At 64.5% G+C, this 41,053-nt stretch carries 40 protein-coding genes; 8 read left to right on the top strand and 32 right to left on the bottom strand.

The genetic code is table 11. The annotated features are described in order from the left end of the window. Positions 1 to 86: 86 nt before the first annotated feature. The 6 genes from OXU50_00705 to OXU50_00680 all read right to left on the bottom strand — a co-directional run bounded on the left by OXU50_00705 (position 87) and on the right by OXU50_00680 (position 5,214). Complete coding sequence (locus tag OXU50_00705; GenBank protein ID MDD9868411.1) at positions 87 to 1,451, bottom strand: ABC transporter substrate-binding protein; 1,365 nt, start codon at positions 1,449 to 1,451, stop codon at positions 87 to 89. A 73-nt stretch (positions 1,452 to 1,524) separates the two neighbouring features. Then, entirely contained in the window at positions 1,525 to 1,797 is a 273-nt protein-coding gene (locus OXU50_00700) for a DUF4242 domain-containing protein (protein ID MDD9868410.1), read from the bottom strand. A 21-nt stretch (positions 1,798 to 1,818) separates the two neighbouring features. Then, positions 1,819 to 3,186 carry an outer membrane protein transport protein gene (locus OXU50_00695; GenBank protein MDD9868409.1) on the bottom strand — a complete coding sequence of 456 codons (1,368 nt, stop codon included), beginning with the start codon at positions 3,184 to 3,186 and terminating at the stop codon, positions 1,819 to 1,821. Between the two features lie 25 nt (positions 3,187 to 3,211). Beyond that, complete coding sequence (locus OXU50_00690; GenBank protein MDD9868408.1) at positions 3,212 to 3,406, bottom strand: hypothetical protein; 195 nt, start codon at positions 3,404 to 3,406, stop codon at positions 3,212 to 3,214. Positions 3,407 to 3,436: 30 nt separating this feature from the next. Then, positions 3,437 to 4,093, bottom strand: coding sequence for a hypothetical protein (locus OXU50_00685; protein ID MDD9868407.1), 657 nt, complete (start codon positions 4,091 to 4,093; stop codon positions 3,437 to 3,439). 149 nt (positions 4,094 to 4,242) lie between these two features. Continuing rightward, positions 4,243 to 5,214 carry a fatty acid desaturase gene (locus tag OXU50_00680; GenBank protein ID MDD9868406.1) on the bottom strand — a complete coding sequence of 324 codons (972 nt, stop codon included), beginning with the start codon at positions 5,212 to 5,214 and terminating at the stop codon, positions 4,243 to 4,245. A 407-nt stretch (positions 5,215 to 5,621) separates the two neighbouring features. On the opposite strand from OXU50_00680, the gene OXU50_00675 reads away from it, so the two are divergent. The 3 genes from OXU50_00675 (at position 5,622) to mltF (ending at position 8,058) form a co-directional block, all read left to right on the top strand. Further along, positions 5,622 to 5,993, top strand: coding sequence for an IS1595 family transposase (locus OXU50_00675; protein ID MDD9868405.1), 372 nt, complete (start codon positions 5,622 to 5,624; stop codon positions 5,991 to 5,993). Beyond that, entirely contained in the window at positions 5,986 to 6,627 is a 642-nt protein-coding gene (locus tag OXU50_00670) for a DNA methyltransferase (protein ID MDD9868404.1), read from the top strand. Before OXU50_00675 ends, OXU50_00670 begins: the two co-directional genes overlap by 8 nt. 117 nt (positions 6,628 to 6,744) lie before the next feature. Further along, the gene (mltF, locus tag OXU50_00665; GenBank protein ID MDD9868403.1) at positions 6,745 to 8,058 is read left to right on the top strand and encodes a membrane-bound lytic murein transglycosylase MltF; all 1,314 of its coding nucleotides are present in this window, start codon (positions 6,745 to 6,747) and stop codon (positions 8,056 to 8,058) included. A 6-nt stretch (positions 8,059 to 8,064) separates the two neighbouring features. On the opposite strand, the gene tadA is transcribed toward mltF, so the two are convergent. From tadA to guaB, 3 genes are read right to left on the bottom strand one after another with little or no spacing between them, the layout of a single operon-like run. Continuing rightward, positions 8,065 to 8,550 carry a tRNA adenosine(34) deaminase TadA gene (tadA, locus tag OXU50_00660; protein ID MDD9868402.1) on the bottom strand — a complete coding sequence of 162 codons (486 nt, stop codon included), beginning with the start codon at positions 8,548 to 8,550 and terminating at the stop codon, positions 8,065 to 8,067. A gap of 6 nt (positions 8,551 to 8,556) precedes the next feature. Further along, positions 8,557 to 10,113, bottom strand: coding sequence for a glutamine-hydrolyzing GMP synthase (guaA, locus tag OXU50_00655; GenBank protein MDD9868401.1), 1,557 nt, complete (start codon positions 10,111 to 10,113; stop codon positions 8,557 to 8,559). 23 nt (positions 10,114 to 10,136) lie between these two features. Further along, positions 10,137 to 11,591, bottom strand: coding sequence for an IMP dehydrogenase (gene guaB, locus OXU50_00650; GenBank protein ID MDD9868400.1), 1,455 nt, complete (start codon positions 11,589 to 11,591; stop codon positions 10,137 to 10,139). A gap of 87 nt (positions 11,592 to 11,678) precedes the next feature. On the opposite strand from guaB, the gene xseA reads away from it, so the two are divergent. Together xseA and dksA are read left to right on the top strand one after the other, a co-directional pair. After that, complete coding sequence (gene xseA / locus OXU50_00645; GenBank protein MDD9868399.1) at positions 11,679 to 13,022, top strand: exodeoxyribonuclease VII large subunit; 1,344 nt, start codon at positions 11,679 to 11,681, stop codon at positions 13,020 to 13,022. A gap of 286 nt (positions 13,023 to 13,308) precedes the next feature. Continuing rightward, on the top strand, positions 13,309 to 13,740 hold the full coding sequence (gene dksA / locus OXU50_00640; protein ID MDD9868398.1) for an RNA polymerase-binding protein DksA: 432 nt from the start codon (positions 13,309 to 13,311) through the stop codon (positions 13,738 to 13,740). A gap of 24 nt (positions 13,741 to 13,764) precedes the next feature. Here dksA and OXU50_00635 read toward each other — a convergent pair whose 3' ends face one another. From OXU50_00635 to OXU50_00585, 11 genes are all read right to left on the bottom strand, one after another. Continuing rightward, complete coding sequence (locus OXU50_00635; protein ID MDD9868397.1) at positions 13,765 to 14,853, bottom strand: 2Fe-2S iron-sulfur cluster-binding protein; 1,089 nt, start codon at positions 14,851 to 14,853, stop codon at positions 13,765 to 13,767. Between the two features lie 113 nt (positions 14,854 to 14,966). Beyond that, positions 14,967 to 15,146, bottom strand: a complete 180-nt coding sequence (locus tag OXU50_00630; GenBank protein ID MDD9868396.1) for a (4Fe-4S)-binding protein — start codon at positions 15,144 to 15,146, stop codon at positions 14,967 to 14,969. A 98-nt stretch (positions 15,147 to 15,244) separates the two neighbouring features. Then, positions 15,245 to 15,643 carry a peptide-methionine (R)-S-oxide reductase MsrB gene (gene msrB / locus OXU50_00625; GenBank protein ID MDD9868395.1) on the bottom strand — a complete coding sequence of 133 codons (399 nt, stop codon included), beginning with the start codon at positions 15,641 to 15,643 and terminating at the stop codon, positions 15,245 to 15,247. Positions 15,644 to 15,651: 8 nt separating this feature from the next. Next, positions 15,652 to 17,736, bottom strand: a complete 2,085-nt coding sequence (pnp, locus tag OXU50_00620; protein ID MDD9868394.1) for a polyribonucleotide nucleotidyltransferase — start codon at positions 17,734 to 17,736, stop codon at positions 15,652 to 15,654. Positions 17,737 to 17,829: 93 nt separating this feature from the next. Then, the gene (rpsO, locus tag OXU50_00615; GenBank protein ID MDD9868393.1) at positions 17,830 to 18,099 is read right to left on the bottom strand and encodes a 30S ribosomal protein S15; all 270 of its coding nucleotides are present in this window, start codon (positions 18,097 to 18,099) and stop codon (positions 17,830 to 17,832) included. Between the two features lie 78 nt (positions 18,100 to 18,177). After that, complete coding sequence (gene truB / locus OXU50_00610; GenBank protein ID MDD9868392.1) at positions 18,178 to 19,068, bottom strand: tRNA pseudouridine(55) synthase TruB; 891 nt, start codon at positions 19,066 to 19,068, stop codon at positions 18,178 to 18,180. A gap of 7 nt (positions 19,069 to 19,075) precedes the next feature. Further along, positions 19,076 to 19,531 carry a 30S ribosome-binding factor RbfA gene (gene rbfA / locus OXU50_00605; GenBank protein MDD9868391.1) on the bottom strand — a complete coding sequence of 152 codons (456 nt, stop codon included), beginning with the start codon at positions 19,529 to 19,531 and terminating at the stop codon, positions 19,076 to 19,078. After that, positions 19,531 to 22,026 (bottom strand): translation initiation factor IF-2, encoded by a 2,496-nt coding sequence (infB, locus tag OXU50_00600; GenBank protein ID MDD9868390.1) that lies wholly within the window; start codon positions 22,024 to 22,026, stop codon positions 19,531 to 19,533. Before infB ends, rbfA begins: the two co-directional genes overlap by 1 nt. A gap of 10 nt (positions 22,027 to 22,036) precedes the next feature. After that, positions 22,037 to 23,545 (bottom strand): transcription termination factor NusA, encoded by a 1,509-nt coding sequence (gene nusA, locus OXU50_00595; protein MDD9868389.1) that lies wholly within the window; start codon positions 23,543 to 23,545, stop codon positions 22,037 to 22,039. Beyond that, a complete protein-coding gene (locus OXU50_00590) occupies positions 23,542 to 24,012 on the bottom strand; it encodes a ribosome maturation factor RimP (GenBank protein MDD9868388.1) in 471 nt (156 codons plus the stop codon). The genes nusA and OXU50_00590 overlap by 4 nt, the downstream gene beginning before the upstream one ends. Before the next feature lie 208 nt (positions 24,013 to 24,220). Continuing rightward, positions 24,221 to 25,573, bottom strand: a complete 1,353-nt coding sequence (locus OXU50_00585; protein ID MDD9868387.1) for an N-acetylmuramoyl-L-alanine amidase — start codon at positions 25,571 to 25,573, stop codon at positions 24,221 to 24,223. 128 nt (positions 25,574 to 25,701) lie between these two features. Here OXU50_00585 and OXU50_00580 point away from each other — a divergent pair, with 128 nt between their 5' ends. Continuing rightward, positions 25,702 to 26,997: a hypothetical protein gene (locus tag OXU50_00580; GenBank protein ID MDD9868386.1), complete on the top strand. Its 1,296-nt coding sequence runs from the start codon at positions 25,702 to 25,704 to the stop codon at positions 26,995 to 26,997. Positions 26,998 to 27,025: 28 nt separating this feature from the next. Here the strand turns inward: OXU50_00580 and tsaE are convergent, their stop codons facing one another. The 3 genes from tsaE to OXU50_00565 all read right to left on the bottom strand — a co-directional run bounded on the left by tsaE (position 27,026) and on the right by OXU50_00565 (position 30,945). Further along, positions 27,026 to 27,520 carry a tRNA (adenosine(37)-N6)-threonylcarbamoyltransferase complex ATPase subunit type 1 TsaE gene (tsaE, locus tag OXU50_00575; GenBank protein ID MDD9868385.1) on the bottom strand — a complete coding sequence of 165 codons (495 nt, stop codon included), beginning with the start codon at positions 27,518 to 27,520 and terminating at the stop codon, positions 27,026 to 27,028. 138 nt (positions 27,521 to 27,658) lie between these two features. Beyond that, on the bottom strand, positions 27,659 to 29,152 hold the full coding sequence (locus OXU50_00570; protein ID MDD9868384.1) for an NAD(P)H-hydrate dehydratase: 1,494 nt from the start codon (positions 29,150 to 29,152) through the stop codon (positions 27,659 to 27,661). Further along, positions 29,149 to 30,945 carry an N-acetylglutaminylglutamine amidotransferase gene (locus OXU50_00565; GenBank protein MDD9868383.1) on the bottom strand — a complete coding sequence of 599 codons (1,797 nt, stop codon included), beginning with the start codon at positions 30,943 to 30,945 and terminating at the stop codon, positions 29,149 to 29,151. The genes OXU50_00570 and OXU50_00565 overlap by 4 nt, the downstream gene beginning before the upstream one ends. Positions 30,946 to 31,191: 246 nt before the next feature. Here OXU50_00565 and OXU50_00560 point away from each other — a divergent pair, with 246 nt between their 5' ends. Continuing rightward, positions 31,192 to 31,707 carry a urate hydroxylase PuuD gene (locus OXU50_00560; GenBank protein ID MDD9868382.1) on the top strand — a complete coding sequence of 172 codons (516 nt, stop codon included), beginning with the start codon at positions 31,192 to 31,194 and terminating at the stop codon, positions 31,705 to 31,707. A gap of 178 nt (positions 31,708 to 31,885) precedes the next feature. Here the strand turns inward: OXU50_00560 and OXU50_00555 are convergent, their stop codons facing one another. Then, entirely contained in the window at positions 31,886 to 32,104 is a 219-nt protein-coding gene (locus OXU50_00555; protein MDD9868381.1) for a hypothetical protein, read from the bottom strand. A gap of 201 nt (positions 32,105 to 32,305) precedes the next feature. Between OXU50_00555 and OXU50_00550 the strand changes: the two genes are divergently transcribed. Next, positions 32,306 to 32,650 (top strand): histidine triad nucleotide-binding protein, encoded by a 345-nt coding sequence (locus OXU50_00550; protein ID MDD9868380.1) that lies wholly within the window; start codon positions 32,306 to 32,308, stop codon positions 32,648 to 32,650. A 27-nt stretch (positions 32,651 to 32,677) separates the two neighbouring features. Here the strand turns inward: OXU50_00550 and OXU50_00545 are convergent, their stop codons facing one another. From OXU50_00545 to ybeY, 8 genes are all read right to left on the bottom strand, one after another. Then, entirely contained in the window at positions 32,678 to 33,502 is an 825-nt protein-coding gene (locus tag OXU50_00545; protein MDD9868379.1) for a M23 family metallopeptidase, read from the bottom strand. A 2-nt stretch (positions 33,503 to 33,504) separates the two neighbouring features. Next, positions 33,505 to 33,777 carry a hypothetical protein gene (locus OXU50_00540; protein MDD9868378.1) on the bottom strand — a complete coding sequence of 91 codons (273 nt, stop codon included), beginning with the start codon at positions 33,775 to 33,777 and terminating at the stop codon, positions 33,505 to 33,507. 2 nt (positions 33,778 to 33,779) lie between these two features. Next, positions 33,780 to 34,328 (bottom strand): LPS assembly lipoprotein LptE, encoded by a 549-nt coding sequence (lptE, locus tag OXU50_00535; GenBank protein ID MDD9868377.1) that lies wholly within the window; start codon positions 34,326 to 34,328, stop codon positions 33,780 to 33,782. 121 nt (positions 34,329 to 34,449) lie between these two features. Next, the gene (gene leuS, locus OXU50_00530; GenBank protein MDD9868376.1) at positions 34,450 to 36,933 is read right to left on the bottom strand and encodes a leucine--tRNA ligase; all 2,484 of its coding nucleotides are present in this window, start codon (positions 36,931 to 36,933) and stop codon (positions 34,450 to 34,452) included. Next, positions 36,911 to 38,350, bottom strand: coding sequence for a mannose-1-phosphate guanylyltransferase/mannose-6-phosphate isomerase (locus OXU50_00525; GenBank protein ID MDD9868375.1), 1,440 nt, complete (start codon positions 38,348 to 38,350; stop codon positions 36,911 to 36,913). The genes leuS and OXU50_00525 overlap by 23 nt, the downstream gene beginning before the upstream one ends. Then, positions 38,343 to 39,830 (bottom strand): apolipoprotein N-acyltransferase, encoded by a 1,488-nt coding sequence (gene lnt / locus OXU50_00520; protein MDD9868374.1) that lies wholly within the window; start codon positions 39,828 to 39,830, stop codon positions 38,343 to 38,345. The genes OXU50_00525 and lnt overlap by 8 nt, the downstream gene beginning before the upstream one ends. 8 nt (positions 39,831 to 39,838) lie before the next feature. Then, positions 39,839 to 40,678 (bottom strand): CBS domain-containing protein, encoded by an 840-nt coding sequence (locus tag OXU50_00515; protein ID MDD9868373.1) that lies wholly within the window; start codon positions 40,676 to 40,678, stop codon positions 39,839 to 39,841. Next, on the bottom strand, positions 40,675 to 41,053 hold a 379-nt coding region (ybeY, locus tag OXU50_00510), incomplete at its 5' end, for an rRNA maturation RNase YbeY (GenBank protein MDD9868372.1). The genes ybeY and OXU50_00515, both read right to left, overlap by 4 nt.

The raw sequence follows: 41,053 nt of genomic DNA, 5'->3' as shown, positions 1-41,053 counted from the left end.
GGCGTGGCTTTATGCGGATGAAGACGGGGTTGTTGTGGCGGCGGAGGTGTTGGAGACGGCATAGGCTGCCATCCCCTTCTGCGGCACTACAAATCAAAGGCGTCCCGGTCCTTTTCAGCGTCGCAATCGCGCTGCGGGAATTCGGGGTGTTTCCGGGCATACATCTCGGCGTTGGTCCCGGCGATGCGCCGCGCAAAATCGCTGTCGCTGTCAACCCAGTCGCTGACAAGCGTCCATTTGCGTTCCTGTGCGTCCCATTCCTGAAAACGGACACGCTGAACAGCCGCATGGTTCATGCAGGTAATCCGGATGGCGGGCGCCACATCAGCAAAGCCCATTTCCTCAATCTCCTCATCGTCCAGATTGAGATTTTCAAACCCCCAGCGCACCATGGCACCGGTCAATTCCTTGCCAAAGCGTTCCTGCGCGATGCGAACGGCCTCGGCTGACATCGCCGCCGCCCAAACACCCAGATTCCAGTAAGTGCTGCCGATGCGGCTGCGGTCGTCCAGGTCGCCCTTGCCCCGGTTGTAGAGTTTCTCGATAATCTCCCGCGCCAGCGGAAAATCGGCGCCGGCGCGGTGCGTTATCGCCGCCTGGTAACCGTGGGCGGCCCTGCCTGCGGGAATCACATCCTCTTCCGAATTGCTCCATTCAGCGCCGATCAGGTTGGCCACCTGGTAGCCGGTGCGAACCGCGGTCTGAATCGCCGCCGGGTTCATCAGGCCCCAGCCGCGCAGATAAACAAAAGCGGGCTTTAGTTTGCGGATTCTGAGCCACTGGGAGCCTTGCTCATTGCCCGGGTGGGGCACCTCGATGGCTTCGTGCCGGAAGCCATGGTGCTCGCCGAGGCTGTTCAAGAACTCGTTGGCCGCGCGGCCATACGGGGAGCCGTGGTGGAGCGTTACGATGGTGCGGCCTTTCAGTTCCTCCATGCCGCCCAGGCGCGCGCCCATGTGCAGGATGGCGGCGTGGGCAAAATCAAGGGCGCCGGCGCCAAGCGGGAATTGATACGGAAAAACATCGCCGCGGCGGCTCTCGACCGGGCCGTGATTGACACTGACGACGGGCAAACGGTCGCGGCGGCTCTGCGCCGCCAGGGCCGGAAAAACGCCTTCACTCAGCGGATGAAAATACAGCGCCAGTGAATCAAAATAAAGCGCCGGGCGCCCGGCTTCATCTTTCTTGTGCCGATGGTAGCACTCCATCCCCTTGGTGGGCTCGTATTCCGTCTCGCACTCGTCCCAGGCGACGGGAACGCCGCCGATGCCGCCGTCGCGCTCGTTCAGCAATGTGAAATAATCGCTGACGCCGCCGAAATACCCGCTGGCGACCCCGGACAGGCCGGTGTAGGACAGGGCCAGCGGCACAAAGTAATAATCCCTCTGCGCCGTTGCGGGCGCCGCCGCCAACGCCATCACCAGACCGATGAGCGCAAACCGCCTGTTCACAAAAACAATACCCGCAAAAAAATAGGGCTGCCCTTCAACGAAGGACAGCCCACAAGTTCAGCATTGCAGATGCTTATTCCGATGTCGTCGGGTCAATCACTCTTCTGACCATCGAGATCCTGTTTGCCGGGAAGCCTCCGCTTTCGGCATGTTTCCTGATCATGGCCTCGTCAGGAGCGATGTAGGTGCAGTACACCTTGTCGTCCGTTACATAACTCTCGACCCATTGAATCTGCGGCCCCATGTCTTTCAGGATGCTGCACGACTTCTGTGCGATGCCTTGCAGTTCCTGCGAGGACAGGTCGCCCGCTTTCGGAATGTCTCTTTCGATGATGAATTTAGGCATGATTTTGCCCTCCGTAATGAATTAAAACGCCCAGGTCAACGCAAAGCCGCCGTGCCAGGATTGGACATCCAGTTCGGTGTGGTTCTGGAAGTTAAGCGTACCACCCATGCCATCCGGCGTGTTAGGGGCATCGTACCATTCTTCTTCTTGCAGTTGATGGGCGATATGCACATCCAAGTCCAAGAACGGAGCCAGAAAACCGTTGTAAGTAAAACCGGCACTAACCCGATGTTTGTAGATGACAGGGCCCTCCATTGCCTGCACCCAACTCCAGACCGCACCACCTACGCCGCCGGTCAGAGGCAGACAGGCCGCCCCATTTACCGACCCTGTACAAATGAAGTCGAACCCTTCCAAGGAGCCCGGTTGCACTGTATTGCGGTTCGGGTTGTTCGCATATCCATAACCGGCGCGAAATGTCCACGGACCATGGTCGTATTCGCCACCAATCGAGAATGCAGTCTGGTCATGATAAATCCTTTCCCAGAAAGCAGCCTCGCTCCATCTTTTGAAAATCACATCCGCCGCAACGCGCATATTGTCGGTAAATTTGTGCGAAACGCCAAAAGCAAAGTTGGCTGGCTGCTCAATGTCCAAATCTGAATAATGAGAGGTATCATCAACCATATTGGTGTTGGACAAATGAATAAAGTTATTCCAGTTATGTCTCAACTCGGTCTGGTAGTAAAGTCCAATGTCTGTCGCATCGGTCAGATGGTAATCCAACCCAAATGTCCCCCGGATGCCGTAGTCATGGGCTTGTCCCGAGGTTCCAGCCAAACCGGCCTCAAGCATTGCATAACTGACAGTCGCAGCGAAACCGACATCGAGATTGGGCATCACTTCGTAGCCGGCCCCAAGGTTGACACCCAGTACGATGAACTCCGCACCGACACCCAATGCATTCGGGTTGCTTCGCCAGTCCACGCCAATACCGGAAACCGCCGATACGCCACCGCCCAGAACGATGGGCACACCGACTCCGGAAAGATCTTGCGTGAATGCGACTTGCGGCACTGCGTAAGATTCAGCCTGAGATCTCTCCCGGAAGCGACCACCTCCGGCCAAACCCGCGATACTACCATTGTGCCTGGCAATGGCCTCCGGATGATACAGCGTCGCACCAAACGTAAACTGCGTCCCCGCAGTCTGTCCGGTTCTCGCTGCATAGAAATCAGCCAGATTGGCAGGGTTGCCGTAAACCGCCTCGACCGGCCCCGCATTGTCGCCGGCAATCGTCGTGCCTGCCATGCCCGCCGCCTTCGGAGACAGAACATTGTGCAGGTCGTATCCATACGGACCGGCCATCGCACTCATCGGCACCCATAACAGGGAAGCACCAAGAACAAGGCCTTTCGCGATCAAAGAGGTTTTCTTCAAAGTTTTCATGTTTTGTTCCCCTTCAGAACTGTAGTTAAAACCATTCCCATGGCCGGTTGCCGTGCATTTTGGAAAATATCACGACATTGACCATGAGCCCAATCAGCAAGGCCACCGCAGTGCCTATTGCCCACAACGGGTCGTGGAAATGATTCTGGACTCCGAGCGCCCAGAGGCCATAACCAAGCGCCCCCGACCAAATAAGCATTACAACAATGATCTTGAACATTCTTGTCTCCCTTTCAGATGCAGATATTGATTAGTTGTGTATGTCGATGTTGCGCAAAGTGTTGCCCTGAACATCCGCCTGGGTGGGCATGCATTCAAAAGGCTTCAATTTCTCTTTGCTGGTGCTCGGGTGCTCCTTGATGCACCCCCACCATCGCGCGACATCCGAGCGGCTTTCCACGACGGAACCCTTGCCCTTGACAAACAACATGTTGGCGCAAGCGCCCCAATGAATGTCGGCAAGGGAAAATTCGCCGCAAATAAAATCACCGCGAATGGCGCCGCCCCTGTCTTGCAGGCGTTTGGCCAGCACATCGAAAGCGGCTCCCAGTTTTGCATCATCGTCGTTCTCCATCGCCGGCTGCACGACTTCGGTCGCGTATTGCGTCCACTGGTACATCTGTGCTCGAACAACGCCGTTTCTAATCACCAGAGACGGCCCGAACCCCTTGTCGTCCATGTAGGACAGGATTGCGCTCTGACCGGTGACTACAAAATCTTTGTGGCAAAGTATCGGACCGACACCCAGCGGGGAACGGACCTGCACGTCCTGGGAAGAAGGATCAAACAGGATGCAGGTTACATCCATTCCTTTCTCTCCGCCCGTAAACAGGCATTTCGCCGTATTTACACATGAAGGTGCGCCCCACAATTCAATGCGGTCCCGTAAACGATCACCAACAGCCATTATTGTCTCCTCGTTAAATTGTAGTGTTTAAGGTTGAAGTTAAAAAAGATTGATAAAAGTTGAATTCTGAATGAATAAAAAAATCCGCCCGTTCTGAAAAGAGGGCCTTCAGAACGGGCGGAAACGCAACTAATCAGCGATATAGCGAATCAGGCGGCAGACGCGGTGAGCGTGTCGTTCGGATTCGCCTTCCCTGCGTAACCGGTTTTCTCGTTGATGCGTCTGGCGATTTCCTTTTCGCCTTCGGTCGCAAAACGCTCATCCCACGCAGCCAGCCGCTTGCGCATATACATATGCCACAACGGCGGAACCAGTGCCATGGCGAACAAAGTGAAGTAGCCCCATCCGGTGTTGGGTGCACCCACTTCATCCAGTTCCCAGAAATGGGTTTCCCCGCGGTCGTGGTGGTCGGCTTGACGGCCAATCTCGATAAAGAACCAGCTGGTGAACGCCGTGGCGTTGTCCCATGAATGCCGGTACTCAATCGGTTCGCCTTTCTCGCGAATCAGGCCGTAGTGCTCGAGGTAATTGAGGGCTTCCAGTTCAAAGTTGGAAATGAACCACACAATCGCCAGGCAGCCAATGCCAACCCAGCCTCCGGCATAGAAGAACAGCGCGAGTGAAGGCAGGCTCATCATAAAGCCCCTGATCCAGCGGTTTTGCCATGACAAAAACGGCACACCCATCTTCTTGAGCCGCTGCTGCTCCATTTCAAGCAGGAATTTGGACTGCCCGAAATAGCTCAGCGGAAGGTGCCCGTACATTGTCCGGCCACGCGGAGCCGTTGCCGGATCATCTTCCGACGCCAGTTCCAGGTGGTGGTTGTAAACGTGGGCATAGCAGAAATGGCTCGAACCGGACAGACCCATCATCAGTCTTGAGATAATGAAGCCGAAGCCCTTGGTATGCGACAGTTCGTGGCCATAGATAATGCCAATGCCGGCAAAGATGCCGATGGAGCACGTGGCGCCAATCAAATCAAGCCCGGTAATCCCGTTGGTGTATGGCAGTACACCCCAAACCATGGTGGTTACCTCAACAGGAACCCCTGTGACATATTGAAAGATGCGCCATGCCAGCACAACTTGCAATACAACGAAGACCGGGAGCATGAAATACATGACACCGTTCTGAAGTCCCGGAATACCGTTGGTATTTCCATCGTTGTCAAAGCCGGCGCCACGGCTTTGAAACTTCATCGCGGTATCAATGAAGATGCCCGCCACCAGCAACGCGACGCCGACCCAGCTGAAGATGCCGCCGAGGACTACCCCGAACATCGCAACCAGGATCAACAGAGGCGCAAAGAAGTAGCGCGCATTAATCATTAATTTTTTCATACCTTTTAGTACCTCCTATAGGTGTAGGTAATGCGTGCAATAATACTACCATAAAAGACTGAATCAAGCCTTTATCCATAGAACCTTCGGCATACGGGGCATTTTCGCGGCATTTATCCGCCGGATACTGTGAACAACCTGATGATTTTCCATCGGGTTGTATAATATACCTAAAATACTTTATCCGCATGGAATACGACAACCTGGAGAACCTGCTCAGGGCCTTTCCCGACGAGGCCGCCTGCACCCGCCATCTGGAGCAGTTGCGCTGGCCTGCCGGCATCGCCTGCCCCCATTGTGCGCGAAGCGCGAAGATTTACCGTGTCCGGCGCGGGCACGGCTACAAATGCGGCGAATGCAAGAAACTGTTCTCGGTTCGCAAGGGAACTCTTTTTGAGGAAAGCCGGCTGCCATTGCGAAAATGGTTTGCCGCTGCGTGGCTGGTCACCTCGTGCGAGGACGGAATCAGCAGCCACAAACTGGCGCGCGAACTGGACATTACCCAGAAGACTGCGTGGGCCATGCTCAGGCGGTTGCGCGAAGCGGCGGCCAATGGCTGACAAAGTCCATATCCCGATGACTTTTGACGAACTGCTGCGGCAGGCCGCCCGGCATGTACGGCCTGCGCTGATGAAACAATGGTTGAACAAGGTGCATACGGGCGACTGCCCGGAGATACTGGCGAAATTGCCGGCTGAATCGGTCGGGCTGGTGGTGGCCGGCCCGGCCGGTGACGACGGACGCAGCGAAGAGGAACATCTGTCGTGGCAGCGGGACTGTCTGACAGCGATGATGCGGGTGCTGCGCGCGGACGGCGCCATTTTCTACCGCCATTTGTGGCGGGTGCGAAACGGCTTGCTGCGGGATTGGCGCAAGATTGTGGACGGTTTCCCCGTTCGCCAGATTATCATCCGGAAACGCACCGGCAGGATACATCCCGCCCCGGACTGCTTTCTGTCGAATTACGAAGTCATCTACCTGATTGCCGGGCCATGCTTCCGCTTGCGCTCCGAAGCCGGGGCCGCCGGCGCGGTGTGGGAAATACCGCGGGATCAGGTGGCCCGGCGATGCATCGAATCCACCGACGCCGGCATTGTGCTGGACCCGTTCATGGGGGACGATACAACCGTGGCGGCGGCATCGGCCTGCGGACGGCAATGGATTGGAGTCAAGCAGGAGAATGCCGCCAGTTAAAATCCGGAAAACTTGAAAAGACTCCTGAAAGCAATTCCGAATACGGCATGCCTGCTGCCGCTTGCCGCCGCCGTGCTGCTCGCGGGGTGCGATGGCGGGGGGGCGGAACCGGCTCCGTTGCAACCCATCAAAGTCGCAGTACGCGTCAACCCCGCCTCGTACTACTGGCTCGACCATCACCCCACCGGCCTTGACCACAGCCTGCTGCGGCTGTTCGCCGAAAAGCAGGGCATTCGCCTGGAAATCGTGCCGACGGTGACAATCGCCGAAGCCGTGCAACTGCTCGAAGCAAACCAGGTGCAAATCGCCGCCGGCGCCCTGAGCGCGGATGAATCGCTGAAAGAACGTTTTCTCCTGTCACCGCCCTACGAGTACATCCGGCAGAAACTCATCTACCGCTACCCCGACACCGGCCCGACCGGCCTGGACAGGGTGGCGATGAAAGACATTGATATCAGCCCCCACCCGGGCCACCTGGAAACCCTGCGCCTGGCGAGAAAGAAAAACCATGATTTCACCGAGTGGTACCTCCACGAAAACACCGATTCACACACACTGATTGAATGGGTCAACCTCGGGCTGATTCGCTACACCCTCGCCGACTCCAGCGAACTCGCGGCCACGCAGTTGTTCCACCCCTATGTCAAGGCCGCGTTCGATGTCTCCGGCGAACTGCCGGTCGTCTGGCTGTTCAGAAAAGACGCGCCCGCAACCCTGACCGGCGCCGTCGCCGACTTTTTCAGCGAAATCACCGGCAGCAGGGAACTCGACCGCCTGATTGATGTGCACCACCCGCATGTGAAAGAACTTTCCTACGCCGAAAAACTCACTTTCAGGGAACTGGCCGACCGCCAGTTGCCGAAATACAGCGATGAATTCCGGCGCGTCGCCAGGCTGCACGGCCTGGACTGGAAGCTGCTCGCGGCCATCTCCTACCAGGAATCCCACTGGAATCCGCGCGCCGTCTCGCCGACCGGCGTCCGCGGCCTGATGATGCTGACGCGCGACACCGCCCGCCAGCACGGCATCACGGACCGCGCCGACCCGCGCGGCAGCATCCTCGGCGGCGCCCTTCACTTCCTGGCGGTCAGAAACAAAATCCCGGACACCATCCCCGAACCGGACCGCACCTGGATGGCGCTGGCCGCATACAACTCCGGCTACGGCCATCTCAAGGACGCCATCGCGCTGACGGAACAGCGGGGCGGCAACCCCGACTTGTGGGTGGACATCGAGAAAGCGCTGGAATTGCTGCAAAAGCCGGAATGGTACCGGCAGGCGCAGCACGGAAAGCCGCGCGGCGGCGACACCTCTCTCTATGTAAGAAACGTCCGCAACTACCAGCGCCTGATTGACATGATCGAAGGCGACATCACCACCGACATTCCGCGGCCATCGCGCCTGAACGACCTCGCCCCGGCCACTCTTTAGCCCGCGTCACCGCGCCGCGGAAGCCGCGCGCCGGCCATTGAAAAACGCATGGAGCACGCCGGCGCACTCGGCCTCGAGCACGCCGCCGACGACCACCACGCGGTGGTTGAAGGCGCGGTGGCCGTTCAAGTCAAGACAGCCGCCGGCGGCGCCTCTCGCCGAATCGGGCGCGCCATAGACAAGGCGCGCAATCCGCGCGTGCACCATCGCCGCAAAACACATCGCGCAGGGTTCCAGCGTCACATAAAGCGCGACGCCGGGCAGGCGGTAATTGCCGAGTTTCCGCCCGGCCTCGCGCAGGGCGACGATTTCCGCGTGCGCTGTCGGGTCGCTGGAGCCGATGGAGCGGTTGCCGCCGCGCGCGACGACCTCGCCGCCGCGCACAATCACCGCGCCCACCGGCACCTCGCCCCGCTGCCCGGCCATTCGCGCCTCGGCCAGCGCCGATTCCATATACGCGCGGTCGCCCGCCTGCGGTTGCGCCGCCGCCACCGCCGCTCACTCCCACTCAATTGTGGCCGGCGGCTTGCTGCTGACATCGTAGCAAACCCGCGAGATGCCCGGCACTTCATTGACGATTCTGCGCGACACGCCCTCGATGAAGTCGGGCGGCAGCCGCGCGTAACGCGCGGTCATGAAATCATCGGTCTCGACCGCCCTCAGAACGACGACAAAACCGTAGTGCCTGCCGTCCCCCATCACGCTGACCGACTTGACCGGCAGCATGACCGCAAACGCCTGGGCCACCCGGTCGTAGAAACCGCCGTTTTTCAATTCTTCCATGAAGATGAAATCGGCGCGGCGCAGCAGCTCGAGCGCCTCGCCGCGCACCTCGCCGATGACGCGCACGGCGAGGCCGGGGCCGGGGAACGGATGCCGGTCGAGCACCTCCCGCTCCAGCCCCAACTCGAACCCAATCTTGCGCACCTCGTCCTTGAACAGCCCGGCGAGCGGCTCCAGCAGTTTCAGTCTCATCTTTGCGGGCAGCCCGCCGACATTGTGGTGCGACTTGATCAGGCGCGCGCCCTCGCGCCCCGCCGAGGCCGACTCGATGACATCCGGATAAATCGTGCCCTGCGCCAGCCAGCGCACATCACCCAGGCTGCGCGCCTTCTCCTCGAACATGTCCACAAAAAGCCCGCCGATGACGCGCCGCTTCCGCTCCGGGTCAACAACGCCCTCCAGCGCCTTCAGAAAAATCCCGGCAGCCGGCACCGTGTGCAGGTCCATGCCGAAATGCCTGGCAAAGGTGTCGTGCACCTGCTCGCGTTCGCCGAGCCTGAGCAGGCCGTTGTCCACAAACACGCAATGCAGTTGATCGCCGATTGCCCGGTGTATCAGCAGCGCGGCGACCGAGGAATCAACGCCGCCCGACAGCCCCAGCACAACCTGCTCATCGCCGACCCGCTCGCGAATGCTGCGGATGCTGTCCTCGATGATGCTTCCGGGCCGCCACTGCGGCTGGCAGCCGCCAATCTCGCAGACAAAGCGGCGCAGAATCTCGCGCCCGTTCGAGGTGTGCGTCACTTCGGGATGAAACTGCAAGCCGTAGAAGCCGCGTTCCTCGTCGGCCATCGCCGCAATCGGCGAGCCGCGGCTGCGCGCCACGCCCGAAAAGCCGGGCGGTAGCGCGACCACGCGGTCGCCGTGCGACATCCAGGTCTGCAATCTGGCGCCGGCGCCGGCGCCGAACAGGCGCGTCGGCCCGGTGATTTCAATGTCGGCGTGGCCGAACTCGCGGTGGCCCGCCGCCTCCACTTCGCCGCCGAAGCGCGACGCCATCCACTGCATGCCGTAGCAGATGCCCAGCACCGGCGCCTTGAGGGCGGCGATGTCGCACGCGGGCTGCGGGGCCTCGTCTTCGGTCACCGATTCGGGGCCGCCCGACAGAATCACGCACCTGGCCGAGAAATCGCGCAGCGTGCCGGCGTCGGCGGTGTACGGAAAAATCTCGCTGTACACCCCCAGTTCGCGCACGCGGCGCGCAATCAACTGCGTGTACTGGGAGCCGAAATCTATGATGGCAACTTTGTGCCGTTGCTGCGAAGCGTGCATACCGCCGGCCCGGGCCGCGACCATCAGCCCATGTGATAGTTCGGCGCTTCCTTGGTGATGGACACGTCGTGCACATGGCTTTCCCGCATGCCCGCCGCGGTGATGCGGACGAAACCCGCCTTGCGGTGCATCTCCGCGATGTCGGCGCAGCCGAGATAACCCATGCTCGAGCGCACGCCGCCGAGCAATTGATAGACCACATCGGACAGACTGCCGCAGTACGGCACACGGCCCTCGATGCCCTCGGGCACGAATTTTCCGTTGTCGCTCTTGAACTGGAAATAACGGTCGCTGACTTCGCGCTGCATCGCCGCCAGAGATCCCATGCCGCGGTAGGACTTGTAGGAGCGCCCCTGGTACAGCTCGATCTCGCCGGGCGCCTCCTCGGTGCCGGCAAACAGGCCCCCGATCATGATGGCGCCGGCGCCGGCGGCGAGCGCCTTTGCGATGTCGCCGGAAAAGCGGATGCCGCCGTCGGCAATCACCGGAATCTCTCCGTTCAGCGATTTCGCCACCTGGTTGATTGCGGTGAACTGCGGAATCCCGACACCGGCGATGATGCGGGTCGTGCAAATCGAACCCGGCCCGATGCCGACCTTGATCGCGTTCGCGCCCATGTCAACCAGTTTGCGGGCGGCGTCCGCCGTGGCGACATTGCCGGCGACCATCTGGGCGCCGGGGAAGGCCGCCCTCAATTTGCCGACCATGTCCAGCACGCTTCTGGCGAAACCGTGCGCGGTGTCCATCACGAGGACATCGGCGCCGGCCTCGATCAGCGCGGCGGCGCGCTCCAGCGCGTCCTCGCCGACGCCGACCGCGCCGCCGACGCGCAAGCGGCCATCACCGTCCTTGCACGCATTGGGGTATTGCACCGATTTCTGGAAATCCTTGACCGTGATCAGGCCGCGCAACTGGAAGTCGTCGTTGACGACCAGCATTTTCTCGATGCGGTGCTTGTGCAGCAGGCGTTGCACCTCCTGCTTGTCGGCGCCCTCTTTCACCGTGACCAGGCGCTCTTTCGGCGTCATCACCGCCGAGACCGGTTCGTTCATCCGCACCTCAAAGCGAAGGTCGCGGTGGGTGACAATGCCCGTGAGGTTTTCGCCCTCCACCACCGGCACGCCGGAAATGTCGTGCCGCTCCATCAGCCCGACCACCTCGCGGATGGTGGCGCTGAGCGGCACCGTGATCGGGTCCTTGATGACCCCGCTTTCGAATTTCTTCACGCGCCTGACCTCGTCCGCCTGGCGCTCAATCGCCATGTTCCTGTGGACGAAACCGATGCCGCCCTCCTGCGCCAGCGCAATCGCCAGCCCGGATTCGGTGACGGTGTCCATCGCCGCCGACACCAGCGGGATGCTCAACGAGATTTCCGGCGTCAGGCGGGTTCTCAGGTCGATGTCGGCGGGCAGAACTTCGGAGTAGGCCGGCACCAGAAGAATGTCGTCAAAAGTGAGGGCTTCCTGTAAGCTGTCCATCTGTCTGGTCATCCAGCGAGCCGGTGCGGATAATGTCCCCCGGTCAGCGCGGCCATTTTAGCACAACTGCGGAGGAAAACCGACTCCATGAAAGCGACGACCCGTTCCGGCAAAGCCGGCATCTACACGGTCAGCCGCCTGCTCGGCGAAATCAGGCGGGCGGTGGTGCGCGAGTTCGGCGCGGCCATCCGGGTTGAGGGCGAGATTTCCAATTTTGTCCTGGCCGCCTCCGGGCACATGTATTTCACCGTCAAGGACCACGCCGCGCAAATTCGCTGCGCGATGTTCCGCGGCAAAAACCGGGCGCTGAAAATGATTCCCGAAAACGGCGCGCAGGTGATACTTCGCGCACGGCCCGATTGCTACGAACCGCGCGGCGACCTCCAGTTGATTGTCGAACAGATGGAGCCGGCGGGTGTCGGCGAGTTGCAGCGCCAGTTTGAAATCCTGAAACGGAAACTCCACCGGGAGGGCCTCTTTGACGAGGCGCGCAAACGCCCGCTGCCCGCCTGGCCGCGGACGGTCGGCATCGTCACTTCCGGCCAGGGGGCCGCATTGCGCGATGTCATCGCGGTGATGGAAAAGCGCTGCGCGGCGATAAACCTGGTGGTTTATTCAACGCCGGTGCAAGGCCCCGAAGCGCCCGCCGAAATCTGCAGGGCGCTGGAACTGGCCAACCGGCACCGCAAAGCGGAAGTCCTGCTGCTGGTCAGGGGCGGCGGCTCCATCGAAGACTTGTCGGCGTTCAACACCGAAGCCGTGGCGCGCAAAATCGCCGCGTCGGCACTGCCGGTGGTCAGCGGCGTCGGTCATGAAATAGACTTCACCATCGCCGACTTCGCCAGCGACTGCCGCGCGCCGACGCCGTCGGCGGCGGCTGAACGGGTCAGCCCCGACGGGCACGCAATCCGGGCCGGCCTGCTTGCGACGCTGCGGCGGCTGCACCACCTGATGGAGGATACCCTCGGTGAAAACCTGGAGTGCCTGCGGCGGCTGAAAACCGACCTGCTGCGCTCGCACCCGGAAAACCGCATCCGCAACCTGACCCGGCAGTTTGACGAACTGCAAGGAAAACTCGCCGTCGCCGCGGAAAACCGGCTGGCGGCCAGTCGGCGGCGCGCGATGCACACCGAAGCCCTGCTGGCGCGCAGCAATCTCCCCGCCCTGGTGCAAATGCACCGCGCGCGCCTGCACCACGATACCCGCGAACTGGCGGCGGCCTGCGGCGGCGTCTTATCGGGTAAAATACGCGAGGTTGAAAAACTGGCCTCGAAACTGGATACTCTGAGCCCGTACGCAACCCTCAAGCGCGGTTACGCCATCGTGACCGACGAAAAAGGAGGCGTGATTCGTTCGGCGAAGAGTGTGCGGAAAGACCAGTCCCTGGATATCCTCGTGGAGGATGGCGGCATCGCCGCAAAAGTCATTTGAAGACGACGGCGGCCCGGCAGACACTTGCGCGCCGCCGATAAATTGGCCAAAATAACGATGCAACGAAACTTCGTGACGCAAAATGATTGAAAAAGTCAAACGCAAATCAGGCGGCGGCGACGCCGCAAGGAAAACAGCGGGCGGCAAAAAAGCGCCTGCCGCGGAAAAAGTGCCTGCAAGGAAAAAGCCCGATGCAGCGCCCGCCGGGCCCGCCGTCAAAAAGAAGGCGCCCGCCGCGAAAAAAGCGCCGCCTGCCGGGAAAGCCTCCCGCTCCGCCAGCGCCCGCATGACGGCCCACCACGAGCCGCCCGCCGGCATCACCCCCTACAAGGAGCGCAAAGGCGAGGAATACATGAGCCGCAAACAACTCGACCATTTCCGCATGATATTGACCGGCTGGAAAAAAAGCCTGATGCAGGAAGTGGACCGGACGGTGACCCACATGCAGTCGGATTCCTCCAACCACGCCGATTCGGCGGACCGCGCGACGCAGGAGGAAGGTTTCAGCCTGGAATTGAGGGAACGCGACCGCGAACGCAAACTGATCCGGAAAATAGACCAGGCGATCGGCAGACTCGACAACGACGAGTACGGCTATTGCAAACTATGCGGAGTCGAAATCGGCATCCGGCGCCTCGAAGCACGCCCAACCGCCACCATGTGCATAGACTGCAAAACCTTCGACGAAATCAAGGAAAAACAGATTGCTTCGGCGTGAAACGCCGCTTCTGCAACCGCCGCCTCAGCGCCCGCCGGGCATTGTGCTCGCATCCAGAAACTTGTCATAGAAAATCCGCTCTCCGGGCATGCCCGACTCCGTCAGGAGTTTGATACCGGCGTCTATCATCGGCGGCGGACCGCACAGATATCCCTGGCAACCGGCCAGATCAAGGCGTTTATTTTCAATATACGATGTGCGAAGATAATCCGTGACAAAGCCGCGCGGCCCGGCCCAATCGCTGCCTTCCGGTTCATCGGACAGCACCTCAACAAATTCAAAAACATGGTTTTGGTTCCACTTGTCCGCAATCTCGCGCATTTCATCACGGCAATACAAATCACGCTGGGCGCGCGCACCGAAGAAGAAGTAGGCGTCGCGCGCGACACTGAGGTTGCAGGCATGCTCAAGAATCGCCTTGATTGCGCTGATGCCGCTGCCGCCGGCAATGCAAATCATCGGCCCGGAATCTTCGTGCAGACGGAAATTTCCGAAAGGCGCCTTGATTCTCAGCCGGGACCCCGTGCGGTCGGCCTCAAATAGCCAGTCAGTGAACTTCCCGCCCGGCACATGCCGGACAAAGAAGGTCAGTTCCGACGGATTCTCATCCGCCGGATCCCTGGAAAAAGAATAGGAACGAGGCCGGGTCAAGCCCGGGTAATTGACTTCGGCGTACTGGCCCGCGAGCAGGCCGTCAGGCATCGGCTCATCACAGGTCACAACCAGTTCAAGGATATCGTGTGTCAGATTCCGCACGCTTGTCAGGGTGCTCCGCCGTTCCACAGCCGGAACCACAAAGCGCCCCTGCCCCAGCATGACCTCGACTTCAACATCACTTTTCAGCGCCGTCTGGCAGGCGAGAATGACGCCGTCCTTGAGTTGCTGTCCCGTCAGCACATAGGTGAAATCGGACAGCGGTTTTATCCGCCCCTTTTTCAGATAGCACCGGCAAGTGCTGCAACTGCCGGCACGGCAGTCGTGCAGCCAGTCGAGCCCCGCATCCAAGGCAGCCGCCAGCAGATTCTGGCCTGCTTTCACGGTGACGGTCGTTTGCCCGTTAATCACCGCCTCGTAATCTTTTTTACGATTGAACAGGCCAAACATCGGCGTCATATACCAGGTATATCGAGGCGGCGCGCACGCGGGGCTCTCATCCTGCTTCTTCCCCGCCGCGGCTCTTCAGACCCGCGACGGTTCAGGAACCGGGACGTTGTTGCAGGGAATATTTATTCTTCCACAGTCAACGCGCCCGAAGGGCACTCGGCGACCTGGTCGCGAATGGATTGCTCGCTGGCGCCCGATTCATCGACTACGAACTTGCCGTCTATGACCTTGAAGACGGTCGGCAAGCCGGAAACACATTTGCCCGCGTGGACGCAGACATTTTCATCCCATTTGACTTTCATTGTTAATCCTCCTGAATGATTGTGGAGTGGCCGGGACACCGGCCATCGGCGGATAGTATCCTACCACACCACGGGGCAAAGGTCTCACCCGAAAGGCCTCATTCGCCCACCAGCGCCAGCGCCGCCGAGTTGATGCAGTGGCGCAGCCCCGTCGGCGGCGGCCCGTCGGCGAAAACATGCCCCAGGTGGGCGCCGCAGGCCGCGCAGGACACCTCGGTGCGGCTCATGCCGTGCGTGTCGTCCGCCGCGGTCTCGATGTGCCCGGCATCCACCGGCGCCGAAAAACTCGGCCATCCCGTGCCGGAATCAAACTTGGCGTCCGAGGAAAACAGCGCCAGCCCGCAGCACGCACAGCGGTAAACGCCGGTATCGCTGCAATCATGATAGCGGTTCGCAAAAGCCGGCTCGGTCTCGCGAAGGCGGCATATCCGGTATTGCTCGCGCGTCAGCAGCGAACGCCATTCCGCATCGTCCCGAATGACTTTCTCAACCGCCATGCCGCGGGCTACTGGCTGATCGCCTTCATGCTCAGGCGAATGCGCCCCTGCCTGTCCACATCCAGCACCTTGACCTTGATTTGATCGCCCTCGCTCAGTTCGTCGCTGACGGACTCGACCCGCTCCTCCGATATCTGCGAGATATGAACCAGGCCGTCGCGCCCCGGCAGAATGTTGACAAACGCGCCGAAATCCACAATCCGCGCCACCGTGCCGTCGTAAATCTTGCCCACTTCCACATCGGCGACAATCTCCTCAACTCGCTCGCGCGCCCTTCGCACCGCCTCGCGGTCGGCGGAGGCGATGGTCACCGCCCCGCTGTCGTCAATGTCAATGGTCGTGCCGGTTTCCTCGGTGATGGAGCGTATCGTCGCCCCGCCCTTGCCGATGACCTCGCGGATTTTCTCCGGTTTGATGTGCATCGTGAACAACTGCGGCGCATACTGCGACATTTCCTGCGGCGCCGGCAGCGCCTCGTTCATCTTGTCCAGAATGTGCAAACGCCCCTCTTTCGCGCGCTCCAGCGCGACCGCCATGATCTCCGGCGTCACCCCGTCCACCTTGATGTCCATCTGCAGCGCGGTGATGCCGCGGGCGGTGCCGGCCACCTTGAAGTCCATGTCGCCGAAGTGGTCCTCATCCCCCATGATGTCGGTCAGCACCGCAAACTTGTCGCCTTCCAGAATCAGCCCCATCGCGATGCCCGCCACCGGCGCCTTCAGCGGCACGCCCGCGCCCATCAGCGCAAGGCTTGCGCCGCAAACCGAGGCCATTGAACTCGATCCGTTCGACTCGGTGATTTCCGAAACCACGCGAATCACATACGGAAACTCGTCCTCGCCCGGCATCACCGCCAGCAGCCCCCGCTTGGTCAGGCGGCCATGGCCGATTTCCCGGCGCTTCGGCGACCCCATAAATCCCGTTTCTCCAACGCAATACGGCGGAAAGTTGTAATGCAGCATAAAGCGGTCTCTCGAGTCCCCCTCGATGTTGTCGAGGATTTGCGCGTCGCGGTCGGTGCCGAGCGTCGCCACCACCACGGCCTGCGTTTCGCCGCGCGTGAACAAGGCGTCGCCGTGGGTTCTCGGCAGGCGGTTGGTCTCGATGTGGATCGGCCTGACGGTGCGGGTGTCGCGCCCGTCTATGCGGGCCTCTCCTTCCAGTATCCGCGAGCGGACGATTTTTTTCTCCAGTTTGGACAGCAGTTCCGGCGCCTGCGGCTTGCCGGCGTCGGCGTCGCCTTCGCCCTCCTCCAGTTCCGCGACCGCCTCGGCGCGCAATTCCTCAATCCGGCCCTGGCGTTCCTGCTTGTCGTGAATGCGGTAAATCTCGCCCAGCCGGTCGCTGAAACGCTGCTCGACGGCCTCCGCCAGTTGCTCGTTGCGCGCCAACGGCTTCCAGTCCCACGCCGGCTTGCCCGCCTCCGCGGCCAGTTCGCGGATGGCGCCGATGGCCGCCTGCATCTGCTGATGGCCGAAATCCACCGCGCCGAGCATCTGCGCCTCGCTCAGCTGCCTGGCCTGCGATTCCACCATCAGCACCGCCTCTTCGGTGCCGGCCACGACCAGGTCAAGGTCCGACTCGGCCAGTTGCGGCAGGGTCGGGTTCAGCAGGTAATGGTCGTCCTTGAAGCCGATGCGCGCGGCGCCAATCGGGCCGTTGAACGGAATGCCGGAAATGGCCATCGCCGCCGACGCGCCAATCAGCGCCGGCACATCGGCGTCCACCTCGGGGTTCAGCGACATCACCGTCACCACAACCTGGACCTCGTTTGAAAACCCGGTCGGGAACAGCGGCCTCAACGGCCGGTCTATCAGCCGCGAGACCAGGGTTTCCTTCTCGCTCGGGCGCCCTTCGCGCCGGAAAAAGCCGCCCGGAATCTTGCCGGCGGAATAGGTGCGCTCCTGGTAATTGACCGTCAGCGGCATGAAGTCGCGCGGTTCGGCATCCTCGGCGCGGCCAACAGCCGTCGCCAGCACCACCGTGTCCGACATGTTGACCAGCACGGCGCCGTCCGCCTGGCGGGCGACCTTGCCGGTCTCAAGGACGACATCGTGCGCCCCGTATTGGAAATTTCTGGTTATCGTTTTCATCTCACCTTCCGTTAAATCGCAGTGTGCGGGAATCATCAGCGCCGTCGCCGCGGCGGCGCGGAGGCAAACGCCCCCGGCAGACGGGCAACCCCGTCAGCGGCGCAATTTCAGGGATGCAATCAGTTCCTGATAGCGGGCGATATCCCGCGTCTTCAGGTAATCAAGCAGCTTGCGCCTCGTGTTGACCATCTTCAGCAAACCTCTGCGCGAATGGTGGTCATGCCGGTGACCGGCAAAATGACCCTGCAAAGAATTGATTCGGGTGGTCAGCAACGCAACCTGGACTTCGACCGAGCCGGTATCACCGCTGGAACGAGCGTACTGATTGATGACTGTGCTTTTTTCTTCGGTTGTTAAAGCCATTGAATCCACATGGGTTAACCCCGCATTCTATACCATGCGCCGCCGCGCGGCAAGGCGATGCGCGGGAAAAAACCGGAATCAGCCGCCGCCGCAAAACACCCGTTTCGGGCGGAGTTGGCCGCCGTTGCCTGCGGCGATGCCGATGAAACGCCGCATTTCGTTATAGACCCTGAACTCATCCGCCGCCGGCAGGTCGGCGGGCACCGGCTGACCGCGGCAGAAGCGCTGCGTTTGTTCGCGTTCCAGAAACACCGCCGGCAATTCGGCCAGGCCCTCGTCCATCGCCAGCAGGCGGCCTGCGAGCGCCTCGTCGCCGCTGTCGTCAAGCGCGCCGAGCGGCAGCGCCTGGCCGACCGAAAACGGCCCGATGGCGGTGCGGCGCAGGCGGCCCAGATACGCCGCCGCGCCGAGGCGCGCGCCCATGTCTTCGGCCAGCGCGCGCACATAGGTTCCCTGCGAGCATTCAATCGAAAAGCAGAAGCCGTCGGGCTGGATATGCAGCAGTTGCAATGAATCAATCCGGACCAGGCGCCGCCTGCCGGGCGCCGGGCGCCCGGCGCGCGCCCATTCGTACAGCCGCCGCCCCTGGTGTTTCAGCGCCGAATACGCCGGCGCCGTCTGCATCACCTCGCCGGTGAAATCGTTGAACAAGTCCCGCAGTTGGCGCGCCGATGGCACGCGGCAGGGCGTGCGCTCCAGCACCTCGCCCTCGCAATCCGCCGTCGCCGTGCGCATCCCCAGGCGCACGCAGGCGTCGTAGCGCTTGCGCTGCGCGGTCAGATACGGAAGCACCCGGGTCGCCTGCCCCAGCCCGATGACCAGCAGACCCTCGGCGGCGGGGTCGAGCGTGCCGCAATGCCCGGTCTTGGCGCCGCCAAACCGCTTCCTGACGCAGACCACGGCACGGGACGAGGTGACGCCCCTCGGTTTGTCAATCAGCAGCAGGCCCTGCTGCGGCAGCGTTTCCACCGGCGCGTCAGTTGCCGGCCTCGTCGCCGGCTTCGCTTTCTGCCTTGTCGCTGGCCTCGCCGCCTGCCTTATCGCTGGTCTTATCGTCGGTCTCGCCGCCTGTCTTGCCGTCCGCCTCGCTGTTCCCCTTGCCACCGGCAATCAACTCTTCAATGCGCGCGGCGGCGCCGGTGACGGAGTCGGCCTTGAACACCAGCCGGGGCACCGCGCGCAGCGCCAGCGTCTTTGCCAGGCGCTTTCTCAGGAAACCGCCGGCGCGCGCGGCGCCCTGCAATACCTGCCGCTCGTCGCGGGCGCGGGGAATGCTTAAATAGACCCTGGCAAGTGACAGGTCGGGGCTGACCTCGACCTCGGCGACTTCAACGCCGGCGAGCGCCGGGTCCTCAATTCTGTGCCGCAGCAGCGCCGCCAACTCCCGGCGCAGCACCGCAGCGACGCGCAGCGAGCGCGACGAATCCGGCATCACAAGGTGCGCCGGGTCTCGACCTTCTCGTACACCTCGATGTGGTCGCCGACCTTGACATCGTTGTAGTCTTTCACCGCCATGCCGCACTCGGTGCCGGAAGACACCTCGGCCACATCGTCCTTGAAGCGGCGCAGCGATTCAAGCCCGCCCTCGAAAATCACGACATTGTCGCGCAGCACCCGAATCGGGTTGCCGCGCTTGACCATGCCCTCGATGACCTGGCAGCCGGCGACCGCGCCGAGCCTGGAGGAACGGAAGACATCCTTGACCTCGGCGATGCCGACAATCTCCTCCTTGATTTCCGGCGCCAGCATGTCGCTCATGATTTGCCTGATGTCGTCCACCAGTTCATAGACGATGCTGTAATAGCGTATCGTCACATCCTGCTCGGCGGCGGCCTTGCGCGCCGGCCCGTCGGCGCGCACATTGAAACCGATGACCAGCGCGCTGGACGCCGCCGCCAGGTTGACATCGGAGACATTGATGCCGCCGATGCCGCTCGACAGAATCTTCAACTGCACCTCGTCGCTCTCGATCTTCATCAGCGAGTCGCGCAGCGCCTCGGCGATTCCCTGCACATCGGCCTTGATCAGCAGGTTCAGCGTGCTGGCGCCGGCGTTGACCGCGTCAAAGGTGTCGCCGAGCGGCATCTGCTGGCGCGCGGCGTGGGCGCTTTCGCGCATCCGCTCGCGGCGCAGGTTGGCCACTTCCCTCGCTTTTTTCTCGTCGCCGACGACGAGGGCCTCGTCGCCGGCGGCGGGCGCGCCCGACAGCCCCAGCACCAGCACCGGCATTGAGGGCGTGGCCTGTTCCGCCGCGGCGCCGTTTTCATCGAGCAGCGCGCGTATCCTGCCAAACTCGTTGCCGGCCAGCAGCGTGTCGCCCTTCCTGAGGGTGCCCTGCTGAACCAGCATCGTCGCGATGGCGCCGCGCCCCTTGTCCACCGACGACTCAATGATGACGCCGCGCGCAGGCCCCTGCTCCGGCGCCTTCAATTCCATGATTTCCGCTTGCAGCAGAATCGCCTCGAGCAAATCGTCCACGCCCTGGCCGGTCTTGGCCGAGACCTCGACAAAGATGTTGTCGCCGCCCCACGCCTCGGACAGCAGCCCGTGCTCGGCGAGGCCGCCCTTGACTTTTTCGACATCGGCGTCGTCCCTGTCTATCTTGCTGATGGCGACGATGACCGGCACCCCGGCGGCTTTCGCGTGCTCCATCGCCTCGACCGTCTGCGGCATCACGCCGTCGTCGGCGGCGACGACCAGCACGGCGATGTCGGTCACCCGGGCGCCGCGCGCGCGCATCGCCGTGAACGCCGCGTGGCCCGGCGTGTCGAGAAAAACCACGGTGCCGCGCGCGGTCTCGACGCGGTAGGCGCCGATGTGCTGCGTGATGCCGCCGGCCTCGCTGTCGGTCACCTTGCTGCGGCGTATGGTGTCGAGCAGCGAGGTCTTGCCGTGGTCCACATGCCCCATGACGATGACGACGGGCGGGCGCTCGACGCGGTCGCCGGCCACCGCCTGCATCTCGCTGACGAGGCCGGCCTCGGCGTCCTCCTTCTTGCCGGGCCGCGCGCGGTGCCCCAGTTCCTCGACCACCAGAATCGCCGTGTCCTGGTCCAGCGTCTGGTTGATGGTGGCCATCATGCCCATGTCCATCATCTGCTTGATCAACTCGCCGCTCTTGACCGCCATGCGCTGGGCCAGCCCGGCGACGGTGATGCTTTCGGGAACAACCACCTCGCGCTTGACCGGCGCGGTCGGCTTCTCGAACACATGCTTGCTGGGCGAGACGACCTTGACCAGGCGCTTGTGCTTTTTCTTGACCTTGCGCTTGCCGCGCTTGTCGCTTGCGATGTGCAGTTCGCGGCGGCGGCCCGTTTCCTGGCCGGCGGCGGGCGCGGCCTTCGCACCCGCCGCCGGCGCCGCCGATGCCGCCGGTGACGATTTGGCGGCGCCCCCCTTGGCGGCCTTCGGCGGCCTGGCGGGCTTCGCGGTCTTCGGTTTCGGCGTCTTCGCGGCGGCGGCTTTGGATGTCGCGGCCTGCTTCGCCGCGCCTTTGGCCGCGCCGGCCTTCGCCGTGGCGGTCTTTTTCGGCGCCGTCTTTTTGCCGCGTGATTTCTCCGCGGCGCCTTCGGCGGCGCCGCGCTCCACATACGACTGCCGTTTGCGGAACTCGACATTGACCGTGTTCGACAGCCTGCCCTGCGCCGTCGGCACCTCGAGTTGCGACAGTTTTTTCCGGCGCAGCGTAACCCGGCCCTCGCCGCCGCTGTCGCCGGCAGCGGCGCCCGCATCGCCCGCACCGCCCGCGCCGCCGCCGCCGCCGCCCTTGGGCTTGCGAAGGTGGCGGATGAGGCGCATTTTCTCCTCCTTGGAGATGATGTCGTCGGCGGACTTGCCCGACACGCCGGACTGCACCAACTGCTCCAGCAGGTTCTCAACCGTCGTGCCGACCGTCTCGGCCAGTTTTTTTACCGTGTCGCCGGCCATCGCGTTCCGTTCAGTCACCGCCGCTTTCGGCCTCTTCAAACCACGGCAGCCGGGCTTCCATGATCAGTTCCGCCGCCCGCTTCTCGTCCATGCCGTCGATTTCAATCAGGTCGTCCACCGCCTGCTCGGCCAGCGCCTCCTGCGTGCAGATGCCGAGGCCGGCGAGTTGGTAGGCGAGCGCCTCGTCCACGCCGTCCATGTCGAGCAGATCCTGCTGCGGCACGCCGTCCTTCGCCTCGCCGCCGGAAATGGCCAGCGACAGCAGCACATCGCTCGCGCGGTTGCGCAACTCGTCCACGATGCCCTCGTCGAATTCCTCGATCGCGGCCAGTTCCTTCATCGGCACATAGGCGATTTCCTCGATGCTGGAGAAACCCTCCTGCACCAGAATCGCCGCGACCTCCTCGTCCACGGCGAGTTTCTCGCGGAACATGTTCAGCAGGTTGTGCGACTCGCTGTCGCTTCTTTCCTGGGCCTGCTGCGTCGTGATGACATTCAGGTGCCAGCCGAGCAGCCGGCTCGCCAGTTTGACATTCTGGCCGCCGCGCCCGATGGCCTGCGGCTGCTTGTCCTCCTCGACCGCGATGTCGATGCTGTGGCGGTCCTCGTCGATCAGAATCGAGGCGACCGGCGCCGGCGACATCGCGTTGATGACATACTTGGCCAGGTTCTCGTCCCACATAATGATGTCAATCCTCTCCGCCGACAACTCGTTCGACACCGACTGCACGCGCGAGCCGCGCATGCCGACGCACGCGCCGACCGGGTCGAGGCGCGGGTCGTTCGAGCGCACCGCAATCTTGGCGCGCAGCCCGGCGTCGCGCGCCGCGCCCATGATCTCGATCAGCCCCTGGCCGACCTCGGGCACCTCCAGTTTGAACAGTTCAATCAGGAATTCGGGGGCGGTGCGCGACAGAATCAACTGCGGGCCGCGGTTCTCCTCGCGGATTTCGCGCAGGTAGGCGCGCACCCGGTTGCCGGGGCGGATGTTCTCGCGCGGAATCATGTCCTCGCGCGGCACGAAACCCTCGGCGTTGTTGCCGAGGTCAATGTAGAGGCCGGCGTGGTCCTCGCGCTTGGCGATGCCCATGACCAGCGTGCCGACCTTGTCCACATACAGCGACACGATGCGGGCGCGCTCGGCCTCGCGCAGTTTCTGCACGATGACCTGCCTCGCGGTGTGCGCCGAAATGCGCCCGAACGACAGCGACTCGATGCGCTCCTCGATGTACTCGTGCGGCTGGATATCGGGCTTGCTCTCGCGCGCGGCGCTCAGCAGCACCTGGTAATCGGGCGAGGTGAACGCCGGGTCGTCGTCGTCAACGACCTCCCAGCGCCGGTAGGTCTGGTATTCGCCGGTGTCGCGGTCAATCTCGACGCGCACATCCATTTCCTGGTCGCGGCCCTTGCGCGTGGCCACCGCCAGCGCCGTCTCCAGCGCGTTGAATATCTCCTCCTTGGCGACATCCTTCTCGTTGAAGACCGAGTCCACCACCAGCAGCACTTCGTTGTTTTTCATCCGCGACCCCGGGTTTGTGAAGCGTCAGCGACCAGCCGCGCGCGGCGAACCGCGCCGAGCGGCACCTCGACCGCGCCGTCGTCCGTCTGCACGACCACGGCGCGCTCCGTCACCCGCGCCAAGAGGCCGGTGAAATTTTTTCTTCCCTCGATGGGGGTGTCGCTTTTCACTGATATTCTGCTGCCCGTGTATTGCCGGTAATGTTCGATGTTCATCAGCCGGCGCTCGACGCCCGGTGAGGAAACTTCCAGCACATAGGGCCCGCTGACCGCGTTCTCGACATCGAGAACGCCGCTGAGCTGGTGGCTGACGGCGGTGCAGTCGTCCAGCGTCACGCCGTCGGCGTGGTCGATAAAAACCCGCAAACTGGCGCGGCGGCGGCCCGCCGAAAACTCCGCCCCCCAGTAGATGTAGCCCATCCCCTCGACGACGGGCCTGATACAATCTGACAGGTTTTGTGTGTCCATATACTCCCTCTGACCGGCCTCCCCGGCCCCAAATGGCCGGTACAAAAAAAGCCCCGGAGGGGGGCTTTTTTCCGCAAAGCACCGATTGTGACCTTTCAGTATAGCAAAAAACGGCGGCGAATGCCGGAAAGTTGGCCGCAAAATTGGCCGGAAAGCCGGACGCCGGCGGGCCGGCGACGGACCATCCGTTGGCGCCGCGCGCGGCGCGCTATTTCTTCCGCACCGGCACCTTCAGTTTCTGGCCGATGCGGATGCGGTCGGACGACAGGCCCGAAAACCGCTTGATTTCCTCGACATCGGCGCTGAATTTCAGCGCGATGTCCGACAGCGTGTCGCCGCGCGCGACCGTGTAGTCCCTGACCCTGATCTGCGCCAGCAGCAGGCCGGGCGCGGCGTGCTCGGCGAAGTAGCGCCGGATGCCCGTCAGCAGCGACGCCGCCAGACGGCGCTGGTGGCGGGTTTGTTTCAGCCTCGCTTCCTCGTTGCGGTTGGAAAGGTAGCCGAGTTCCACCAACACCGACGGCGTGTCCGGCGACTTCAGCACCGCGAAACCGGCGGCCTCGACGCGGCGGCTGCGCGTCACGCCGCTGAAGGCGCGCAGCAGCACGGCGGCCAATTCGGCGCTGCGGTCCATCGCCGCGGTCTGCGAAAGGTCAATCAGTATCGAGGCCAGCGTCTCGTTCTTGTCTTGCAGGCCGACGCCGCCGACCAGGTCGGCGGCGTTCTCGCGCCGCGCCAGCAGCCGCGCGGCTTCGGTTGAGGCGCCCTTCTCCGACAGCACATAGACCGAGGCGCCGTGCACCTTCGCGTTCGGCGCGGCGTCGGCGTGTATCGAGATGAACAAATCGGCGCGGTGGCGGCGCGCGAACTCAACGCGCTCGCGCAGCGACAAAAAGCGGTCGTTGGCGCGCGTCAGGCGCGCGGTCATGCCGTACTCGCGGTTGATCATGCCGGCGAGGCGCTTCGACACCGCCAGCGCGATGTCCTTCTCGTGCGTGCCGCGTACGCCGGTCGCACCGGGGTCCTTGCCGCCGTGGCCGGGATCCACGACGATGACCGCTTTGCGCGCCGCCGCCTGGCTGTCGCGCGCAGGCGCCGGTTTGCCGCGCGGAGCCGCCCGGCTGCTGCGCGCGGGCGCCGGCGAAGGCGCGGACTTGCGGCCCGACCCGGGCGGATGGCGCACGCTCAGCACAATGCGGTTCGGATGCCGCGGCGGACGCCGCACCGAGTACGCGCCGCCGACCGGCGCGGCCAGATCAAACACCAGACGGTAGCCGGCATCGCCGCGCCGCGCATGGCGCACCCTCCTGACCAGCGCGCTGCGCGCGGCGATGGCGGGCCCGCCGGCGGCGGGCCGGGTGTCCTGAAAGTCCATCACAAGACGCGGCGGCGAATCGAATTCCAGCACGCGGTACTTCGGCGGACGATCAAACTCCATGACGATGCGGGCGCCGCCGCCGACATCCATCACCTCAAGACCCGCAAGTTGCGACCCGGCGCCGGCGGCCACCGGCAACAGCAGCAACAGAACCAGCAAACAGCGGCGCATGTCGTTGCTCACCCCCCGCCTTTCCGCCGCCTGCGGGCAAAGCCGGGCAACCGGAAAACGGCGCGTTTCAGTTCTGAATGGTGCGTCATCGGAAAGCAAATGATTTTTCGGCAGTGATTCTTTCAGGGAGGTGGCCATTTTTGCAAGCAATATCCGTCGCGGTATTGTACCGCCGTCCCCGCCGACCGGCTATTCCCCGCCGCCAACATTCTGCTACAATCCCGGCGGCCTTTCGCTGGCAGGCGGCCCGCCGGTTTTCAGCAAAAGGAACGCCCGCATCAACCCGGATTCGCCGCGACAAGATGAAAATTCAATACGCCCTGATGAGTTGCAACAGCGAGATGGATTATCTCGGCTACTGGCCGCTTGTGGCGGCGGCGTGGCGAAAACTGGGCATCACGCCGGTGCTGTTTTTCATCCGCGATTCCGACACCGTCAAACCGCCGCCCGCCGACGGCATCGTGCACGAGATGGAACCGCTGCCCGATGTCAACATGGCCGTGCAGTTCACCTGGGCCAGATTCTGGGGCGCGCGGCGCTACCCCGATGATGTGGTGACTATCAGCGACATGGACGCATTGCCGTTGTCCCGGGATTATTTTGTCGGCCAGCTGCGGAACATCCCCGACGACAAATACGTCCATCTCGGAAGTCTGTTCTATATACCGCGTGACAAACAGGCTTCTCTTCTGACGAAAGAGAATCTGGCGGCGACGGACATTGACCGGTTTTCCGTTCAATTCCATGCTGCCCGCGGCAGCCTGCTGGCAAAAGTCCTGGCATTGCCCGATGACTGGGGGCAGGCCGCGCGCGAAGTGGCGCCTTATTACGAAGATATCGAGAAGTACATTTCTCCGTACGCCGATGTATGGCACGGAGATGAACTCTATCCCACCAGGAAAATCCACGACTATCAAAAGCAGTCGGTTTTCGTGCCCTTGCTGCGGGAAAAGACCCACCCGCCTGTCGCGGAAAAAGGGCGTTGGGGACAAATCATCCGCAAGCGGTACATTGACAGACTGTGTCAATGCGTATGCGACGCCGCCTTGCTTAAACAAGACTATTATCTGTACATCCATTGCCCGCGACCGTGCACGCCGCAGACTCTGGCACTGATGAATTTCCTGCTGGAAAACAATCAGTCCTCACCCCCCTCCCTTCACGGCAAGATTGAACGACTGCTGGCCATGGAGAAAAAGTACCTGAAACATCAGGAAAAGCCGACCTTCAGGATATTCTTCTGGTTGCGGCTTCTGCCGCTCGCTTATTTCGCCAGGAATCGCTCGCCGATAGACGCGGCCTGCTCGCAGTGGATAAAGAGTTTTCCCGGACAAGAGCTGTGGGCCCGGTTGCGCCCGTTGTTGAGAAAGAGTGTTCCAATAAAATTGTGGATTCAGTTGCGCCGGCTGCGGAATTCCCTGATTCCAGGAAAATAACCGGCAAACACCGGCGCAGGTCGTCCTCTCAGCCGCGCCGGAAGGCTTCCAGCGCGGCGGCCAGCGCGAAACCGCCTTCGGTATGCAGCGACGCCCGGCGCCCGTCGCCGTCGAGCGCCAGGGCCACGCGCAGCGCCGGCGCAGGCAGGCGGCGGCCCGCGCGTTCCGGCCATTCCACCAGGCACACGGCTTCGTCGTCGAAGTAATCCCGAATCCCGATCCATTCCACTTCGCCGCTGTCGGCAATCCGGTAGAAATCAAAGTGATGCACCGGAAAGCGCGCGGTGCGGTAACTCTCAAGCAGCGTGTAACTGGGGCTTTTGACACGGCCCCGGTAGCCCAACGCATGGATGAAGCCGCGGCACAATGTCGTCTTGCCGGCGCCCAAATCACCCTGCAGCCAGATGGACGACGCCCGGCGCGCGCCCGGCGCAAGACAGGCCCCGAGACGCTCCATCGCATCGGCGGTTTCAACAAACAATGTCGCCTCGGACACCACCTGCCCGGATTGCACGACGCTCACAAATTGACACCCGCTATGGCAACGCCGACACAGCACCTGAAGGCCGCCCGCTCGAACTGCACGACGCTCACGAATTGACGCTCGCTATGACAGTGCTAGCGCAGCGCCTGCAAGCCGCCCGCCTGAACTGCGCCGCATTCACGGGTTGACGGCCTCGCGTATCCGCGGCAGCAAATCGGTCGCAATCAAGCCGCGCGGCGTTGCGCCGCCGGCCCGTTCGCCCGCCTCCGCGTGCGCGCAAACGCCCAGCACTGCCGCCTGCTCAGGCGCCAGCCCCTGCCCCAGCAGGGCGGCGATGACGCCGCTCAGCACATCGCCCATGCCGGCGCTGGACATGCCGGCATGACCGCCTTCGCAAACCACGGTGGCGGCGGGCGAACAAACCACGGTGCCGGCCCCTTTCAGCACGCAAACGCCGCCGTATTTCCGCTGCAACGATTGGGCCGCCTTGAAACGATCCGCCTGCACATCGCGCGCCGCGACGCCGAGCAGCGCGGCGGCCTCGCCCGGATGGGGCGTCAATACCCAGTGCGCGGACACCGCCGGCTCGGCGGCCAGCAGGCGCAGCGCGTCGGCATCCACGACCGCCGGGCGCTGCGCCTCGATGACCGCGTCCAGCATCGCGCGCGCCCATTCGTCGCGCCCCAGACCCGGCCCGGCGACGATGACATCCACTTTCTCAATCAACCCGCGCAGCGCGCGCGGCTCCTCGACGCCGCGCGGCATCAGCACCGGGCACGCGGCGGCCATCGCCGCCGCGTGGGCCTCGCGGGTCGCGACGCTGACGAGACCGGCGCCGGCGCGCATCGCCGCCTCGCCGGCCAGCAACGCCGCGCCCATCATGCCGGCGTTGCCGCCGACGACCAGCAGGTGGCCAAATTGCCCCTTGTGGGTGTCGCCGCGCCGCGCCGGCAGCCAGCGGCGGACTTCGCGCCAGGCCGCCAGATGCGCGCAGGGCGAGACCTCCGCCGCAAGCGCCGGATCGGTCTGCAAACCGGAAAACACAACCTCGCCGCCGTACTCTGTGCCGGCGGATGTGTACAGCCCGCGCTTGCGCGCGATGAAACTGACCGTTCTGTCGGCGCGCACGGCGACCGGCAGCGGCGCGCCGGTGTCGGCGTCCAGCCCCGAAGGCACATCCACCGCCAGCACCGGAACGCCGCGGCGGTTGATGTCCTCTATCAATTCGGCCATCGCCGCCGACAGCGCCTTGTTCAGGCCGCTGCCGAAAATCGCATCCACGATGAGGTCGCCGTCCGGCACGCGGCCCGCTTCCGCCACGACGCCGCCGGCGGCCCGATACTCTTCAAGCGCCCGCGCCGCGTCGCCGCCCGGACGCACATCGCCGCCCGCCTGCACGACGCGCACGCAGCGCCCGGCGGCCAGCAGCAGTTGGCCGAGCATGCAGCCGTCGCCGCCGTTGTTGCCGCGGCCCGCGATGATGACGATGTCGCGCGCGCCGGGCCAGCGCGCGATGAGATGGCCGAAACAGGCGCGGGCGGCGCGGCGCATCAGTTCAACGCCCGCAACCGGCGTTTTCTCAATCAGCAGTTGGTCCATCCGCCGGCTCTGCGCGGCGGTGTAAAGCGGGCGCAGGGCCGTCTGCGCGGTGTCGTTCGGGGCGGTTTTCATGGCGCGGCGCGGCGCGGCGGCGCCAGGTGTGTTTGCAGCCACATCTCCAGCAGCGCGCAATGCCACAACTTGTTGCCGCGTATCGGCGTCAGGTTTTGATTGTCGCCGCCGGACAGCAGGCGGTCAATGTAGTCGCGCCGGAACAGGCCGCGCTCGCGGCAGGCGCGCGAGGCCAGCGTATCGGCCATCATCTGCCGAAACCGCCCCTGCACGAACTTCAGCGCCGGCACCGGAAAATAGCCTTTCTCACGGTGAACAATCTCCGCCGGAAGAAGGTCTTGCGCGATTTTTTTCAGGATGTGCTTGCCGCCGTTCGCGAGTTTCAGTTCGGGCGGCATCCGCATCGCCGTCTCGACCAGGCGGTAATCCAGGAAAGGCACCCTCGCCTCGACGCTCCACGCCATCGTCATGTTGTCAACGCGCTTGACCGGGTCGTCCACAATCAACTGCGTCACATCCATCCGCAGCACCGCGTCCATGAAGGTGTCGGCCCGCCCCTCGTGCAAGAACGCCTCGACCAGCGGCGATGTCGCGTCGGGCACTTGCCAGCGCGGCGCCACCGTGCGCCGGTATTCGTCCTGGCCGCGGTCGAAATAATGCCGCCGGAAGCGCTCAAGCCAACTGCCCTGCTCGTCGCGCATCCGCGGATACCAGAAGTAACCGGCGAACACCTCGTCCGCGCCCTGGCCGCTCTGCACGACCTTGATGTCCCGCGCGACCCGCTCGGCCAGCAGGTAGAACGCGGCGCAATCCTGGCCCGGCATCGGCTCGGCCATCTGCTCGACGGCCCCCGGCAGGCAATCGTACAAATGCCGGTCGGAAACCCGGAAGCGGTGGTGGCGGGTGCCGAAATGCGCGGCGACGCGGTCGGAATAGCGAAACTCGTCGCCGCGCTCGCGGCCCTTGTGCTCGAAACCGATGGTGTAGGTGCGGATGTCGCCGGCGCCGGTCTCGGCCAGCAGCGCCAGCAGCAGACTGGAATCCAGGCCGCCGGAAAGCAGCACGCCGACCGGCACATCGGCAATCCGGAAGCGCGTCTCAATCGAGCGTTTCAATTCGGCGCGGATGCGCTCAATCCATTGCGCCTCGCCGATGTCGCGCGGTTCGCGCCGCGCCGCGAGGCTCCAGTAGCGCCGCTTTGACATGCCGCCGTCCGGGCGGACGCGCAGCGTGTGCGCCGGCGCCAGTTTGCGCACGCCCCTGATCAGCGTGCGCGGCGCCGGCACCACCGCGTGCAGCGTCAGGTGGCGGTGCAGCGCGACCGGGTCGAGCGCGGTGTCCACGCCGCCCGCCGCCAGCAGCGCCTGCGGATTGGAGGCGAAGCGGAAACGGCGCGCGTCGCGGGTGTAATACAGCGGCTTGATGCCGAGGCGGTCGCGCGCCAGAAACAATTCGCGTGCGCGCTCGTCCCAGATTGCGAACGCGAAAATGCCGTCGAGACGGCGCACGCAGTCGCCGCCCCAGCGGCGGTAGGCCTTCAGTATCACCTCGCTGTCGCTGGCGCTGAAAAAGCGGCAGCCGTGCGCCGACAACTCCGCCTTCAGTTCGCGGTAGTTGTAAATGACGCCGTTGAAGACCAGCGTCAGCCCCGATTCCGCGTCCGCCATCGGCTGCGCGCCCGCCGCCGACAGGTCAATGATCGCAAGCCGCGCATGCGCGAGGCCGAGCACGCCGTTGACGGCGACATCGCTGCTGTCGGGGCCGCGGCGGCGCAGCGGCGCGAGCATCCGCCGCAGCGCCGCCTCGTCAACCGGCGCGCCGTCGAAACGCAGTTCGCCCGCGATGCCGCACATCAGCGGCCCCTGCCGCCGGCGAACAGCCCCGATGCGGCGCGGTCTGTCACGGAATCCGTCATGCAGGTTTCAATCCGGCCCGGCTTGTAATAGGATAGTCACAGTTTTTCCGCATACCGGCCATGATTCAAGCAATCGAAAGGAGGGCGCCCATGAATCCACTCAACTCGGTAACCGGCACCATTGTCGCCGGTTTTATTCTGGCAATCATCATCAGCATCGTTCTTTGAGCGGGAGGGTTACACAATGGAATTCAACACAGTCTCCCTGATCGTGTGGCTGCACGTGTTCGTCGGCGTCATCTGGATTGGCCTGCTGTACTACTTCAACTTCGTGCAGGTGCCGGCGGTCGCCGAAGCCGCCGCCGACGAGGGCGGCCCGGGGCCGGCGGCCATCAACCGCTATGTCGCGCCGCGCGCGCTCGCGTGGTTCCGCTACGCGGCGCTGCTGACCTGGCTGACCGGCGCCGCCGCGCTGGAAAGCAAATGGGGCGGGGGCAGCCTCGCCGGCGCCTTCATGCTGAAAGAAGGCGTCGAGATCATCGGCATCGGCGCATGGCTCGGCACCATCATGCTGTTCAATGTGTGGGGGCTGATCTGGCCGAACCAGAAGAAAATCCTCGGTCTCGGCGGCGTCGAGGCGTCCGACGAGGAAAAGGCCAAGGCCAAAAAGATCGCGCTGATGGCGTCGCGCACCAACACGCTGCTGTCCATCCCGATGCTGATGTGCATGGTCGGCGCGGGCCACGGCCTGCCGTTCTGAGTCCGGCGCAGCGGCGCGGCGGGCCGCCGCGGGCCGCCGCGCCGGCGGCGCGTCCGCGAAAGCCGCCCGTGCGACTCGCGCAGGCGGGCGGATGAAGTGTCTTGGCGGGGAACCGGGATGACAGGCTCTCGCCCTGCCCGGTTCCGGTAAGGCGGGCTGGTTCGGCGTCAGGAGAGACTCAACTCTCTACATACGGCAGAACGATGTGCAGCAGGTCGTCGGTGTTGAACAGCAACTTGACCGAAACCCCGTCGGGAATCTCCATCCCCTCTTCGCGCAGGACGCCCGTCGGGTCGGCATCGAGGCGCGCCTTGAAATCAGGGTCGCCGTAGTATCTTGCGACAATATCGGCGAAAATTTCCTGTCCCTTTTCAAAATCTTCCTGTGAAAGTTCCATAATCAGGTTTCTCCTGTGTAGTTGGCTGAACTCGCGCCCAATGCGCTTATTCCGCCGATTGTAAGAAAAAAGCCGCCGCTGTCAATTGCTCTCGCGCGGCGGCCCCGTCTCCGCCCCGCCCTGCCGACGCCGTGCCGGCGCTTGCGGTTTGCCGCAGCCTGGCCGATGATAGGGGCTTTCACGACGACCGGAGAAACCATGATGGCCGAAGAAACCGTTTTCAGCAAGATTCTGGCGGGCGAGATTCCCGCCGACATCGTCTATCAGGACGACCTGTGCGCGGCGTTCCGCGACGCCAACCCGCAGGCGCCGACGCACATCCTGATTATTCCGAGAAAACCCGTCGCGAAGGTCGCCGACGCCGGCGCCGAAGACGCCGCGCTGCTGGGGCACCTGCTGCTGAAAGCCGGCGAAATCGCGCGCAGCGAGAAGGTCGGCGACGACTTCCGGCTGGTCATCAACAACGGCGCCGGCGCCGGCCAGACCGTGTTTCACCTGCACATCCACCTGATAGCGGGCCGCCCGCTCGGCTGGCCTCCCGGCTGAATCAGGCGTCAGAGTCCGGGGCGCCGCCTACATCGGCCCCGCCAGCAGTTGCGGGTCGAGGCGGCGGCCCAGCCAGTTGACGCGCCAGTCAAGATGCGGCCCGGTGACGCGCCCGGTGGCGCCGACCTCGGCAATCGGCGCGCCCTGCTCGACGCGCTCGCCGTCCCCGACCAGCGCCTTGTGCAAATGCAGAAAAGTCGAGGACACGCCGTAGCCGTGGTCGAGCACCAGCGTCTTGCCGGAAAAATACATGTCGTGAATCAGCGTCACGACGCCGCCCGCCGGCGCCCGCACGACGGCGCCTTCGGGGCTTGCGATGTCCACGCCGTAATGCGGGCTGCGCGGCTCGCCGTTGAGAATGCGCGTGCTGCCATAGACGCCGGTAATCCGGTTTTTCAGCGGCCACAAAAACCCGCCGAAACAGTCGGCGTGGTCAAGGGCGCGACGCCGCGCCTGGGCAATCAGGCGCCTTTCGTCGCGGATGCGCCGGAAGGCGTGGGGCGGCGGATTGACCTTGTCGGCGTCCAGATTGTTGATCCGCTCCACTTCGTAAGTCCTTTGTTCCACCGCCAGAACACGCTCCTCGGCGAGGCCGTCCGGCGCCACCGCCCGCAGCACGAAACGCGCCGCCGCATCGCGCCCGAAACCGATGACAAAGCGCCCGTCGCGCGCGACGCGAACGCGCTCGCCGTCGAGAGAAACCCCGGCGTCAGGCGCGACGCGCCCGCGAACCAGCCCGCCCTGAATGAAATCGCCTTCCAGCGAAACAATCAGGCCGGCGGCGACCGGCTGCGACACCGCCAGCAGCGACGCCAATGCGAACACAATCCGGCGCGGCGCCGAAACCGGCATCGTCACTCCGGCGGTTCCCAGACGCCGACCGCTTCCTGCGGCTGTTGCGGCTGCGCGCGGCTGAGGTCGCTGTACACATGGCGCAGAAAGTGCGCCAATTCGTCCAGAATCTGCTCCTTTTCCGCCGCCGCCGCCGAATGCGACGCGAGCAGGTAGCCGACCACGGCGGTCAGGTATTGCGACGCAAGCAGCGGGTCGTCACACGCCGGTTCATGGCGCCGCAGCGTTTCGATGATTTCGCCGACCAGGCGGTCGGACAGCCGGATGGACTCCATCGTCAGCCCCCGGCGGGCGCGCCCGGCGCGGCGAGGCGCCCGATGATCCGGCGCGCCAGGTCGCGGCGAATGTGCTGCAAGGTTCTTTCGCGCTCGCTGTCGCCAACCTGCGGCCTTTTGGCGTCGTACAGATAACTGCCGGCGGACTCGACGCGCTGCTTTTCAAGCAGCACGCCGCCGCTGCCGCGGACCGAAAACTCGACGACCGCGGTCAGCAGATATTCGCGCGTCTTGGCGTCGTCGCCGATGACGACCGGGCGCTGCGAGATTTGCTCGCCGCCGACGACCAGCCGCGCCGGCGCCCGCACCGGCGCGACAATCTCGACGCCGTGCGCGCGCAGCGCCGATTTCAGCGCCTGGCGCAGCGGCGCATGACGCTTCATGCCCTCAAGCGACAGGCGCGCCAGCGATGCCGGAATCGCCTCGCCGCCGGGCGCCGTGCCGTCGCCCAGCCGGTAACCGCAGCCGGCCAGCAGCGACAGGCCGATGACCGCCGCCAGCACCGCCGACGCCAGTCGCGCTGTCGGCGCCGCCCGTGCTGCCGAAGCCAATCGTGCTGCCGGAGCCACCCCTGCTGCCGATGCTACCTGCGCCGCCGACGCCATTTGCGGCGCCGGCGGCACTGACGCTGCTCCCGCCGCCGGCGCTACTTCCGACGCCCGGCGCACACCGTCAGCGAACGACAAAATTGACGAGTTTGTTCTCGACATGAATGGTCTTGACAATTTCCCTCCCGTGGACAAATCGGCGCACTTTTTCATCGGCCAGCGCCTGTTCCTCGACCGCGCCGCGGCCGCTGCCGGCGGGCAGTTGCAGCCGGCTGCGCAGCCGGCCGTTGACCTGGACGACAATCTCGCAGCGCTCCGCGCTCATCGCCCGCTCGTCGGCCTGCGGCCAGGCGCAGTCCACCAGCGGCGTCTCGTGCCCGAGGCGGCGCCACAGGCAGTGCATGATGTGCGGCGTCACCGGCGCCATCATTTTAACAATACTCTCGTAGCCCTCGGTCAGGATGCGGCGCCCCTCGGCGCTGTCGCCGGCGGCGGCGGCGAAACGCGCCAGCGCGTTGCCCAGTTCCATGTTCGCGGCGATCGCCGTGTTGAACGACAGGCGGCGCGCGTAATCGTCGCCGACCTTGGCGATGGTCGCGTGAATCCGGCGGCGCATTTCGCGGCACGCGGCGGCGTCGGCGCGCGCGCGCGGCGGCGGCTGCGAGCGCATACGGCAGTGCGCCGTCACCTGGCGCCAGAAGCGCTTCAGAAAACGGTGGCCGCCCTCGACGCCGGAGTCCGACCATTCCAGCGCCTGCTCCGGCGGCGCCGCGAACATCATGAACAGGCGCACGGTGTCGGCGCCGTAGCGCTCGATGTAGGCCGCCGGATCCACGGTGTTGCCGCGCGACTTCGACATCTTGGCGCCGTCCTTCAGCACCATGCCCTGGGTCAGCAGGCGTTTGAACGGCTCGTCGCCCTCGACGAGGCCGAAGTCGCGCATCAACTTGTAGAAAAAGCGCGCGTAAAGCAGGTGCAGCACCGCGTGCTCGATGCCGCCGACATAGTGGTCCACCGGCAGCCAGTAGGCGGCCTCGTCGTCGGGGATGGCGGCGGCGCCGGCGGCGCAGGCGAAACGCACATAGTACCAACTTGACTCAAAGAAGGTGTCGAAGGTGTCGGTCTCGCGCACGACCTCGCGCCCGCCGGCGCCGGCGCCGGCGTTGCGAAAGCCGGGCAACTGCGCCAGCGGCAGCACGCCGGAACCCGGCTGCGCCGGCAACTCGACCGGCAATTCATCGTCGCCGGCCATCCGGCACTCGCCGTTGTCGTAGAGCGCCGGAATCGGCGCCCCCCAGTAGCGCTGGCGCGACACGCCCCAGTCCTTCAGCCGGTACTGGATGCATTCGCCGCCGCGCCCGGCGGCCTTCAGGTCGGCGAGAATCGCGTCGAACGCGGCCTCAAAATCCATGCCGTCGTAGTGCCCGGAATTGCAGAGGATGCCCTTGTCGGTGAACGCGCCGCACTCGAGGTCCACGGCGGCGCCGTCCGCCGGGCGGACAACCTGGCGCAGCGGCAGGCCGTTGGCGCGGGCGAATTCCCAGTCGCGCCGGTCGTGGGCCGGCACCGACATCACCGCGCCGGAGCCGTATTCCATCAGCACGAAATTCGCGCACCACACGGGCAGCGCCTCGCCGCTCAGCGGATGCACGGCGCGCAGGCCGGTATCCACGCCGCGCTTCGGGCGCGTCATCATCTCGGCCTCGGCGGTCGGCCTGCGGCGGCATTCGGCGACGAATTCGGCCAGCGCCGGGTCGGCATCAAGGCGGCTGTCCAGCGCCGGATGCTCGGCGGCGAGCGCGACATAGGTCGCGCCCATCAGCGTGTCCGGGCGCGTCGTGAACACCGTCAGCGCGTCGTTTCCGGCGCCGGCGCCGTCCAGGTCAAAGCGAATCTCGACGCCGCGCGAGCGCCCAATCCAGTTGCGCTGCATCTGCCGCACCCGCTCCGGCCATTCGTCCAGTTGCGCGAGGTCGTCGAGCAGTTGGTCGGCGTAATCGGTGATGCGCAGGAACCACTGCGGTATTTTCCTGCGCTCGACGCGTGCGCCGGAACGCCAGCCAAGCCCGTCAATCACCTGTTCGTTGGCGAGCACGGTCTCGTCCACCGGGTCCCAGTTGACCCACGACTCGCTGCGGTAGGCCAGCCCCCTGTCGAACAGCCGCGTGAAAAACCACTGCTCCCAGCGGTAATAGTGTGGCTCGCTGGTGGCGAACTCGCGCTCCCAGTCGTAGGCGTAGCCGAGGCGCTTCAACTGGCTTTTCATCTGCGCGATGTTGTTCGCGGTCCATTGCTGCGGCGCGATGCCGCCGTCGCGCGCGGCGTTCTCGGCGGGCAGGCCGAAAGCGTCCCAGCCCATCGGTTGCAGCACATTCTTGCCGAGCATGCGCTGGTAGCGGCTGATGACATCGCCGATGGTGTAGTTGCGGACATGCCCCATGTGCAGTTGCCCGCTGGGGTACGGAAACATGGACAGGCAGTAGAACTTCTCGCGCGCGTCGTCGCGCACCGCGCGAAAGCAGCGGTGCTCGTCCCAGTACGCCTGCGCGATGCGCTCGGTCTCGCGCGCGTCGTAGGCGCCGGTCTCAGGATTTTCCGGTTCTGCCATAGACATCCTCAAAACGTTCAATGTCGTCTTCGCCGAGGTAGTCGCCGCACTGCACCTCAATCAGGTGCAGCGGCTCGCCGCCGGGGTTCTCCAGGCGGTGCTTGACGCCGATCGGAATGCAGACCGACTGGTTCGGGCCGAGCGCCAGCACCTCGTCGCCGAGCGTCACGCGGGCCTCGCCGCGGACGACGACCCAGTGTTCCGAGCGGCGGCGGTGGCGTTGCAGCGACAGGCACTGCCCCGGCGCGACGATGATGCGTTTCACCTGAAAACCCTCGCCGTTGTCCACGCTCTCGTAGGAACCCCACGGACGGCGGACTTTCCGGTGCCAGTCGGCTTCCGGGCGGCGGCGCTCGCGCAGGCGCGCGACCAGATTCCTGACCGACTGGCTGTGCGCGCGGTCGGCGACCAGCACCGCGTCCGGCGTCTCGACGATGACCTGATTGCGGACGCCGACCGCCGCGACCAGGCGCCCGGATGCATGCACCATGTTGTCGCGGCAATCCTCCAGCACGGCGTCGCCGACGACCGCGTTGCCGCCGTCGTCGCGCCCGATGATTTGCGCGAACGCCTCCCACGAACCGAGGTCCGACCATTCAATGTCGGCGGGCACGACGGCGGCGCTGTCGGTCTTTTCCATCACCGCGTAGTCTATCGAGATGTCGGGGCCGGCGGCGAAACGCGCGCCGTCCACGCGCTCGACCGGGGTGCCCTGAATGCGGTCGGACTCGCGCCCACGCCACGCCCCGGCGCAGGCCTCGAGCAGCGCCGGCGCGTGGCGCCCGAGTTCCGCCAGCACGGTCTTCGCCTCGAACAAAAACAGGCCGCTGTTCCAGTAGCAGTCGCGCCGGGCGGCGTAGGCGCGCGCCTGCTCAAGGCCGGGCTTTTCGGTGAATTGCGCGACCCTGCAAACGCCGTCGTCCAGCGTCTCGCCGGCGATGATGTAGCCGTAGCCGGTCTCGGCCCACGCGGGCCGGATGCCGAAAGTAACCAGCAGGCCGCGCGCGGCGGCGGCGGTGGCGCGGGCGACGCAGTCGGCGAAACGCCCGGCGCCGGCGCGGTCGGCGATGCAGTGGTCGGACGGCAGCACCAGCATCGGGCCGCCGCCGCATTCCCCAAGCGCCAGCGCCGCCAGCGCCGTCGCCGGCGCGGTGTTGCGGGCGACCGGCTCAATCAGCACGCGGCAGTCCTTGATGCCGGCGGCGCGCAGTTCGGCGACGGCGAAAAAGCGGTGGGCCTCGTTGCAGACGACGATGACCCGCGCGCAGCCGAGCCGCCGCGCCTGGTCGAGCGCGCCGGCGAACAGACTGCGCCCGCCCATCAGCGGGATGAACTGCTTCGGGAAGTGGGTTCTCGACAGCGGCCACAGGCGCGTGCCGGAGCCGCCGCTCAGAATGACGGCGGTTGTGTCAGGCATCGTTCCCGGCGCCGCGGCGCACCGCCGGCACGAGCGACAGCAGCAGAAACGCCAGCGACGCGCCGAGCACGGGCCGGTCGCGCCAGCGGCTGTACGGCGTCATGCCGCCGCGAAGACGCACAACGCCGTCCACGACGCCGCGCTGGAAGAGTCCGATGCTGTCCACGACTTCGCCCTTGTCATCAATAATCGCCGAAATGCCGGTGCTGGTCACGCGCGCCAGGTAACGCCCGTTTTCCGCCGCGCGCACCCTCGCCATCTGCAGCAACTGGAACGGCGCCGGCGAATCCCCGAACCAGGAATCGTTGCTGACATTGATCAGGTAGTCCGCCTGCGGCAGGGCGTCGGCGATGTCGCCGCCGAACGCGACCTCGTAGCAAATCGAAACCCCGGCGGTGTGCCGCCCGACCCGCATCAGCGGAGGCCCTGCGCCGGCGCTCAAATCCGACATCGGAATGATAACAAAGCGGCGGAACAACTCCAACAAACCGCGCAGCGGCAGGTACTCGCCGAACGGCACCAGCCGCCGCTTGTGGTAGTAGGAGCCGTCGGACAGGTTCAGCAAACTGTTGTAGGCCGCGCCGCCGGCGCTGTCCCTGTGAAAAATGCCGGTCAGCAACTCGCTGCCGGCGGCGTCGAGGCGGCGGCGCAGTTGGCCGGGAAACATCTTCTCGGCGCGCGCCGAATACACCGGAAGCGCCGTTTCCGGCCACAGGATGACCTCCCTGCCGATGACCGGCTCGCTCAGCGAGCGGTAGGTCCTGAACAGGCGCCGCAAATAGCCGCGGTCAAATTTCAGCGACTGCGGGATGTTGCCCTGCACCAGCGCGACGCCGGCGCCGCCGGGGCGCGGCGTCGTCCAGTCGCGCGCGCCGGCGGCGGCGCCGGCGGCCAGCAGCGCCGCCAGCAGCGCCGAGGCGGCCCACTTGACGCGAACACTGCAAAACACGACGCAAACCACTGTGCCGGCGCAAAAAACCGCAAGCCAACCGGCGCCGAACACGCCGAACACCGGCAGCACGCCGCTCCACGGCGTGCCGACCAGCGCCTGTCCCAGCAGGTTCCACGGAAAACCGCTGAACAGCACGCTACGCAGCCATTCGGCGACAACCCACGCCGCCGGGTAGAACAGCAGCGCCGCCTGCCAGCGGCAGCGGTTGGCGTAGCGTGCGACCGCCCACGCCAGCAGCGCGTAATACAGCGCCAGCACCGCGACCATGACGACGACGGCGAAAACCGCGAACGCCGCCGCAGCCTGGCCGAAATCATGCAGACTGTAATAAACCCAGTAGGCGCCGGCGCCGGAATAACCGGCGCCGAACCAGTAACCCTGCCAGAAAGCCCGCGCCGGCGGCGACCGCAACCACAGCACCAGCAGCACCGCCGGCACAGCGACGACCAGCGGATACCACGACCACGGCGCGAACGCGGCGACCAGCAGCACGCCGAGCGCGCCGGACACGATGTGCGCGATGGCCATCGGCGCCGTCAGGCCGCCTTTTCCTTCTCGACCGCCAGCAGGTGCACGCGCCGGCTGTCCGCATGCAGCACCTCAAACCGGAACGGCCCGATTGCGGCGGTGTCGCCGCGTTCCGGCATCCGTCCGAGCGCCTCGATGATCAGGCCGCCGACGGTGTCCGCACCCTTTGATTCAAGGCCGGCCTGGAAGTAATCGTTGAAAAATTCCAGCGGCATCAGCGCCTTCACCGCGTAACTGCCGCCGCCGTGGTCGTAGATGTACTGGTCTTCGGCGGCGTCGTGCTCGTCGCTGATGTCGCCGACAATCTGTTCCAGCACATCCTCAATCGTGACCAGCCCGGCGGTGCCGCTGTATTCGTCCACGACGATGGCCATGTGGCTGCGGTTCCTGCGGAAATCATCAAGCAGCACATCAAGGCGCTTGCTCCCCGGCACCACCGTGTGTTTGCGGATGTAGTCTTCAAAGCCCGGCGCGTCGTCGCGCCGCAGGCAGCGCAGCAGGTCTTTCGCCAGCAGCACGCCGCGCACATCGTCCGGGCTGTCGCCGATGACCGGGAAGCGCGAATGGCCGCTTTCAATGGCGATGCCGAGCAAATCGTCAAGGCTCATTTCATGCGATACAACAACCATTTGCGAGCGGGGTATCATGACATCTCTTACCTGCATTTCGCCGACCTGCGCGAGGCGCTCCATCTTCTGCAGCATGTCGGCGCCGGAGTGGTTCTCCAGCAGGCGGCCAATGCGCCGCACCTCGTCCGGGTGCTTGACGAACACCATCCGCAGCCGCTCGCACAGGCGCGTGATGAACGACGGCTGCGCGCCGCCGCCGCCATTGTTGCCGGCGTTCATTCGCCGCCGCGCCGCTGCGCGTGTGGCTGCGCCTGCCCCATTTGCCCCGACTGCCCTGTTTGCCGGGTCTGCCCGGCCTGTCCTGCTTGGCCGGCCTGCCCTGTTTGCCCGGCCTGCTCCGTCTGCCACGGGTCGGCAAACCCCAGGCGCCGCATGATTCCGCTTTCGCGCGCCTCCATCCGCGCGGCGGCGGCGGCGGTGTCGTGGCGGTAGCCGTGCAGGTGCAGCAGGCCGTGCACAAACAGGTGCGCCCAATGGCTTTTCAGCAACTTGTCGTCGCGCCGCGCCTCGCGCGCGACGACCGGCGCGGCCAGCACGATGTCGCCCAGATAATCGTGCTCGACCGGCGCCGGCGGCGCCTCAAACGGAAACGAC

The sequence above is a fragment of the Gammaproteobacteria bacterium genome, assembly GCA_028817225.1.
In the GTDB taxonomy this organism is placed as follows: Bacteria; Pseudomonadota; Gammaproteobacteria; order Poriferisulfidales; family Oxydemutatoraceae; genus Oxydemutator.
Note: the sequence above shows the minus strand (reverse complement) of the source record. Positions and strands in the feature narration are given on the sequence as shown.

Bases quoted from the DNA above. Each gene is read 5' to 3' on its own strand.
- OXU50_00700 (MDD9868410.1), bottom strand. From the start codon at position 1,797: ATGCCTAAATTCATCATCGAAAGAGACATTCCGAAAGCGGGCGACCTG.
- OXU50_00695 (MDD9868409.1), bottom strand. From the start codon at position 3,186: ATGAAAACTTTGAAGAAAACCTCTTTGATCGCGAAAGGCCTTGTTCTT.
- OXU50_00690 (MDD9868408.1), bottom strand. From the start codon at position 3,406: ATGTTCAAGATCATTGTTGTAATGCTTATTTGGTCGGGGGCGCTTGGT.
- OXU50_00685 (MDD9868407.1), bottom strand. From the start codon at position 4,093: ATGGCTGTTGGTGATCGTTTACGGGACCGCATTGAATTGTGGGGCGCA.
- OXU50_00680 (MDD9868406.1), bottom strand. From the start codon at position 5,214: ATGTATTTCATGCTCCCGGTCTTCGTTGTATTGCAAGTTGTGCTGGCA.
- OXU50_00675 (MDD9868405.1), top strand. From the start codon at position 5,622: ATGGAATACGACAACCTGGAGAACCTGCTCAGGGCCTTTCCCGACGAG.
- OXU50_00670 (MDD9868404.1), top strand. From the start codon at position 5,986: ATGGCTGACAAAGTCCATATCCCGATGACTTTTGACGAACTGCTGCGG.
- guaA (MDD9868401.1), bottom strand. From the start codon at position 10,113: ATGCACGCTTCGCAGCAACGGCACAAAGTTGCCATCATAGATTTCGGC.
- guaB (MDD9868400.1), bottom strand. From the start codon at position 11,591: ATGGACAGCTTACAGGAAGCCCTCACTTTTGACGACATTCTTCTGGTG.
- xseA (MDD9868399.1), top strand. From the start codon at position 11,679: ATGAAAGCGACGACCCGTTCCGGCAAAGCCGGCATCTACACGGTCAGC.
- dksA (MDD9868398.1), top strand. From the start codon at position 13,309: ATGACGGCCCACCACGAGCCGCCCGCCGGCATCACCCCCTACAAGGAG.
- OXU50_00635 (MDD9868397.1), bottom strand. From the start codon at position 14,853: ATGACGCCGATGTTTGGCCTGTTCAATCGTAAAAAAGATTACGAGGCG.
- OXU50_00630 (MDD9868396.1), bottom strand. From the start codon at position 15,146: ATGAAAGTCAAATGGGATGAAAATGTCTGCGTCCACGCGGGCAAATGT.
- msrB (MDD9868395.1), bottom strand. From the start codon at position 15,643: ATGGCGGTTGAGAAAGTCATTCGGGACGATGCGGAATGGCGTTCGCTG.
- pnp (MDD9868394.1), bottom strand. From the start codon at position 17,736: ATGAAAACGATAACCAGAAATTTCCAATACGGGGCGCACGATGTCGTC.
- rpsO (MDD9868393.1), bottom strand. From the start codon at position 18,099: ATGGCTTTAACAACCGAAGAAAAAAGCACAGTCATCAATCAGTACGCT.
- rbfA (MDD9868391.1), bottom strand. From the start codon at position 19,531: ATGCCGGATTCGTCGCGCTCGCTGCGCGTCGCTGCGGTGCTGCGCCGG.
- infB (MDD9868390.1), bottom strand. From the start codon at position 22,026: ATGGCCGGCGACACGGTAAAAAAACTGGCCGAGACGGTCGGCACGACG.
- nusA (MDD9868389.1), bottom strand. From the start codon at position 23,545: ATGAAAAACAACGAAGTGCTGCTGGTGGTGGACTCGGTCTTCAACGAG.
- OXU50_00590 (MDD9868388.1), bottom strand. From the start codon at position 24,012: ATGGACACACAAAACCTGTCAGATTGTATCAGGCCCGTCGTCGAGGGG.
- OXU50_00570 (MDD9868384.1), bottom strand. From the start codon at position 29,152: ATGAAAACCGCCCCGAACGACACCGCGCAGACGGCCCTGCGCCCGCTT.
- OXU50_00565 (MDD9868383.1), bottom strand. From the start codon at position 30,945: ATGTGCGGCATCGCGGGCGAACTGCGTTTCGACGGCGCGCCGGTTGAC.
- OXU50_00560 (MDD9868382.1), top strand. From the start codon at position 31,192: ATGGAATTCAACACAGTCTCCCTGATCGTGTGGCTGCACGTGTTCGTC.
- OXU50_00555 (MDD9868381.1), bottom strand. From the start codon at position 32,104: ATGGAACTTTCACAGGAAGATTTTGAAAAGGGACAGGAAATTTTCGCC.
- OXU50_00550 (MDD9868380.1), top strand. From the start codon at position 32,306: ATGGCCGAAGAAACCGTTTTCAGCAAGATTCTGGCGGGCGAGATTCCC.
- OXU50_00545 (MDD9868379.1), bottom strand. From the start codon at position 33,502: ATGCCGGTTTCGGCGCCGCGCCGGATTGTGTTCGCATTGGCGTCGCTG.
- OXU50_00540 (MDD9868378.1), bottom strand. From the start codon at position 33,777: ATGGAGTCCATCCGGCTGTCCGACCGCCTGGTCGGCGAAATCATCGAA.
- leuS (MDD9868376.1), bottom strand. From the start codon at position 36,933: ATGGCAGAACCGGAAAATCCTGAGACCGGCGCCTACGACGCGCGCGAG.
- OXU50_00525 (MDD9868375.1), bottom strand. From the start codon at position 38,350: ATGCCTGACACAACCGCCGTCATTCTGAGCGGCGGCTCCGGCACGCGC.
- lnt (MDD9868374.1), bottom strand. From the start codon at position 39,830: ATGGCCATCGCGCACATCGTGTCCGGCGCGCTCGGCGTGCTGCTGGTC.
- OXU50_00515 (MDD9868373.1), bottom strand. From the start codon at position 40,678: ATGAACGCCGGCAACAATGGCGGCGGCGGCGCGCAGCCGTCGTTCATC.